General features: G+C 58.6%; 51 protein-coding genes and 1 pseudogene (2 of these 52 only partly in view). 32 read left to right on the forward strand and 20 right to left on the reverse strand.

Features of this window, described 5'->3' with window-relative positions:
* The 3 genes in view from KCX70_RS06910 to KCX70_RS06920 are tightly spaced (at most 33 nt apart) and all read right to left on the reverse strand, a layout consistent with a single transcriptional unit that may run on beyond the window.
* Positions 1 to 660, reverse strand: the 5' portion of a protein-coding gene (locus KCX70_RS06910) for an NAD(P)/FAD-dependent oxidoreductase (RefSeq protein WP_212619684.1). Its footprint begins 576 nt before the window's first position; 660 of the gene's 1,236 nt are visible here — the first part of the coding sequence; it begins with the start codon at positions 658 to 660; its stop codon lies off the left edge, out of view.
* 33 nt (positions 661 to 693) lie between these two features.
* On the reverse strand, positions 694 to 1,014 hold the full coding sequence (locus tag KCX70_RS06915) for a 2Fe-2S iron-sulfur cluster-binding protein (RefSeq protein ID WP_212619685.1): 321 nt from the start codon (positions 1,012 to 1,014) through the stop codon (positions 694 to 696).
* A 24-nt stretch (positions 1,015 to 1,038) separates the two neighbouring features.
* Positions 1,039 to 2,307, reverse strand: a complete 1,269-nt coding sequence (locus KCX70_RS06920) for an MFS transporter (protein WP_212619686.1) — start codon at positions 2,305 to 2,307, stop codon at positions 1,039 to 1,041.
* A gap of 159 nt (positions 2,308 to 2,466) precedes the next feature.
* Here KCX70_RS06920 and KCX70_RS06925 point away from each other — a divergent pair, with 159 nt between their 5' ends.
* The 7 genes from KCX70_RS06925 (at position 2,467) to KCX70_RS06955 (ending at position 9,662) form a co-directional block, all read left to right on the forward strand.
* A complete protein-coding gene (locus KCX70_RS06925; protein WP_249121709.1) occupies positions 2,467 to 4,143 on the forward strand; it encodes a methyl-accepting chemotaxis protein in 1,677 nt (558 codons plus the stop codon).
* A 62-nt stretch (positions 4,144 to 4,205) separates the two neighbouring features.
* A complete protein-coding gene (locus tag KCX70_RS06930; protein WP_021207972.1) occupies positions 4,206 to 4,424 on the forward strand; it encodes a ferredoxin in 219 nt (72 codons plus the stop codon).
* 62 nt (positions 4,425 to 4,486) lie between these two features.
* The gene (locus KCX70_RS06935) at positions 4,487 to 5,248 is read left to right on the forward strand and encodes an SDR family NAD(P)-dependent oxidoreductase (protein WP_212619688.1); all 762 of its coding nucleotides are present in this window, start codon (positions 4,487 to 4,489) and stop codon (positions 5,246 to 5,248) included.
* A gap of 61 nt (positions 5,249 to 5,309) precedes the next feature.
* Positions 5,310 to 6,251 (forward strand): VOC family protein, encoded by a 942-nt coding sequence (locus KCX70_RS06940; RefSeq protein ID WP_212619689.1) that lies wholly within the window; start codon positions 5,310 to 5,312, stop codon positions 6,249 to 6,251.
* A 1-nt stretch (position 6,252) separates the two neighbouring features.
* Complete coding sequence (locus tag KCX70_RS06945) at positions 6,253 to 7,149, forward strand: fumarylacetoacetate hydrolase family protein (RefSeq protein ID WP_212619690.1); 897 nt, start codon at positions 6,253 to 6,255, stop codon at positions 7,147 to 7,149.
* Positions 7,150 to 7,189: 40 nt separating this feature from the next.
* The gene (locus KCX70_RS06950; protein ID WP_212619691.1) at positions 7,190 to 8,776 is read left to right on the forward strand and encodes an MFS transporter; all 1,587 of its coding nucleotides are present in this window, start codon (positions 7,190 to 7,192) and stop codon (positions 8,774 to 8,776) included.
* A gap of 91 nt (positions 8,777 to 8,867) precedes the next feature.
* Positions 8,868 to 9,662 (forward strand): IclR family transcriptional regulator, encoded by a 795-nt coding sequence (locus tag KCX70_RS06955; protein ID WP_212619692.1) that lies wholly within the window; start codon positions 8,868 to 8,870, stop codon positions 9,660 to 9,662.
* 3 nt (positions 9,663 to 9,665) lie between these two features.
* On the opposite strand, the gene KCX70_RS06960 is transcribed toward KCX70_RS06955, so the two are convergent.
* Positions 9,666 to 10,856, reverse strand: coding sequence for a thiolase family protein (locus KCX70_RS06960; protein WP_212619693.1), 1,191 nt, complete (start codon positions 10,854 to 10,856; stop codon positions 9,666 to 9,668).
* Positions 10,857 to 11,255, reverse strand: coding sequence for a Zn-ribbon domain-containing OB-fold protein (locus tag KCX70_RS06965; RefSeq protein WP_131648019.1), 399 nt, complete (start codon positions 11,253 to 11,255; stop codon positions 10,857 to 10,859).
* 132 nt (positions 11,256 to 11,387) lie between these two features.
* Here KCX70_RS06965 and KCX70_RS06970 point away from each other — a divergent pair, with 132 nt between their 5' ends.
* From KCX70_RS06970 to KCX70_RS06985, 4 genes are all read left to right on the forward strand, one after another.
* On the forward strand, positions 11,388 to 12,089 hold the full coding sequence (locus tag KCX70_RS06970; RefSeq protein ID WP_212619694.1) for an SDR family NAD(P)-dependent oxidoreductase: 702 nt from the start codon (positions 11,388 to 11,390) through the stop codon (positions 12,087 to 12,089).
* Positions 12,086 to 13,084, forward strand: coding sequence for a fumarylacetoacetate hydrolase family protein (locus KCX70_RS06975; protein ID WP_212619695.1), 999 nt, complete (start codon positions 12,086 to 12,088; stop codon positions 13,082 to 13,084). Before KCX70_RS06970 ends, KCX70_RS06975 begins: the two co-directional genes overlap by 4 nt.
* A gap of 185 nt (positions 13,085 to 13,269) precedes the next feature.
* Entirely contained in the window at positions 13,270 to 14,676 is a 1,407-nt protein-coding gene (locus KCX70_RS06980) for a Rieske 2Fe-2S domain-containing protein (protein WP_212619696.1), read from the forward strand.
* Between the two features lie 46 nt (positions 14,677 to 14,722).
* A complete protein-coding gene (locus KCX70_RS06985) occupies positions 14,723 to 15,298 on the forward strand; it encodes an aromatic-ring-hydroxylating dioxygenase subunit beta (protein ID WP_003288981.1) in 576 nt (191 codons plus the stop codon).
* Positions 15,299 to 15,355: 57 nt separating this feature from the next.
* Here the strand turns inward: KCX70_RS06985 and KCX70_RS06990 are convergent, their stop codons facing one another.
* Positions 15,356 to 16,099: a DUF2889 domain-containing protein gene (locus KCX70_RS06990; protein ID WP_036997660.1), complete on the reverse strand. Its 744-nt coding sequence runs from the start codon at positions 16,097 to 16,099 to the stop codon at positions 15,356 to 15,358.
* 102 nt (positions 16,100 to 16,201) lie between these two features.
* Here KCX70_RS06990 and KCX70_RS06995 point away from each other — a divergent pair, with 102 nt between their 5' ends.
* Entirely contained in the window at positions 16,202 to 17,002 is an 801-nt protein-coding gene (locus KCX70_RS06995) for an SDR family NAD(P)-dependent oxidoreductase (protein WP_003288984.1), read from the forward strand.
* A 98-nt stretch (positions 17,003 to 17,100) separates the two neighbouring features.
* On the opposite strand, the gene KCX70_RS07000 is transcribed toward KCX70_RS06995, so the two are convergent.
* Positions 17,101 to 18,732 carry an ATP-dependent acyl-CoA ligase gene (locus KCX70_RS07000; protein ID WP_036997662.1) on the reverse strand — a complete coding sequence of 544 codons (1,632 nt, stop codon included), beginning with the start codon at positions 18,730 to 18,732 and terminating at the stop codon, positions 17,101 to 17,103.
* 182 nt (positions 18,733 to 18,914) lie between these two features.
* On the opposite strand from KCX70_RS07000, the gene KCX70_RS07005 reads away from it, so the two are divergent.
* The 15 genes and pseudogenes from KCX70_RS07005 to KCX70_RS07075 all read left to right on the forward strand — a co-directional run.
* The gene (locus tag KCX70_RS07005) at positions 18,915 to 19,643 is read left to right on the forward strand and encodes a TetR/AcrR family transcriptional regulator (RefSeq protein ID WP_212619697.1); all 729 of its coding nucleotides are present in this window, start codon (positions 18,915 to 18,917) and stop codon (positions 19,641 to 19,643) included.
* A gap of 342 nt (positions 19,644 to 19,985) precedes the next feature.
* Positions 19,986 to 21,062, forward strand: a complete 1,077-nt coding sequence (locus tag KCX70_RS07010; protein WP_003288988.1) for an amidohydrolase family protein — start codon at positions 19,986 to 19,988, stop codon at positions 21,060 to 21,062.
* The gene (locus KCX70_RS07015) at positions 21,062 to 21,916 is read left to right on the forward strand and encodes a fumarylacetoacetate hydrolase family protein (RefSeq protein ID WP_126190569.1); all 855 of its coding nucleotides are present in this window, start codon (positions 21,062 to 21,064) and stop codon (positions 21,914 to 21,916) included. The genes KCX70_RS07010 and KCX70_RS07015 overlap by 1 nt, the downstream gene beginning before the upstream one ends.
* Before the next feature lie 16 nt (positions 21,917 to 21,932).
* Complete coding sequence (locus KCX70_RS07020; RefSeq protein ID WP_036997666.1) at positions 21,933 to 22,838, forward strand: 3-hydroxyacyl-CoA dehydrogenase; 906 nt, start codon at positions 21,933 to 21,935, stop codon at positions 22,836 to 22,838.
* The gene (locus KCX70_RS07025; protein WP_212619698.1) at positions 22,835 to 24,010 is read left to right on the forward strand and encodes a thiolase family protein; all 1,176 of its coding nucleotides are present in this window, start codon (positions 22,835 to 22,837) and stop codon (positions 24,008 to 24,010) included. Before KCX70_RS07020 ends, KCX70_RS07025 begins: the two co-directional genes overlap by 4 nt.
* Before the next feature lie 24 nt (positions 24,011 to 24,034).
* The gene (locus KCX70_RS07030) at positions 24,035 to 24,538 is read left to right on the forward strand and encodes a carboxymuconolactone decarboxylase family protein (protein ID WP_212619699.1); all 504 of its coding nucleotides are present in this window, start codon (positions 24,035 to 24,037) and stop codon (positions 24,536 to 24,538) included.
* A 166-nt stretch (positions 24,539 to 24,704) separates the two neighbouring features.
* Complete coding sequence (locus KCX70_RS07035; RefSeq protein ID WP_126190566.1) at positions 24,705 to 25,979, forward strand: cytochrome P450; 1,275 nt, start codon at positions 24,705 to 24,707, stop codon at positions 25,977 to 25,979.
* Positions 25,980 to 26,214: 235 nt separating this feature from the next.
* Positions 26,215 to 27,522: an amidohydrolase family protein gene (locus tag KCX70_RS07040; protein WP_126190565.1), complete on the forward strand. Its 1,308-nt coding sequence runs from the start codon at positions 26,215 to 26,217 to the stop codon at positions 27,520 to 27,522.
* 137 nt (positions 27,523 to 27,659) lie between these two features.
* Complete coding sequence (locus KCX70_RS07045; protein WP_212619700.1) at positions 27,660 to 28,808, forward strand: acyl-CoA dehydrogenase family protein; 1,149 nt, start codon at positions 27,660 to 27,662, stop codon at positions 28,806 to 28,808.
* Between the two features lie 2 nt (positions 28,809 to 28,810).
* Positions 28,811 to 29,884 (forward strand): acyl-CoA dehydrogenase family protein, encoded by a 1,074-nt coding sequence (locus KCX70_RS07050; protein ID WP_126190564.1) that lies wholly within the window; start codon positions 28,811 to 28,813, stop codon positions 29,882 to 29,884.
* Entirely contained in the window at positions 29,881 to 30,681 is an 801-nt protein-coding gene (locus KCX70_RS07055; RefSeq protein WP_126190563.1) for a crotonase/enoyl-CoA hydratase family protein, read from the forward strand. Before KCX70_RS07050 ends, KCX70_RS07055 begins: the two co-directional genes overlap by 4 nt.
* Positions 30,682 to 30,726: 45 nt before the next feature.
* Entirely contained in the window at positions 30,727 to 31,851 is a 1,125-nt protein-coding gene (locus tag KCX70_RS07060; RefSeq protein WP_126190618.1) for an acyl-CoA dehydrogenase family protein, read from the forward strand.
* 44 nt (positions 31,852 to 31,895) lie between these two features.
* Positions 31,896 to 32,771 (forward strand): cache domain-containing protein, encoded by an 876-nt coding sequence (locus tag KCX70_RS07065; protein ID WP_212619701.1) that lies wholly within the window; start codon positions 31,896 to 31,898, stop codon positions 32,769 to 32,771.
* Positions 32,772 to 32,814: 43 nt separating this feature from the next.
* On the forward strand, positions 32,815 to 33,549 hold the full coding sequence (locus KCX70_RS07070; protein ID WP_212619702.1) for an alpha/beta fold hydrolase: 735 nt from the start codon (positions 32,815 to 32,817) through the stop codon (positions 33,547 to 33,549).
* A gap of 764 nt (positions 33,550 to 34,313) precedes the next feature.
* Positions 34,314 to 35,153: pseudogene (locus tag KCX70_RS07075) on the forward strand (helix-turn-helix transcriptional regulator); the annotation flags it as partial.
* A 128-nt stretch (positions 35,154 to 35,281) separates the two neighbouring features.
* Here the strand turns inward: KCX70_RS07075 and KCX70_RS07080 are convergent.
* Complete coding sequence (locus tag KCX70_RS07080) at positions 35,282 to 35,932, reverse strand: TetR/AcrR family transcriptional regulator (protein ID WP_036997704.1); 651 nt, start codon at positions 35,930 to 35,932, stop codon at positions 35,282 to 35,284.
* 242 nt (positions 35,933 to 36,174) lie between these two features.
* Here KCX70_RS07080 and KCX70_RS07085 point away from each other — a divergent pair, with 242 nt between their 5' ends.
* The 4 genes from KCX70_RS07085 (at position 36,175) to KCX70_RS07100 (ending at position 40,465) form a co-directional block, all read left to right on the forward strand.
* On the forward strand, positions 36,175 to 37,158 hold the full coding sequence (locus tag KCX70_RS07085) for a lipid A deacylase LpxR family protein (RefSeq protein WP_201487244.1): 984 nt from the start codon (positions 36,175 to 36,177) through the stop codon (positions 37,156 to 37,158).
* Between the two features lie 55 nt (positions 37,159 to 37,213).
* Positions 37,214 to 37,384 (forward strand): hypothetical protein, encoded by a 171-nt coding sequence (locus tag KCX70_RS07090; protein WP_003289009.1) that lies wholly within the window; start codon positions 37,214 to 37,216, stop codon positions 37,382 to 37,384.
* Between the two features lie 73 nt (positions 37,385 to 37,457).
* A complete protein-coding gene (locus KCX70_RS07095) occupies positions 37,458 to 39,476 on the forward strand; it encodes an esterase/lipase family protein (RefSeq protein ID WP_003289011.1) in 2,019 nt (672 codons plus the stop codon).
* A complete protein-coding gene (locus KCX70_RS07100; protein WP_003289013.1) occupies positions 39,473 to 40,465 on the forward strand; it encodes a DUF4105 domain-containing protein in 993 nt (330 codons plus the stop codon). Before KCX70_RS07095 ends, KCX70_RS07100 begins: the two co-directional genes overlap by 4 nt.
* Before the next feature lie 294 nt (positions 40,466 to 40,759).
* Here KCX70_RS07100 and arcC read toward each other — a convergent pair whose 3' ends face one another.
* From arcC to KCX70_RS07145, 9 genes are all read right to left on the reverse strand, one after another.
* Positions 40,760 to 41,674, reverse strand: a complete 915-nt coding sequence (arcC, locus tag KCX70_RS07105; protein WP_212619704.1) for a carbamate kinase — start codon at positions 41,672 to 41,674, stop codon at positions 40,760 to 40,762.
* A 1-nt stretch (position 41,675) separates the two neighbouring features.
* Positions 41,676 to 42,677 carry an ornithine carbamoyltransferase gene (locus KCX70_RS07110; protein ID WP_212619705.1) on the reverse strand — a complete coding sequence of 334 codons (1,002 nt, stop codon included), beginning with the start codon at positions 42,675 to 42,677 and terminating at the stop codon, positions 41,676 to 41,678.
* A gap of 18 nt (positions 42,678 to 42,695) precedes the next feature.
* Positions 42,696 to 43,925 (reverse strand): arginine deiminase, encoded by a 1,230-nt coding sequence (locus KCX70_RS07115; RefSeq protein ID WP_212619706.1) that lies wholly within the window; start codon positions 43,923 to 43,925, stop codon positions 42,696 to 42,698.
* Positions 43,926 to 43,948: 23 nt separating this feature from the next.
* On the reverse strand, positions 43,949 to 45,394 hold the full coding sequence (locus KCX70_RS07120; RefSeq protein ID WP_212619707.1) for a YfcC family protein: 1,446 nt from the start codon (positions 45,392 to 45,394) through the stop codon (positions 43,949 to 43,951).
* A gap of 564 nt (positions 45,395 to 45,958) precedes the next feature.
* Positions 45,959 to 47,089, reverse strand: a complete 1,131-nt coding sequence (locus tag KCX70_RS07125) for an ABC transporter permease (RefSeq protein ID WP_212619708.1) — start codon at positions 47,087 to 47,089, stop codon at positions 45,959 to 45,961.
* Position 47,090: 1 nt separating this feature from the next.
* Positions 47,091 to 49,862 (reverse strand): ribosome-associated ATPase/putative transporter RbbA, encoded by a 2,772-nt coding sequence (gene rbbA, locus KCX70_RS07130; protein ID WP_212619709.1) that lies wholly within the window; start codon positions 49,860 to 49,862, stop codon positions 47,091 to 47,093.
* Positions 49,863 to 49,865: 3 nt separating this feature from the next.
* Positions 49,866 to 50,945 (reverse strand): HlyD family secretion protein, encoded by a 1,080-nt coding sequence (locus KCX70_RS07135; protein ID WP_212619710.1) that lies wholly within the window; start codon positions 50,943 to 50,945, stop codon positions 49,866 to 49,868.
* Between the two features lie 14 nt (positions 50,946 to 50,959).
* Positions 50,960 to 52,585: an efflux transporter outer membrane subunit gene (locus KCX70_RS07140; protein WP_249121711.1), complete on the reverse strand. Its 1,626-nt coding sequence runs from the start codon at positions 52,583 to 52,585 to the stop codon at positions 50,960 to 50,962.
* A 255-nt stretch (positions 52,586 to 52,840) separates the two neighbouring features.
* Positions 52,841 to 53,038, reverse strand: coding sequence for a hypothetical protein (locus KCX70_RS07145; protein WP_146032430.1), 198 nt, complete (start codon positions 53,036 to 53,038; stop codon positions 52,841 to 52,843).
* Between the two features lie 39 nt (positions 53,039 to 53,077).
* On the opposite strand from KCX70_RS07145, the gene KCX70_RS07150 reads away from it, so the two are divergent.
* On the forward strand, positions 53,078 to 53,740 hold the full coding sequence (locus KCX70_RS07150) for a TetR/AcrR family transcriptional regulator (protein ID WP_212619711.1): 663 nt from the start codon (positions 53,078 to 53,080) through the stop codon (positions 53,738 to 53,740).
* 331 nt (positions 53,741 to 54,071) lie between these two features.
* Here KCX70_RS07150 and KCX70_RS07155 read toward each other — a convergent pair whose 3' ends face one another.
* The 3 genes in view from KCX70_RS07155 to KCX70_RS07165 are tightly spaced (at most 27 nt apart) and all read right to left on the reverse strand, a layout consistent with a single transcriptional unit that may run on beyond the window.
* Positions 54,072 to 54,479 carry a hypothetical protein gene (locus KCX70_RS07155; protein ID WP_042928819.1) on the reverse strand — a complete coding sequence of 136 codons (408 nt, stop codon included), beginning with the start codon at positions 54,477 to 54,479 and terminating at the stop codon, positions 54,072 to 54,074.
* Between the two features lie 11 nt (positions 54,480 to 54,490).
* Complete coding sequence (locus KCX70_RS07160; RefSeq protein WP_044316077.1) at positions 54,491 to 55,546, reverse strand: porin; 1,056 nt, start codon at positions 55,544 to 55,546, stop codon at positions 54,491 to 54,493.
* Positions 55,547 to 55,573: 27 nt separating this feature from the next.
* Positions 55,574 to 57,091, reverse strand: partial view of a methyl-accepting chemotaxis protein gene (locus KCX70_RS07165; RefSeq protein ID WP_042928820.1) — the 3' portion only. The gene runs 102 nt beyond the window's last position; only the last 1,518 of its 1,620 coding nucleotides appear in the window; its start codon lies beyond the right edge, outside the window; the stop codon is at positions 55,574 to 55,576.

Raw genomic sequence — 57,091 nt, forward strand, 5'->3', positions numbered from 1 at the left:
GCATACTCGTCCGTTATCACCGACGAGGCGTGCCAAGCCCTGACGAAAATCGAAATGGACGCCCCAATGTTCATGCGCATCCCTGAACACCTCCGACATTTCTCGCGACAGTGCGCGGGCCATGGGCCGATCACCCAGTTCCAGCACATGCACGGTAGCGCCAAGCGCTGCTGCGACTGCTGCGAATTCGAGGCCGATAAAGCCGGCGCCAACCACGACGACATTTCGCGCTTCCTTTACCAGCGGCGCCAGCACATCAGCATCGGCCTTGGTCTTGATGCCAAAAACGCCATCCAATTCGGCACCCGGAACGGGCAGCGGACGATTGTGCGCGCCGGTGGCAAGCACCAGATGGTCGTAGGTGGCAACGGCGCCGGAAGCGAGCAATACCCTACGGTTCAAACGGTCTATCGCCGTGGCCTGGTCATGCAACAGCTCGATACGTTGAGTCTCGAAGAATTCGGCAGGACGGAAGAGTAGACTCGTCTCGGTAATCTTGCCGAGCAGGTAGGCCTTGGACAGCGGCGGCCGCTGATAGGGCAGGCCAGGCTCATCGCCGATCAGGGTGATTTTTCCGTCATAGCCTTCCTGGCGCAGCGAAGCAGCTACCTGAAAGCCGGCGTGGCCAGCACCGATGATCACTACCGAGGCGAGTGACATAGGACCTCCTAGAATCGCGCCAGCGTGCGGCGCTTAGAATTGGGACTCGGGCAGGTGGATAACCAACCCGTCCATGGCTTCGCTGATCACCAACTGACAGGTCAACCGGCTGTTGTCGCGCCGCTCGAACGCATAGTCCAGCATGTCCAACTCCATGCCTTCAGCGGCGGGAAGTCTTTCCATCCACGCTTCTTCGACATACGCGTGGCAGGTCGCGCATGCACAGGCTCCACCGCAATCCGCCGGAAGTCCGGGAACCGAGGCAAAGGTTGCGGCCTGCATCACCGACTGGCCGATGGCACCGCTAACCTGATGTTGCGTGCCGTTGTGTTCGATAAAGATCAAGGTAGGCATGGTCTGCTCCGTTTTTATTGTGGGTCAGGGATGGGTCAGCATGGGCAACGAGGCAAAGCGCGGTGTTCGACCCAATGTAAGCAGCAACAGCGGGCCAACGATGCAGCAGGCCGCTGAATAGAACAGCATGGCGTTGTAGTTTCCAGTAGTGCTCAGCATGTAGGCGAATAGCAACGGGGCGAGCGCTGAGGCCACGGTATTCAAGCCTTGATGCACGCCGAACAGCCGGCCGTATTCGCGCAGCCCGAAATAGCGTGCGATCAGGAATGCAGCTATATCGAACTCCGCCCCGGCGCCAAAACCGACAAGCACGGCGGCCAGCAGCAATGAAGAAAACTCCCCCGTTCCGCTGAGATAGATCGCACATCCGATGGCTGGAAGCGCCAGGCTGATGGCCGATATTCCGGGCGGCCACATACGGTCGAGTAAATAGCCGATCAGCATGCGACCGAAAATAAGCGAAAAGCCAAAGCCGCTGAAGATCAAATTCGCATCGCTTGCCGACAACCCTCTGGACTGCAGCATCGGTACCGTGCTGGTGACCATTCCCACGATCGAGGAAATCACCAGCCCGAGCGCGAGGTTGCAGGTCCAGAACTTTCGCGAGGTCATACCTTTGCGGAAGGACATGCCGGGCAGTTTCTGTAGATCGGCCTCCCTTTTGTCTGACTGGGCCCCGGCAGCGCCTGGAACCTTAAACCACAGTAGGATAAGCGGAAGCAGTACCAGCAGATTGAGCAAAGCTAGAATTATGAACGCGGCGCGCCAGTCCCATTGGCCGATCCCCCAGGCCATCAATGGGGGAATGGTTGCGGCCGTGATGCCTGTGCCGGACAACCCGATCGCCAGAGCCAGCCCACGGTTGCGGTCGTACCACAGGCTGATCAATTGGGTCCAGGTGACTGCCAGCGCACCCATGCCAAGAATGGGTAGTGCGGCGAAAGCGAAATACAGCGACCAGATAGATCCAGTGAGCAACGTGGTTGCTAGGTAGCCGAGAGAGAGCAGCAGCAGGGAAGCGACGGTGACCCGCTTCATGCCGTAGCGAAGGTTGAACCAGCCGACTAGCTGCAGCGAAATGACCGCGCCACCGAACAGAAAGGTGATGCTTGCTTGAAGCTCACTCTTGCTCCAGCCAAAGGCATCGCCCAGCGGTACGACGAGGGTACCGAAGCCATAGAGAAGTGCCGCGTTGATACTGATTGCGACGCCCGCCACGGCGAGAATCAGTATTTTCCAGCTCTGGCGAAATTCGAGGGTATCGATCGCCACTTCGTTCTTCGAAGGGGGCATGGTTTGGCTTCCTTATAGATTTTGTTGAGCCAAGCGAAACGCGTCGCACTGTTGAATTCTTAATATGAAATCAAATACTGTATTGAGAATAAAGCGACTGTGGCAGCCTTGTCTAGCCATAGAGAGCCTCAAACTTATAACAACAAGATGGGAATCATCATGCCAACCCTGGGCCGCTTCACCATTGGAGCGAAGCTCCTGTTGCTTCCTCTTTTTTTCATCGTCTCGCTGGTCGTCCTCTCGGGCGTCGCCTACCAGGGGCTGGAAAAGCAGCAGGCCGTGATAGATGAAATAGACCAGTTGCGATTTCAACAATACAAACGGGTTCTTGAAACGTCTGCGGCTTCCCAGGCGGCGATGATCAACGCGTACGCCATGGTGGTCCGAATTCTCGAGTCCAATGGGCAGGCTTCAAGTGAGGAGCTGGAGTTCTATCTGGAAGAGATGGATTTGAGTTCCGCTGAGATGCTAGGCCTGCTTGACACGGCGGCGAAAGAAACACGGCTTGCCGAGGATGAGCAGGCTGCTTACCAGACCGTGCGGGAACAAGCGGAAATTTATGCGCGCGGTTTGGCGGACATGAAACAGGCAGCCCTAAGCTACCCACCGCAAGCGGTATCGCTTCTTGGCATTGTACGTTCGGATTTCAACAGTCTTTCCGGGCAGTTCAGCCGCTTGCTGACCCTGCAGGAAGAGCTCACCTCCGCTGCGTTTACCGGCGCCAGCGACCGGGTGAAAACCGTAGTGGAAGTGCTCGTCGGCGTGCTGTTAGCTGCAATAGCGGTGTCCTTGCTGGCGAGCGTCATGTTGCGGGGCCAGATTGTCCGATCCATCCGTGTAATCGAGCGCGCGTCGATCAAGCTGCGCGATGGCGATCTGACTCAGCGTGTACGAATCATCGGTCGTGACGAAATCGCCCATACAGGCCAAGCGTTCAACGAGCTGATCGAGAGCTTTCAGCAGGCGTTGCGGCGCGTGGCGGGCGTGGCGGCAGCAGTGGGGGCTTCGGCGGAGGAGCTGGTTGTGACATCGACGCAGGTCGCGCAGAGTTCGGCCAGTCAATCCTCCGCAGTGACGGAGGTATCCGCTACGGTCGAGCAAATGAGCGCTGGCATCGCCTCGATATCGTCACATGCCCAGAAACTGCGCAGTTCCGCCGATGCCAGCCTGAAGGGGGCCGAGGCGGGGCACTCGACACTGACGCGACTGCTTGGAGAAATAGAAAGCGTGCGCCAGGCCTTCGCCGCCATCCGCGTTTCGGTGGGTGATTTCGTAGAGAGCACATCGGCAATCACTGCGAGCATCACGCAGGTAAAGGAATTGTCGGCTCAGACCAATCTTCTTGCTTTGAACGCGGCGATAGAGGCGGCGCGTGCAGGCGAGAGCGGGCGCGGCTTCAGCGTGGTTGCCGATGAGGTAAGGAATCTGGCGCAACGTTCCGCGCTGGCAGCGAATTCGATCAATGACCTCACCTTAAGGTTGGATGATCAGTCGGGAGTGGTCGACCAAGCGCTGCAAGCTGGTACGGTCGCGCTGGACGACAGCAGCAAGCTCCTCGTGGAACTTGAGAGCACACTGCAACAGGCAGCTGTGCTAGTAGGGGATTCGACACGCGGCGTGGATGAGATTGCAAGGGCAGTCGAAACTCAAAGTGAAGGCGGGCGTGATATCGCCTCGAATGTTGAGCGCATAGCGCGGATGGCTGGCGAGGGTGATGCGATTACTCACAGCGTTGCGAACGCTGTTGCGGGACTTCGCGAGCTTTCACAGGAACTGAACCTTGCGGTGAGCCGTTTCAGCTTTGAGCCTGAGGCGATGGAATGTTCAAAAAAATAATGTACAAAAAATCAATAAGTGTTCATTATCAGCGATAGCTGGGCCTGATAAGGAGACAAGAAATGAGTTCAGAAAAAGTACAATTCAAAGTGGTTGCCGACCGTAGCCGCTGCTGCGGATATGGTCTGTGCGCGTCCGTCTGCCCGAGCATCTACAAGCTCGATGCTGATGGCCTTGTGTATCTCGATAGCGACCTCGTTCCCGTAGAGCTCGAAGAAGAAGCCCGCGAGGGTGCAGCGGCTTGCCCCGCCGAAGCGATTTGGCTCGAAGAAATCAAATGAATGACAAATCGGCCTAGGCGCTGGTAATTAGGACTAGGCGGATCGGGGTCGGGAGGACAGCAATGGTAGGTCGCTTACAGAACAAGGTTGCGCTGATCACCGGTACTGGCGGTGGGCAGGGCAGGGCAGCCGCGCTGCGTTTCGCTCAGGAAGGCGCCATTGTGGTCGGTTGTGACTTCAATGGGCCGGCGCACGAGGAAACCGCTGCGCTGATGCAGGAGCAGGGTTTGCGCTTATATGGCATGGCTCCGCTGGATCTTGGCGATCACGAACAGGCCAAGGCCTGGATCGACGCCGCCGTGGCCGAGCATGGTCGCATCGACATCCTTTATAACAACGCTTCGGCCGCGCGTTTTGGGGCGGTTAGCGAGATGTCGATCGAGGACTGGCACTACACCATCCGTAATGAGTTGGATCTGCTGTTCTACACCACCAAATACGCTTGGCATCATCTTGCCGAGCAGCGTGGCGTGATTATCAATATTTCATCCACTGCAGCGTGGGGCGGCTCCAAGGTCGCCGGCATCTCGGCTCATTCGGCTGCCAAGGGTGCGGTGGTGTCCTTTACCCGCCAGCTCGCGGTGGAAGGTGCGCCGGTTGGCATACGTGCTGTCAGCCTCAGCCCCGGATTCGTTGCGACGCCCGGTACCCGAGCATTTCTGGAGAATCCGGAAGCGCGTGCAGCGTTGCTAGATGGCGTGCTGATGGACCGTCCCGGTGAGCCCGAAGAGGTGGTCGCCATGGCGCTGTTTGTGGCTTCCAGCGAGGCCTCGTTCATTACCGGGTCGGATTTCGTCATAGACGGCGGGTTGCTCGCAATCTAGCAGCGCTCGTGCGGGCGCCGGTGGCGTCCGTGAACCTAGAACAACAAAGAGGTGAATTCTCGTGGATATCATCGGCATCGGTTACATGGGCTTCGAAACCACCAAACTCGATGAGTGGCGTGACTATGGCCCAAACGTCATGGGCTTCGGAATCGGCCGCAGCCCCGAGAGCGACCCCGATTCGCTTTATTTCAAGATCGACGATCGCCGCCATCGTTTTGCCTTCCACCCCGGTAAGGTCGACCGTCTCGCCTATATAGGCTGGGAAGCGATAGGGCGGATGGCCTTCGAGGATGCGTTGAAGAAATTCACCGCTGCCGGCGTTGAGTTCACCCGCGGCGACGCGGAGCTTTGCGAGAAGCGCGGCGTGCGCGAGCTGATCCGTTTTCGCGATCCGGTCGGCTATCAGCATGAACTTTTCTACGCACAAAAATGGACGCCACGCTCCTTCATGCCGGGGCGCTGCCATGGCGGCTTCGTTGCCAATGAGCGCGGTGCTGGGCACGTCGTGGTGATCACGCCGGAATACGGCCCCGAACTCGAGAATTTCCTGATCAATGTGATGGGCTTCAGCTGGTATGGCGCAGGCGCTGGCAAGGGTCGCACCGGCTTTTTCCGTTCCAAGCTGAACCATCACACCAGCCATGACATCGCATATGGTTTCGGGCCGGGGCGTATGGGTGTGCAGCATGTCGGCATCGTTGTCAGCAGCATCCGCGACGTTGGCGAGACCTACGACATCGTGCGTAAACGTGAGCTGCCAATGATGATGACGCTCGGCCAGCATACCCAGGACCCGCACGTGTCCTTCTACCATTTCACGCCGTCGGGCTTCGCCATCGAGACCATTGCCGAGATCGAGCCGTGGCAGGGCGATCCGTTCGAACTCAATCCAGAAGTATTGAGCGTGTGGGGGCATGAAATGGTTGGCCCCATCCTCGGGCCGAGCGTGAAAACGCCTGAAGAGGTACTCGATCCGGAATACTTGGCCAGCAAGCGCTGAGATGCGCATCGCACGCGTGGAAGTTGCCGGCGAGGCCTTTTGGGCCTTGCTGGATGCCAATAGCGTTCGCCTGCGGGCCATTCGGGCGCCTTTCAGCGAATGGGCACCGTCGCTTGGCGAGCAAGGGGAAGCGGCGCTGGACCTCGACGCTGATTGGATTCCTCTAGCAGCGTGCCGCCTGCTACCGCCACTTCAGCCTGGCGGGCGGATTTTCGGCGTTGGCCTCAACTATCTGAGCCATCTCGAGCGGCTAGGTAGCAAAGCACCGGCACATACCCTGGCGTATTCGATTCCGGAATCAGCTCTGGTTGGCGCGGGTGAAGACATTCAGTTTCCAGCCGTGACGGGTGAGCTCGACTATGAAGTCGAGCTGGTCGCCGTGGTCGCCCGTCCTCTACTGGACGAGCCGCAGGCGAGCGCGTGCTTGCTCGGCTATACGGTTGGCAACGACATCAGTGCGCGAGATGCGGGCCGGCAGATCGGTCGTCTCGACCTGCTTACGCAAAAGGCTATGGATCGCACTACTCCGATAGGTCCTTGGATAGTTACGCTCGATGAGCTCGGTGGTCCCGGTCAGCCGGCACTGAATCTGCAACTGAGCGTTAATGGTGAACAGCGCCAGCAGGACAACACCGGAAACATGATTTTCCCGGTGGACGAGCTTCTGAATTACCTCGATGCACGGATAACGCTTCGCCCAGGGGATATGGTTTTTACTGGCTCGACGCATGGCGTGGCGCTGGAAACGGGCAACTTCCTAAAACCCGGCGATGCGATCGATGCCCGAATCGAGGGCGTTGGGCAGCTGTGCAACCGCGTCGGTGAGCGGCGCGAGCTGCATGCTGCACGCAAAGTGGGCCGGCTTGGGCTGCCTGCGGGTGATGACATTATAGGCTAAGTGGCGCCCATCGTTCGCAGCCTTGTGTGAAGGAGCAGCAATGAAAGAGGGATCACCCTGGATTCCGTTCCGTCACCGAGTATTCCGAGGCCTCTGGTTTGCTGCTGCTGTCGTAAACCTGGCCATCTGGATGCAAACGGTCGGTGCGGCCTGGATCATGACGACGCTGTCGTCGTCACCGCTGATGGTCTCGCTGGTACAGACGGCGATGACGCTACCGGTCTTTTTGTTCGGCCTGCCAGGTGGAGTGATCGCCGATCTGGTGGATCGCCGCCGCTGGCTGATCGTAACGCAGGCGACGATGTTCGGCGCGGCCGCAGTCCTATGTCTGCTTGCCTACAGCGGCGAACTGGGTGCCTGGACGCTGCTTTTGCTGACCTTTGTTCTGGGTACTGGCAGCGCGTTGGGAATGTCCGCGTGGATGGTGACCATCGTCGATGTGTTGCCGCGAAGTGAGGTTCCGGCCGCAGTATCGCTGAATGGCATCGCGACCAATGCCGCTCGGGCATTGGGCCCGGCGATTGCCGGTGTGCTGATTGCATACTGGAACGCGGCATCGGTGTTTCTGGTGATTGCTCTGTGCATGACGGCCGTGATCCTGTTTATTCTCACCTTGAAATCGAGCCGGCAGGCGCATGACCTGCCACCGGAAACCTTCAGCGGTGGCATGCGCAGCGGTTTGCGCTATATCCGGCACTCGTCAGTCCTGTTCAATGCGTTGAAGCAGGTGTTCGTGTTTACCAGTTGCGCCAGCGCACTATGGGCGCTGATGCCTCTGGTAGCTAAGGAAGAGCTCGACATGGATGCTGGCGGCTATGGCTTGCTCATGGCATTCATGGGCGGAGGGGCAGTGGTAGCTGCTCTCAATCTCACGAAGCTGTATCGCCGATTTACGTTGCGCACGCTCATTGCTTCAGGTGCGATCGCTTTTGCAGCTGCAACACTTGCTGCTGCCCTAACGCATAACCGTTACGTCGTGTGCGCGATGCTGATCTTCGCTGGCATGGGCTGGATGGCCGTGAATGCGACCATCTCCACGGTCGTGCAAACCTACGCGGCGAACTGGGTGCGCGCCCGAGTCGCTTCGGTGTACCTGCTAATGCTCATGGGAGCCATGGCGCTGGGCGGGGCTCTGTGGGGGGCGTTGGCAGAATATATCGGACTCAATAACGCGCTCATCATTTCTGCCGTGACTATTCTGTTGGGGCTTCTCATCACCCGTAACGGCACAATCGAGTTGGGTAACGAAGCTGATTTCGCTGAAGCGCAGCAGACCGACAAGCTGTTGCTGGCACGCGATGTTTCTCATTCCGATGGTCCGGTGTCTGTGGAAATCAGCTACCGAGTCAATGATGCCGAACGCGACATTTTCGTCCGCACGGCCTATGACGTCGGCCAATCCAGACGGCGAAACGGGGCACAGAACTGGCGGCTTTACCGCGATCTGAGTGAAAAGAACCTTTACGTTGAGCGTTTTATCGTCGAGTCCTGGCTCGAATATTTGCGCCAGCGGGCTAGAGTCACCAAAGCTGACGAGTCTAAAGAAAATAGCTTGCAGCGATTCCGATGTGACACTTTGGCAACGCGCCGCTACATCTACCAAGCCCCTTCGGTAAACGATCAGTAATACCGCTTGGCATCCGTATGCTGAATTAGTTGCGGTGTTTTATTCTCAGTATAGAATGCAGATCTAAAGCGAGCATGAGTTAGGGATCTGCATGAATAGCAACGAAATTTTAGACCTTGGTGAACAGCAGAAGGCCAACGGTGCCGTCCTTGTCAAACCGGTGGCCAATGCGATTCGTATCTTGCGGCATCTGAGCCAGGTCGGGACGCCTGAGCGCTCCGTTGATATCGCACGCCAGCTTTCAATCAATCCAAGCACATGCTTCAACATCCTGCGCACATTGGTCGCTGAAGACGTGGTGGATTTCAATCTCATGTCAAAGCGCTATTCGGCGGGGATAGGGCTGGCGCGTCTCGTTGAGCAGTTGGTCACCCAGGGGCAGCGGGTGCAGCTGGCGAAGCCGTTGTTACAAAGCCTGGCTGCGAGGCAGAGCATCACTGTTACGTTGTGGCGGCGCCTGGGTGCGGACCGCATTGTGATCGTCAGTTCCGCGGCGAGCCCCACAGACGTTCGAATCGATATGGCCGAAGGGCAACGTCTGCCGATGCTGATGGGTGCCAGCGGCAGATTGTTCGCTACGCAGATCGATCTCGACAGCCCCGAAATACGCGCGACGTACGACAGCATCCGCTGGGCTCGACCGTTGCCTTTCGATATGTACCGGGAAGAAGTACGCGAGGCTCAGAAGCGAGGCTGGGCAACAGACGATGGCCATTTCTCCGTGGGCATTCTTGCCGTTGCCGCGCCTGTTTTTTCCCCCGGCGGCAGCATCGACTTTACGGTTTCGGCAGTGATGTTCCGCGGTCAGCGTGATGAGGAGGGCATCGCCGAATTGGGCGATGCCCTCGTCGAATTCTGCAGCGAACTGACCAGCGTTCTCTTCTAGTAACTATTCCCGAACCAGCAAAAGGCTGCCGCCCAATGGGCCACCTCCAGCCGCCACTGCGCAGACTCGGTTCTCCGTAGTCTGCCGCCCCTCGGCTCGCCCCCATAGCTGCAGGCAGGCCTCATGCACATAGCCCAGGCCGTGGGTGCGGCCGCCGGAAAGCTGGCCGCCATTAGTATTGATAGGTAGCTCGCCGTCCAGCGCGATACGCTGACCACCCTCGACGAAAGCGCCACTTTCGCCGGTCGGGCAGAGCCCCAGGGCCTCCAGCCAGATCATGGTGAGGATGGAAAAGCCGTCGTATAGCTGCGCGGAGTCGACATCCTGGGGGCGATAGTCGGTGCGGTCCCACATCATCCGACCTACGTCGAAAGCCGCCATCTGGGTGAGCGAGATCTGATCCCACGACCACGGCTGATTCAATGCCGCGCCAATGGATTCGATACGAATCGGCGTATTGCGTGTGTCGCGCGCGGTATCTCGCCGCGACAGTACGATTGCGGTGGACGCATCGCAATGTACGTCGCAATCGAACATACGCAGTGGAGTCGAGATCATCCGCGATGCCATGTAGTCGTCCATGGTCATCGGCGTTCGATAAAGTGCCTTGGGATTACGCATCGCATTTCGGCGACAGGTCAGGGCTATCTGAGCCAGCTGTTCGGGTCGTGTGCCGTACTCATGAAAATGGCGCTGCGCATAGAGCGCCATTAGGTTGATGCCGGACATTACGTTGAACGGCGTGAACCATTGCCACGCGAAGCTGCTGTCGCGGCCCTGAGTCTTGTTGGTGAGCGCGCCAGCCTGCTTGTTCGACATGCGGGCCGATGCTTCGGTGATGGTGCGAAATACCAGAACGTGTTTGCACAGGCCTGCTTCGATTGCCATGGCTGCGTTAATCACGCCGGCAAGCGGGCCGGGGCCTTCATAGCCTGCACCGAACCAGTTTACGTTCAGGCCCAGTGTGCTTTTGAGCGCGCTGGGGCCAACGGGAGAAAAGGGGTCGCCGTTGTTGTTGTCCCCCGGCCAGCACGCGACGCCGTCTATGTCGCTACGCTCCAGGCCTGCGTCGGTAATGGCTTCCAGGCAGGCGTCAAGCGTCAGGCGCATTGCTGACAGCGAAGATGGGCGACCGATTTCGGACTGTCCGATGCCGGTGATGGCTACTTGTTTATCGTATCGACGATCGAACATTCATTGATCCCTTTCGAACATGGGCAGCCAGACATCCTCGACGTTCAGGAAGCTGACTCGGACCGGCATGTCGATATGCACCTGTTGCGGATCCATGCCGATAACGTTACTGACGAAGCGCAGACCCGACTGCTCGACCAACTCAATGATCGCTACGACGTACGGCACGTCGAGTTCGGCAGTCCATGGCTGGTAGTTAAGCGTGTAGCTCACCACTGTGCCTTTACCGGAGACTGAGCGTGGGCCGACCTCGAAGCTGGCACAGCGAGGACATATGGGACCGGGAGGATGAAAGAACTGAGAACATGCTTCGCAATGGTGAATCAGCAGTTCGCCTCGCTTGCCGCCCTGCCAGAAGGCGAGGGTATCGGCGTTCAGCGCGGGTAGTTTTCTAGGCATCGACATTCCATCCAGGTGCGCATCTTTCAGTTACGTTATCATTTGTACATAAAATCGAAAAGTGTCATATTTAGTTTCGAGTTGGCACTGCTCCGAGCGGTGCGTCGTAGAAAAAAACAAGAGGCTTTCAGTATGTCCCAGTCTTTGCAGGACAAGACCGTTGTCGTCACAGGCGGCTTCGGCGTGCTTGGTAGAACCCTTGGCGATCTGCTTCTGGCCCGAGGTGCCCGCGTGGCACTACTTGACCGCGCCGAGCTGCCCGGCTCATTACCTGAAGCTGCACAACTGCATGCCATCGGCGGCGTTGACCTGACGTCCGTTGCCGCGGCAGCGGAGGCATTGAACAGGGTAGTCGAGCATTTCGGACGCATCGATGGGCTGGTCAATGTAGCCGGCGGTTTCGCCTGGGAAACGCTTGAATCCGGAAGCCTCGACACCTGGGATCGCATGTATCAGATGAACGTGCGCACTGCGGTAGTGGCCTCCCAGGCGGCGCTGCCTCATCTCACTGCGACTGGCTCGGGGCGGATCGTCAATGTCGGCGCGTTGGCCGCACTCAAAGCGGGCTTGGGCATGGGCGCTTACGCGGCGTCCAAGGCTGGCGTGGTTCGCCTTACCGAAGCGCTGGCAGAGGAGGTCAAGGATCGGGGCGTCACTGTCAATGCCGTGCTGCCAAGTATCATCGATACGCCGACCAACCGTGCCGACATGCCGGACTCCGATCCGGGTCGTTGGGTATCGCCAACAGCACTGGCATCGGTAATCGCGTTTCTTCTATCGGACGAAGCGGCCCCCGTAACCGGCGCCTGCCTGCCTGTGAGTGGTCGCGTATGAGGCTCGTAACCTATACCGACAACGCTGGCTTCGAGCGCGCCGGGGCATTGATCGAAAATGATGGGCTGATCGTCGATCTGCAGACTGCCTATCGCAGTATGCAAGGTCGTGAGAGCCCCGAATTTGCCAGCGTTCTGGCGTTGATCGAAGGCGGCGAGCAGGCGCTCGAACAAGGTCGGGCGCTGGTAGCCAAGGCGCCCTCCGGGGCTGTCATCGAACGCGCCACCGTCAAGCTGCGCGCACCGATCCAGCCTCCACCGCAGATGCGTGACTGCTCATGCTTCGAACTGCACCTGAAACAGAGTTTTGCCGCCGCCAGACGCGCGCGTGCCCTACGTACGCCGGACCCTGAAGCAACGCTGAAAGCGATGAACACGGGGGCCGATGACCGGGTGATCGAGACCTTCAATCGACAGCCGATCTATTACAAATGCAATCGCTTTGCGGTAGTCGGTATCGACGATGAGTTTCAGTGGCCGAGCTTTAGCAAGGCACTGGACTTCGAACTGGAATTTGGCTGCTACATCGGAAAGCGTGGCAAGGATATAAGCCGTGATACGGCCCGCTCGCATATCGTTGGTTACACCATTTTCAACGACATGAGCGCGCGCGACGCTCAGGCGAAAGAAATGTCCGGAATGCTCGGCCCTGCCAAGAGCAAGGACTTCGATACGGCCAACATCATGGGTCCGTGCCTGGTCACCGCTGACGAGCTGGGCGACCCCTATGACCTGGACATGGTGGCGCGGGTAAATGGCGAAGAATGGGGGCGCGGCAACACCCGAGACATGCGCTGGCAGTTCGAAGATGTCATCGCTCATGTTTCACGTTCGGAAACCCTGTACCCCGGTGAATTTCTCGGTTCCGGCACTGTGGGCAATGGTTGCGGGTTGGAGCAGTTGCGTTATCTCAAGCCAGGAGACTTGGTGGAGCTGGAAGTGCAGGGCATCGGTGTGCTGCGAACCCGTGTTGGCACCGCCACGAACTACGCCTGAGGTAGTGGCCTGTTTTTGGTCAGTTGGCCTGGCTCAAACCTCAAGCTAGTCATGCCGGTTTATTTCAGCAGCAAGATGTCACATATAGAACGTGGACATCTGGTATACATATTGACGAAAAGTGTCTTATATTCGACCTGTCTCAATCGCCCTCGGCGGCTATGCCCTATAAACAGGAGGCAATCATGCTAACAACAACGAGCCCCGTATTGTCCGACGGAACCAAGGTCTCGGATCTTATCTACCCAGCGACACGTGAAGTACAGATGCGGGTCCTTAGCGACCGGGAAATCTACGAGCTGGAAATGGAAAAGATCTTCGGCAAGATCTGGGTCCTGCTTGGCCACGAATCTGAAATCCCTAACTCCGGCGATTTCATCGTGCGCGACATGGGCTCGGATTCGGTGATCGCCGCCCGAACTAAAGAGGGCGAAGTTCACGTCTCGCTCAATGTTTGCCCACACCGCGGCATGCGCATCAGCACCGCCGATTGCGGTAATACGCAGATTCACAAGTGCATCTACCATGGTTGGGCGTTCCGGCCAAACGGTGACTTCATCGGCTCGCCGGTCGAGCGCGAGTGTATGCATGGCAAGATGATGGCCAAGGAAGAGCTGGGTCTGAAAAAGGCGCGGGTAACACTTTATGGCGGTTTGATCTTCGCAACCTGGAACGTAGACGGCCCGTCTTTCGATGACTTCCTCGGCGATGCCAAATGGTATTACGACATGCTCTTCTGCCGCAGCGACAAGGGCATGGAGGTGTTGGGCCCACCGCAGCGGTTCATCGTGAACGCGAACTGGAAGACCGCTGGCGAGCAGTCCGCCGCCGATGGTTTCCATACTCTCACCTTGCACCGCTGGCTGGGTGAAGTGGGCAACTATGCTAAAAAAGGCGAAGGCGAGGGGGAAGGTACTGACCTGAGTCCGGAAATGATCGGCGTTGAGATTAGCTCCCCGCACGGCCATGCACTGCGTTGCATTGATCTGGCGCGCAAGATCAAGCGCCTGACTGGCCTAGACCCGGCGACCTTGTCGGTCCAGGAAAAACTGAACGCGCTGCCACCTGCTGGCATGACTCGTGACATGGTCGAACAACTCGCGCGTAACCTTAGTGAAGATCAGCTCAAGGTGTTGACAAGCATGCCGCCGCAGGTGGGAGGCATGTTTCCGAATATCTTGTTTGGTTTCGTATATATCCCGCAGCCGGATGGCAGCGTGGTTGGTTCCATGACTCTGCATGCCTATGTTCCTCAAGGGCCGGACAAGCTTGAGTTTGTCAATTGGGTGTTCGCCGAGAAGGATGCGCCGCCAGAGCTTCGTGAAAAAATGCTTAAGCAGACTATCCAGCTTTTCGGCACATCCGGCATGGTTGAGCAGGACGACTCCGATACTTGGCCACACATGACTCACGCCGCGAAGGGCGCGATGGGGCGCAAGAGCACTCTGAAGTATCAAGCCTGCTTCGAAACCGGCGCCCCGGAAGGATGGCCTGGCCCTGGCATCGTCAATGAAGGCTTTACCAAAGACGATACCCAGTGGCACTGGTGGCAGTACTGGCATGAGCTGATGACCGCTTCAGACGAAAAATAAGCGCTCGCTGGCCGGGTCATGACAATAAAAAGTAATGGAGATTTCCATGGCAGAAGTTCAACAACGCGGCGAGGACCAGATCCAGCCGGGCTCTCCGATCGGTATCAAGCGTGTGCCGGTCGGGGCGGATATTTACAACCAAGTCGTGACATTCCTCTATGAGGAAGCAACGCTACTGGATCAAATTCGTTTGCAGGAGTGGGCAGCACGGCTTGATACCGATCTGATCTATACCGTACCGCTGCGGCATACCCGCACCCAGTCCGAGCTGTCCGCGAGCATCGTGCGTTCTGTTCAGCATTACCACGACGACTATCGGTCGATCATGGGGCGTGTGCTTCGCCTTTCCGGCAAGAGTGCCTGGGCGGAAGACCCGCCGTCGCGTACCCGACGGTTGGTGACGAACGTGTTCGTCGAGGAAACCGCCAACCCTGATGAGTATGTGGTGACCAGTTATCTGCTGTTGACGCGCAGCCGGTTCAAGGACCACCACGTCGACATCATCAGTGGTGAACGTCGCGACGTGCTGCGTATGCGCGAAGATGGCTTCAAGCTGGCGCGGCGCGAAGTCATTATCGACCAGGCCGTTCTGGGCACTCCAAACCTCGCTGTATTCCTCTGATGACGAGCCCGCACCTCTTTCGGGGTGCGGGCCGTCTCATGCGCAATGCGTCCTTCGCTATGATCCTCGGCTGTTCAGCCAATCCTGATCACTAGCACACAGTTGTTCTTGCGACGATTCGAAATCCCACGTCGAACCCTTCATCCGTATGGCTTGTTCGGCCCGTTCGGGTTGCTGGCTATAGCAGAGACCGCTCGGGACTGCATGTGTCTGGCTGTCCAGGTCACGTTCCCGTCCCAACGAAATGAGCGTACAGCGGCGCAGTATCAAAGCAGCCTCCGCTTCCTCTTCAGGCAGCGTTTGCAATGCCCAGCGCGCCATCCCCTCGCGTAGATTGACTCCGGCGTAAGTCTCGGGAGCCTCGATAAGCGGACCATTTACGGGCCAGTCCAGTTTCCATTCTTGATCTCGCGTCAAACTCGCGATTGTTCGATTGTCCACCCGGCCAGGAATCTCGATATCGTAACGACGCCTGCGACTCTGACGGGCAGCTGCGGCAATTGCCAGCCCTGCCAGATCGAGTAGATGCGTGCACTGGTGCGTTGCGTCCGTCTGGCGTGTCACCGAATGGGCGACCCGGCTGAGCTGCATGCCGACCAGGCGTTCAAGGGGCTCGGTTGCCTGCAGGCAGGCGGTATAGGGATATCGGAGCGCTTCGCCGCCAATCGCGATCAGCACGCCAGCCTGGTAACGCGCCCACACGCGAAAGTGGTGGAAGTCATCTTCGAGGGCTGCGCGAACTTCGCCTTCGTCGTGTTCTTCACTGGTCACTATGTCCACTCGGCGGCGAAACGTACCCATCTTGTTATCCTTTTTTGCTGAATAATGCCTGGTAGTGCGGAAAAGAGTATATTTGAACACTATAGTTAAAAATGTCTATCTAACAACAAGAAAGGAGTGGCTATGAAACTGCTAAGAGAGCGTGTAGCGCTTATCACTGGCGCGGGCGGAGGTATAGGTCGTGGTGTGGCGTTGAGCTTCGCCAAGGCGGGCGCTGCGGTGGTAGTTGCAGAGCTGGACGAACAAAGCGGCGCAGCCGTTGCGCAAGAGCTGAAAGCGTTGGGCGCCAGGGCGCTCTTTGTGAAGACCGATGTTTCCAGCAAGGAAGACATCGAGGCGGCCATTCAGGCTGCCGTGGATGAATTCGGTGGGCTCGATGTCCTGGTGAACAACGCCTTCGCGCCTACGCCCAACGTCCTGCTTGAAGATAAGACCGATGAGATGCTGGCTCAAACGCTTAACTCCACGGTATGGGCGGCCTGGTGGGCGATGAAGGCTGCGCTGCCTCATATGAAGGCACGCGGCGGTGGAAAGATAGTCAACTTCTACTCAATCGACACCGAGATCGGTGCGTGGCTGCATGGCGATTACAACACCGCTAAATCAGCCATTGTCGGCCTGACCCGCAGCGCTGCGTCGGAGTGGGGGCGGTTCAACATTTGCGTTAATGCCGTAGCGCCCACAGCCATGGGGGCTACTTTCCACAAGCTGGCGGCGGAAAACCCAGGGTTCGCCGAAATGTCGGCCTCGATGCGGCCATTGGGGCGCTGTGGCGATCCGGAGGAGGACATCGGCCCGGTGGTTGTCTTCCTGGCGTCGGAGATGTCGCGTTTCATTACTGGCGAGACCATTCACGTGGATGGCGGCCTGCATTTGCCGGGTTACAACTCACGCCCGAAAGACGTTCCCGTTCGGGAGTACTGAAACACGGTGGGCGCAGCTCTCGCTGCGCCCACACGCTAATTCCGATTCGTTGCTTTGCTAGGTAGGGAAGGGGCTGTGCGCAGCCCCTCGCAGCGGACTTAGCGCTTATCGACCTTAATATCCGTATCTTCCCAGTCCCAGGTTGACGCTGTCTTGCCTTCGTCCCGAAGAAGATACTTCAACACGCGCCCCTGCGGATTCTTAGGCAGCGTCTCGCGGAATTCGATGTACCGTGGGAGTGCGTAATAAGGCACCGCATCGGTAGCCCACCTGAATAGATCTTCCGGTTGCAGTGTCGCGCCATCATGCAGTACCGCGGTGACCTTGACGTCATCTTCACCCTTGTCCGACGGGACGGCATGTACGGCGACCTCGGAAATGTCAGGGTGCACGGCGAAGGCCGCCTCCATCTCAAAGCTCGAAATGTTCTCGCCGCGCCTGCGCAAATAATCCTTTTTCCGATCGACGAAATAGAAGAAGCCGTCGTCGTCGAATTTGCCGATGTCACCCGTGTGGAACCACATGTTGCGCATCAACTTCAGTGTGTCCTCCGGGCGCTGCCAATAACCCTGAAACATGATGTCCGGACGCAGCGGGCGCACCACGATTTCACCCGAGGTGTTCGCCGGCACTTCACGATCTTCGTCATCGACAATGCGTACATCGAAGTCCGGGATGCGCTTGCCGGATGAGCCAGGCGCCGCATATTCGCCGCCTGCGAGCGAGGTAATCACGCAAGCCTCGGTGAGCCCGTAGCCATTGCCGCCCACCAGCTTGGTGCCAAAGCGCTCACGCCAGATCTTCTTGGTTTCCTCGGTATAGGGATTGCCGCGAGCCGTATGGATCTGCCCATAGCATCGCTTCATTGCGTCGTTGTCGGGCGCCTTTGCCAGCAGTCCGCCCATGCCACCGAGGATCGATGCAATGGTGGCGCCGGAGCGTTCGACTTCCTGCCAGAAGTTGGAAACCGAGAAACGCGGCAGTATCGCTGCCCGCGCGCCCACCAGAATACTGGCGATGATCGACACGCACAGGGCGTTCATATGAAACAGCGGCAGCGGCGTGATGGTTACGTCGTTCTCGTTCGCAGGTCCGGCCCGCAATTGCAGACGGGCAAGGTTGCACATAAAGTTGTAGCTGATCATGCAGCCTTTCGATGGTCCCGTAGTTCCCGAGGTGTAGATGAGGCAGGAGAGATCGGATGGCTGAGGCTTCGTCTCGAGAGGCGTTTGGTCATGGCCGCGGAACTCATCCAGCGAAGCGACCGGAATGGCGCATTCAGGGAGCGATTCCAGCTGGCCACGGTAAAGAATGCGCTGCACCTCAGGCAATTTCGACGCAAGCGGCACTATACGATCGAGATAGGCCGCCTCGCAGATCACCACCTTGGTATTGGTGTCGGCTATCTGGTGGCGCAAAAACTCGCCCTTCAAGGCGGTATTGATCGGCACGCTAACGGCGCGAAGTTTGTTGATCGCGAGCCATGTCACGACGGCGTCGATGTTGTTGTCCAGCATCGTCAGTACCGTTTCGCCTGCCTGCACACCCAGCGAAGCCAGCGAACGAGCCATTTTGGTAGAGAGTAGATCAGTTTCTCTGTATGTGTATAACTCACCGCTGAAATCAAGCAGAACCTTGTCTGGATGCCGCGCCACAGCGCGCTCAAGGGCTGCGATGACAGTGTCTCTTTCGCCTACTGCCCAAGTGTCTGTATTTCCCGTGCCGCTCATGGCTCTTCTCCTTGTGGGGCGCCGCTAGGCGCTGGATCGCCCGATGTTATTTTGAAGGGAGAATTCGATTCTAAATACAAATTTACGGAATGTCTTTAGGCAAAAGTTGAACAAATCTAGATTATGTTGCCTATCTCATATGCTAGTGTTGAGTATCTTTCATGTCATGAGCCGATTCACCCATGCCAAAGCGCGCAGATCAGCTTGCCGCAGCAGCGTCACCTCCGCCGAAAAAGAAGGTCGCGCCTCGCGTCAAGCCCGTGAGCACCGTCAAGAAAGCCGTTCGTCAGGGGGCGGGCGTATCATCTTCCGGCGCCAAGGTGAAACCCAACCGTCGGTCGGAAGAGACCGTTTCCAATATCCTCGCGGCCACTGAGGAAGTAGTACTGCGGTCAGGAGCTGATCGCATCTCGATCCTTGACGTGTGCCAGGTCGCAAATGTTTCGCGTGGGACGTTCTATCGGTACTTTTCCTCGCAAGACGACCTGCTCGATACGTTTTCGAGACACAAGCGCGACAGTTTTCATACGTCGCTGACCCAGGCGTTGGGAGATATCAACGATCCGGAGGCGCGGCTCAACGCGCTGATCGTCTATTTGGACAACTACCTCGAGCAAAGCCGCGCGCAGCGCCTGCTGACGGTCGCTCCTGAATATGCGTTGGGGTTCTTCCGCCGAATCTTCCATGATTCCATTATTCGCTTCCAGGATGTGCTCGATATTGTTTTCGACCAGTGGGACGAACGTCTTGGCGTCAGGCTTGATCGCGAATTGATCAGTGAGTTGATCATTCGTTATGTGATGAGCGAAACGCTGGTGTCTGAATCGGCTAACCGTCGCATGCTTCCTGTTCGTGTGAGGAAGCTGATCGCAGCGCTGACGGTCGGATCGACTTCACGCTCGCGCCGCTAGTTCCTCCATTTCGCCTCACCTAAAACAGAGCTCTCCTTCCGAGAGCTCTGTTTTTTTTGCGCACCATTTTTGCAGCCAGCATGCGAATGGAGCCGCAATGCCAGCGAATTCACACGTTTCTTTAGGTGATGGCTTCTGTATGAGCCGCTCTAGAACAGTGCTTTCGACGTGTTCGTGAAAATAAATTGAACAGTTTTTTGATTTATGAACAGATTAATTTTATGCTCTGCTAATGGGGCTCTTGAGGACTGCCGTTCAGGGGCAGTAGACCCCGATTATACGGCGCAGCTGCACTGCGCTATACATAATTTCAAAAAGTGACAATTTCTGAGGTAACCGGACATGCTTATCGATCTTCACGCCCACGCGCCACACCCTGACTACTATGACCAGCATCCCCATTGGGGGCCGGCTTTTGAGTCGCAGCCCGATGGCGACATCAAATTGCGTGTCGGTGAGTGGATTCTTTCTCTAGGCGCACCAGAGCGTAAGAAAGCTTTGCGCGAGGCCCATGCCCGGGGCGAGACCTTGAACGTCGAGGAATACATGGCCAAATGGCGCGACCCGAGCAACCGTCTCGCGGCTATGGACGCGGCGGGGCAGGATGCTCAGGTTCTGTCCGTTCCAAGTCATTGCTACATGTATTGGACCGAAGCCGAATTTGCGGTCCCGTTCGCTCGCAAGGTCAACGATGTGATGGCTGAGTATTGCTCGGCAGCGCCCAATCGGCTGATGTTCTGGGCGCACGCACCGCTGAACGTTCCCCTTGAAGCAGCCAAAGAAATCCGCCGCGCCTGCAACGAATTGGGAGCGAAAGGCCTGAGCGCCGGTGGCTCGAACTTCGGTGGGCTGGAATATGACTCGCCAGAGCTGGACCCGGTTTGGGAAGCGTTGTGTGAAGTTGACCTACCAATTTTCGTTCACGGCTACAACCAGTCCGTGACCTGGGGCAAGGACGCCAATACCGATCGGTATGAAACGACCGCGATCGTCGGTATGAATTACGACGAAACCAAATGCCTGTGGTATCTCATTAACGGCGGAGTGCTCGATCGCTTCCCGAATCTGAAGATCTACATCACCCACGGTGGTGGCTTCGTTCCTTATCAGCTCGGTCGGCTTGCCCAGACCAACCCGAACCTCGACGTTTTCCACAACAAAAAGCCCTTCCTCGACTATCTGCCGAACTTCTATTTCGATGTGGAGCTTCACGAGCTTCCCATGCGTCAGGCCATGGTCGATGTGATCGGCGCGGATCGGGTGCTTTATGGATCGAACTTCGGTGGCAGCGACGCAGTCCGCCACGACCTGACCGAGGGGCTGCGCCTATCGGACGAAGACCTGCAGAAAATCCGCTGGAAGAACGCGTGCGAATTGCTGCGCCTTGATCCCGCTAAAGTCGGGAAGGTTGGTGTCTGATGAAGCTGGCGCGTTGTTCCCACAATGAGGGAGGACCCTTCTGGGCGATAGTCGATATCCAACAGGACGAAGTCACTCCCATTGTCGGCCCGTTCTCCGAGTGGGCTCCTGCCATCGCCCAAGGCAAGGGAGTCAGTGCGTTGCGTTTGCTGGGGCGGCCAGCGCCGCTTTCCCAGGTTCGCTTGTTACCGCCGATCGAGCCCGTTAATCGAGTGGTTGTCGCTGGGGCGAATTACACCAAGCACCTCGCCGAGGATTTTGGCCTCAGCGCGCCGGCACAGCCCGTGGCCTTCCTCAAGGCCTACGGTGCACTCATTGGAGCCAACGATCCGATTCGCTTTCCGCCGCTGACCGAAAAGCTCGATCACGAGGTCGAGCTGGTGGCAGTCATTGGCAGCAGCGAAATCGACCTGGCTGACCCCTTGGGTTGCGTCCTGGGGTATACCGTTGGCAATGATGTAAGTGCCCGCGACCTGCAGCTTAGCGGGCCGCCGGGGATCGGAATGGATCTGTTCGCCGCCAAAAGCCAGGACAAGACCACCGGACTTGGTCCATGGATCGTTACCAAGGATGAGTTTCCGGCGGGGTCTCCTGCTCTCAGGTTGACTTTGAAAGTAAATGGCGAAACCCGTCAGGACAGCTCTACCAGCGAAATGACCTGGAATGTTGGTGAATTGATCAACTTCGTCCAGCAGCGCTCCAGCTTTGCTTGCGGTGACGTGTTGTTCACGGGGTCGCCGGCCGGAGTCGGGATGGGAACTGGCGTGTATTTAAACCCTGGCGATGTGGTCGAGGCGACCGTGGAAGGCATAGGTACGCTACGTAATGTAGTTGGCGAAAAGCCCAGCGTCTAAATCGAGAGCGAATTAAATGACTAATAAAGAAGACAAAATTGTAGTGGTTGGTGCCGGCTTGATGGGTACCGGCATTGCGCATGCATTCGCCAGTTCAGGATTCGCCACCCTGTTGGTCGACACGAACGCCGAGTCGCTCACTCGTGCCAAAGGCAACATCGAAAATATCCTCAGCACCGGCGTCAAGCTGGGAAAGGTTACCGATGAGGTCGCCCGGTCTTCGCTGGCGAATCTGATTACCTGCGGTGATCTGAGCGAGGCGGCGCTTGGCGCCAACTGGCTGGTCGAAACCGTTTCTGAACAATTGGCGGTGAAGAAGGCCGTTCTCGGCCAGGCTGCTCCTCTGCTGGCTTCGAACGCGATCATCGCCACTAACACTTCGGCCCTTAGCGTCACCGAGATTGCCGCATCGGTGCCCGAGTTCGCCGATCGTGTCGTTGGCATGCACTTCTTCAATCCGGTGCACAAGATGAAGCTGGTTGAATTGGTGCGCGGCCTGGCCACCACTGACGAGGTAGTCGCGCGTACCAAGGCCCTCTGCGATGCGATCGGCAAGACCTCGATCACCGTCAACGAGTCGCCAGGCCTCACGACCAGCCGCATGTCCGCGCTACTTGGTAACGAAGCCATGTACATGCTGCAGGAAGGCACGGCGACGGCCGAAGACATCGACACTGCGCTGCGCATGGGTTTCAACCACCCGATGGGGCCGCTGGAACTCGGCGATCTGACGGGTTGGGATACTCGTCTGTCGGTGCTGCGTTACCTGCACCAGACGCTGGGAGAGAAATTCCGGCCCTGTCCGCTGATCATCAAGATGGTTGCCGCTGGGCGTCTGGGTCGTAAGACAGGACATGGCGTCTATCGCTACGAGGACGGTAACCGAGTGCCGGGCTCCGGCCTCAAGGCGAGCGCACTATGAAAGACATCGTAATTGTTGATGCGGTGCGGACGCCGGTCGGCCGTTTTCGTGGAAGTCTTGCTGGCGTACGAGCCGACCATTTGGGTTCGCTGGTCATCGGCAAGCTGCTTGAGCGGGTCGATCTGTCGCCCTCACAGGTCGACGACGTGATTTTCGGCTGTGTTACTCAGATTGGCGAACAGTCGGCAAACATTGCCCGCACCGCCCTTCTCGGCGCGGGCTGGCCAGTAACGATTCCAGGGCTGACACTCGACCGCAAGTGTGGCTCAGGCGAAGCGGCTGTGCATGCGGCCGCAGGCGCTATCGCGTCTGGAATGGCAGACATCATTGTCGCTGGCGGGGCGGAGAACATGAGCCGCGTGCCCATGGGTAGCAACCGTGAAATCCACGGCGAAGCCTTTGGTTGGATGGCGGCGGAGCGTTACGAGCTGACCAGCCAGGGCGAGGCCTCCGAGCGGATGGCTGACAAGTGGTCACTCAGTCGCGAAGCGCTGGACGATTACGCTTTCGAAAGTCATCAGCGTGCCGCGAAAGCGGCTGATGCGGGTTATTTCGACAGCCAGATCGTTTCGGTACCGGTTGAGTTGTTGCGTGAGCATTCTCTGACCGAGCCAGCCGCTGACCTAGCGGCGGACGAGACCATCCGTCGCGATACCTCAAGGGAAAAGCTCTCGACGCTGAGAACCAGTTTCCGTCCGGAGAATGGGCGGATCACTGCAGGTAATTCCTCGCAGATCTCCGATGGTGCTGCTGCGCTGCTGTTGATGTCCTCTGACACCGCCAAGCAGCTGGGCCTCAAGGCTCGAGCGCGCATCCGCGCCTTCGTCACCGTGGGCGCAGACCCAACGCTGATGTTGACCGGCCCTATCGAGGCGACCAAAAAGGTGCTGGACAAGGCTGATTTGTCCATCGGTGACATCGACCTTTTCGAGGTCAACGAAGCCTTCGCGTCGGTACCGCTTGCCTGGATGCAGGAAACCGGCGTGCCGCATGACAAGCTAAACGTCAACGGCGGAGCCATTGCGCTGGGTCATCCGTTGGGCGCCAGTGGCGCGCGGCTGATGACTACGTTGCTCAACGAACTTGAGCGGCGGGGCGCCCGCTACGGTCTCCAGGCGATCTGTTGCGCTGGCGGCTTGGGTACTGCAACGATCATCGAACGGCTCGACTGAGCAGCGGACAGCGAGGTAACGGCTATGGCTCGGGTGTCGTTCGTTCCGCTGGATGATCTGCCGGAAGCGTTGCGTGACGCCGTTGCGCGCGGCCAGCAGAGTCGGATGCTGAGCTCGTCCAGGCCTGTTCAGGTCTGGGCGCATCGGCCCAATGCAGCATTGGCCTGGCTTGGCTTGCTGGAAAGCCTGCATCAGGACAGCCTGCTAGATGAGCGTTTGCGTGAACTGGTGCGGCTGAAGATTGCCAGCATTACAACCTGCCAGGCGTGCCAATTGGCTCGTAAGTCCGACCAGGTGACGGAAGACGACGTCGCCTGTCTTTCTTCAGATAATGATCGTTTCAAGCCGTCCGAAAGGGCCGCCTTGACCTTTGCCGAACTGTTCGCCAGCGACTACATGGCCATCAGCGACGAGCACTATGTACGTCTTGCAGAGTTTTTCTCCGAGGCTCAAGTGGTCGAACTGAACATGTACTGCGCGCTGATGCTGGCGGGCGGTCGAATGACCTATGTGCAGCAGGCATATTGAGCCTGCCTGTCTGACTCGTTGAAGCGGGTGCGGAGTAGGTCGTTCGGTAAATTTGATCGAAATGTAAAAAGCCGTTCAATAAAGTCCTAGTAAAGCCTAGTATCCCGGCAACGCATGCGACTTTTAGACGCAGTGGTTTTTGCCTGAACAATAAAAGGAGAGAACAATGTCTACACAGGCGCGGGACAATCTGGGCAAGGCGTTTGCGGACGTCGCCAGCAACTATCGCGGTAGCGATGTGGACCTTCACGCGGTATATCGCGAAATGCGCATGAACTCGCCGGTTCTCGAAGAGAATTTCATGGCGCGTCTGGGGGTGCCGACGATTGCCGGGCTGGACGCCAGCCGCCCAACGTTCACCTTGTTCAAATACGATGATGTGATGGCGGTGATGCGCGATGCCAGCAACTTCACCAGCGGCTTTATCGCCGAAGGCCTTGGTGCCTTTTTCGACGGACTGATCCTCACGGCGATGGATGGCGACGCACACAAGAACATTCGCAACCTGTTGCAGCCGGTGTTCATGCCCGAAACCGTCAACCGCTGGAAAGAAACTAAGATTGATCGCGTTATTCGCGAGGAATACATCAAGCCCCTGGTGCCAAACAAGGGCGGCGACTTGATGGACTTTGCCCTGTATTTCCCGATCCGCGTTATCTATTCCCTGATCGGCTTTCCTGAAGATCGTCCGGACGAGATCGAACAATATGCTGCCTGGGCGCTGGCAATTCTTGCCGGCCCGCAAGTGGATCCGGAAAAAGCCGCCGCCGCTCGCGGTGCTGCGATGGAAGCTGCGAAAGCACTCTATGACGTCGTCAAGGTGGTTGTGGCCGAGCGCCGCGCCTCCGGTGCCGAAGGGGATGACCTGATCAGCCGGTTGATCCGTGCCGAGTATGAAGGCCGTTCGCTCGATGATCATGAGATCGCGACGTTCGTGCGCTCGCTGCTGCCGGCCGCCAGCGAAACCACTACGCGCACGTTCGGTACGTTGATGACGTTGCTGCTCGAGAACCCTGACGTACTGGAGCGGGTGCGCAACGATCGCAGCCTGGTGTCCAAGGCCATCGATGAAGCCGTGCGGCTGGAGCCCGTCGCCACCTTCAAGGTGCGTCAGGCCGCAAAGGATATGGAAATTCGCGGTGTGCAGATCCCCAAAGGGGCTATGGTGCAGTGCATCGTCACCTCGGCGAACCGTGACGAGGACGCCTTTGAGCGCGGCGACATGTTCGACATCGACAGACGACCGAAACCGTCGTTCGGCTTTGGTTTTGGGCCGCATATGTGCATCGGGCAATTCGTCGCGAAAACGGAACTCAACTGCGCACTGAACGCGATTCTCGACCTCATGCCGAATATCCGCCTGGATCCTTCCAAGCCCGCACCGGAAATTATCGGCGCCCAGTTGCGCGGACCTCACTACCTTCACGTCCTCTGGGATTGAGGCGCGGGCTTTCTACCCTCACGCCACGTTCCTCCAGCCCTTTCCTGCCCCGCAGGGAAGGGCGCCTGCCTTGTTGTTTTCCCCTCGTTGAGTCCCGTGGTGCCAGGTGGCGGTAAAGAAATATGTTCGCCTTCGAGATTGGATTTGAACACAATCGAAATATATGTTTAATTTAACCACAACGTGTTCTATGCTTTGAGCACAACAACAAACCCATTTGCGAAGGGGAAGAACAATGAAGGTTGAAGATCTCATTCTCGTCAGCGTTGATGACCATGCCATCGAGCCACCAAACGCCTTTGCTCGCCACATGCCTGAGCGCTTCAAAGGGCGCGAGCCTCATGTCGTCAAGCGCGGCGACCGTGATGTATGGGTTTTCGAAGAGCAGGCCACCGGCTACATGGGCTTGAACTCGGTAGTTGGTCGGCCGAAAGAAGAGTACGGCATGGAGCCGTTGGGCTATGACCAGATGCGCCGTGGCACCTGGAGCGTGGCGGATCGTGTCGACGACATGAATGCCAACGGCGTGCTCGGTTCGCTGTGCTTCCCGACCTTTCCTGGCTTCGCCGGCCAGCGGTTCCAGAATCATCCGGACCGCGCCGTGTCCCTGGCCGCGATCCAGGCCTACAACGACTGGCATCTGCACGACTGGTGCAATGCTGCGCCGGGTCGTTTCATCCCGTTGATGCTGGTGCCGTGGTGGGACATGCAGGCTGCCGCCGCCGAGGTTAGGCGCCTGGCGAAGCAGGGCGTGCATGCGCTGTCACTGTCGGACAATCCGGCGATCCACGGCTACCCGTCCATCCACAGCGATTACTGGGATCCGCTCTGGCAGGCCTGCTCGGACAACAACGTCGTGATCTGCTGCCACATCGGTACTGGCGTAAAGGCTAACCATGCCTCCGACCTGTCGCCAATCGATGCCTGGATCACGTCCATGCCTATCTCCATCGCCAACTCCGCGGCCGACTGGATCTGGGCACCGATGTGGAAGAAATTCCCCAACCTGCGCATGGCCCTGTCCGAAGGCAGCATCGGCTGGATTCCATATCTGCTCGAGCGCGCCGATTTCACCCACCGTCACCACAATGCGTGGACCAACTCGAACTTCGGCGGGCAGATGCCCAGCGACATCTTCCACAAGCATTTCATCACCTGCTTCATCGAGGATAACTTCGGTCTGCAGAACCTGAAATTCATGAACGAAGACATGGTCACCTGGGAAAGCGACTACCCGCACTCGGATTGCACCTGGCCGAACTCGCCGGAGTCGGCGTGGGAAGGGCTGCAGCACTTGTCCAAGGAAACCATCGACAAGGTCACTCACCTCAATGCGATGCGCGAGTTTTCCTTCGATCCGTTCTCCATTCATGGGCGCGAGAACTGCACCGTAGCCGAGCTTCGCAAGAAGGCGGCGCACGTCAAGATCGAGCCCGCGTTGGGTCTCGGCGGCGCGGACCACGGTCGCAATGACGGCAAGCCGGTCACTTCGGGGGACATCAACGCGATGTTCGAGAAGGCTGATGCCGGAACCGCTCTCTAACAGGCCGTAAAAAGTAGCGGCAAGGCGCGGCAATTCTCCGTTGGGGCAGGTTCATTTGCGATAGGTACTAACGCCTCGCAAGTGCGCCTGCCTTGGGGCGACTTCTAGAGTCTTGCGTCCAGTTGATGAGCGTGCACATGTCTATCACTCAGTTCAGTTACAGCAGAATTCCCGCCGAGGCCGAGTCCCTTCGGGCGGAGGTGCGGGAGTTTCTCAAAAACAATCTTGCCGACTACCCGGCGACAGCCAGAGCGCAGTCCTGGATGGGTTTCGATGCTGCCTTCAGCCGCAAGCTAGGCGCCCAGGGCTGGGTTGGCATGGCGTTGCCCGAGCAGTACGGCGGCGCCGCGGCAGGTCCGTTTGCCCGTTACGTGATCATCGAAGAGTTGCTGGCAGCCGGCGCGCCGGTTTCGGCGCACTGGATTGCCGACCGGCAGAGCGGACCGCTGATCAACCGTTTCGGCACCGAAGCGCAGAGAGAGCGCTATTTGCCGCCGATCTGCCGTGGTGAGAGTTACTTCTGCATCGGCATGAGCGAACCGAACTCCGGCTCTGACCTCGCTTCGATCAAGACCTCAGCTGTGCGTAATGACGCCGGCTGGCTGCTCAACGGGCAGAAGGTCTGGACGACCAACGCGCAGCACTCGCACTTCATCATCGCCCTGGTGCGCACTGGTGAAAAACAGGCGGCGCGTCATGAGGGCATGTCGCAGTTCATCGTTGATCTTAAGTTGCCGGGTATTACCATTCGGCCCATCCGCGATCTCGCTGGCGGCGAGCATTTCAATGAGGTGTTCTTCGACAATGTGCAGCTCGATGCAGACGCGCTTATTGGTACCGAAGGCAAGGGCTGGGATCAGGTAACGGCCGAGCTGGCTTTCGAGCGCAGCGGCCCGGAGCGTTTTCTCAGCTGTATAGAGCTGCTCAAGACGCTGATCGCTGGGATGGGCACCGCGCCGGACGCTTTGCAAAGCCGTGAAATCGGGCGACTGACCGCGAAGCTGTTGACGCTGCGCAACATGTCGCTGGCAGTGACCGCGCAATTGGCTGCCGGTGAACATCCAGCCTGGGCCGCTTCCTGCGTGAAAGACCTGGGTAACCAGTTCGAACAGGAAATACCCGAGATCGCCCAATTGCTACTCGAGGCCGAGCCTCGTCAGAACGGCGGTAGTGAGCATGCGCAGGTTCTTGCCTACCTGACTCAAATGGCACCGTCTTTCTCACTGCGCGGAGGCACCCGCGAAATCCTGCGCGGGATCATCGCGCGCGGATTGGGGTTGCGATAATCATGCGAGAACTATTCGAATCGACGATCGAGCGCCTGCTCGCCGATCTGGCGACACCGGAATACGTACAAGGCTGCGAAGGTGGTGAGTGGCCTGCGCAGCTCTGGGCTGCGGTGGAAGAGTCCGGGTTTGCGCTGGCTGCTGTTCCAGAATCCCTTGGCGGAGCGCAAGCAGGGTGGGGCGATGTCTATGTATTGGCGCGCGCTGCTGGACGGTACGCCGCGCCTGTGCCGCTGGGCGAAGCGCTACTGGCCAACTGGTTGCTGGGTAAGGCCGGGCTTGAGCCGCGGACCGCGGCCATCAGTTTTTCAGCCAATGCGCAGCTGAGCCTGACTGACGGGGTGGTACACGGCACCGTGCGAGACGTGCCGTGGGGCCGTCATGTCGAGTCGCTGGTCGCTATAGCCGACGCGGGTAGCGAGACGCCCAGCGTCGTATTGCTGTCGGTAGCAAGTGCAGCCGGTCAGACGCTGAGCCTGAACGTCGCGGGCGAGCCTCGAGATACTCTGCATTTCAGCAACGCCCAGGTGCTGGCTTGCGCTGCGTTGCCTGGCGAGCTGTCTGCCGATGTGCTGCTGTTGGGTGGCGCAATGCTGCGCTCGGCGCAGATCGCAGGCGCCTTGCATGCACTGCTGGACATGACATCCGGCTACGCCACCGAGCGCTCGCAGTTCGGGCGGCCAATCGGCGCATTTCAGGCCATCCAGCAGCAGCTTGCGGTATTTGCCGAACAGACGGCCGCCGCGAACGTCGCTGCCGAGGCTGGCTTTGCTGAGTCGGATGCCGCATTTGCGGGGCTGACCATTGCGGCTGCGAAGGTCAGTTGCGCCGAGGCGGCCAGCGCTGGCGCAGGCATCGCCCATTCGGTGCACGGTGCCATCGGCTTTACTCAGGAATATTCGCTGCATCTGTTTTCCCGCCGGCTTTGGGCCTGGCGCAGCGAGTTCGGCTCGGCCAGCGTCTGGAGCCAGCGCATCGGCCAGATGGTCTGCTCAGCAGGTAGCGGAGGCTATTGGCCGCTGATCACGGGCCATGCCAGCCAGTCGCTATCAACCCTTGCGGAGAAACCGTTATGAGTGCATTTCTGCAAATCGAGCGTGATGACGGCATCGTCACCGTTCGCATGAACCATCCCGAAACCCGCAATGCGTTAACTTCCCCCGAGCAAATTCAGGAGTTCGTCGATCTCTGTGCTCAGTTGCGCAGCGACCGCACGGCGCGGGTAATGGTGTTGACCGGCAATGGCAGTGCTTTTTGTGCAGGTGGCAATGTGAAGGACATGCGCGACCGCGCGGGTATCTTCGCCGGTTCACCGTATGAGCTGCGCAACACCTATCGTGACGGTATTCAAAGGATCCCGCTGGCGTTGTATGAGCTGGATATACCCATAATCGCCGCGGTCAACGGCCCGGCGATCGGCGCCGGTCTCGACTTGGCCTGTATGTGCGACATCCGTCTGGCTGCGAGCTCGGCGCTCTTTGCTGAAAGCTTCGTGCGCCTTGGCATCGTTCCGGGAGATGGCGGCGCCTGGTTGCTGCCGCGAATCATCGGAATCCCCAAGGCCAGCCTGATGGCGTTCACCGGCGACACCATCAATGCTGCGAAAGCATTGGAATGGGGCCTGGTGGAGCAAGTCTGCACCCACGAAACGCTGCAAGCCGAAGCGCAGGCGCTGGCGCAGCGGATCGCCGCCAATCCAGGGCACGCGCTACGGCTGTGCAAGCGCCTGCTGCGCGAAGGCCAACATATGCGACTCGACTCATTGCTGGAGCTGTCCGCGGCGTACCAGTCCTTGGCGCATCACACCGAAGATCATCAGGAAGCGGTGGCTGCCTTCGTCGAGAAGCGTAACCCTGACTACCTGGATCGCTGATCAGCGCTGTTTGCCGAAGCAACGAAGAATTTGGGAGTAGTAATGATGCGTGGCGTTTTCCGCGAAGATCACAATATGTTCCGCGAAATGGTCCGGCGTTTCGTCGATCGCGACATTGTGCCGAACCTGCATGAGTGGGAAAAGAACGGCATCGTGCCCAAGGAGCTCTGGCTCAAGGCCGGCGAATTGGGGCTGCTCTGTTCGACCGTACCTGAAGAGTACGGCGGCTCCGGTGGCGACTTTGGCCACTCCGCCGTCATGATCGAGGAGCTTGCGCGGGCCAACGCGACCGCAGTCGGATTTACCACTCATTCGGAAATCGTCGCGCCCTATATCGTCGCTTATGGCAGTGAAGAGCAGAAACAGAAGTGGCTTCCGCGCATGGTCAGCGGTGAGCTGATCGGTGTCATCGCCATGAGCGAACCGGGCATCGGCAGCGACCTGCGTTCGATGCGCACACTGGCGCGACGTGATGGCGATGACTACATCGTTTCCGGACAGAAAACCTTCATTACCAACGGCAGCAATGCCGGGTTGATCGTTACGGCGACCAAGCTCGATCCGGCCGCTAAAGAGCTGACGCTGATTTGTATCGAAGAAGAGCGAGAGGGGTTTTCCAAAGGGCGGCGGCTGGAAAAAATCGGCCTCAAAGGCCAGGACACCGCCGAGCTGTTCTTCGATGAAGTGCGGGTCCCGGCCGCTAATCGCTTGGGAGAGGAGGGCATGGGCTTCAAGTACCTGACTCATCAGCTCGCATGGGAGCGGCTGATCATCGCGATCCGCGCGGCGCAGTCAATTGATACGCTGCTGCAGGAAACCATTGATTACACACGCGAGCGCAAAGTGTTCGGCAAGCCGGTGCTGGACTTCCAGAACACGCGCTTCAAGCTGGCGGAGGCCAAGGCGCAGGCGACCATGCTGCGGGTGTTCGTTGATGATTGCCTGGAAAAGGTCATGCGTGGGGAGCTTGCACCTGACGTCGCAGCCATGGCGAAACTGCTGGGCTCCGAAATGCAGGGCAAATTGCTCGATGAGTTCCTTCAGCTTCATGGCGGCTACGGATTCATGAGCGAATACAAGATTAGCCGTGCCTGGGTCGATGCCCGAGTGGCGCGTATTTATGGCGGCACATCTGAAATCATGAAAGAAATTATTGGCCGCGCTTTGTGACATCCCCGAATGCCAACCAGCGGGACCCTAGGAGAATGACACCCATGGGCTTCTATCGAGTCTTTCTTGCTTTGTGCCTGAGTGCGGTTTCGATGCTGAGCCTTGCCCAGCCCGTCAGCCAGGCGGACGACTATAGCGCCGAGGCCGAGCGCGCCAAGGCGCTGTTGGGCAAGGCCGTGGCGGCGTACCAGGCGGAAGGCGACAAGGCGTTGGCCAAGTTCAGCCGACAAGGCGATTACATCGATGGTGAGCTCTACATCTACGTTGTCGATACATCCGGGGTGATGCTCGCCAGTGGTGGCCCTTCCGCGAAGCTGATCGGCAAGCAGGTCACCAATGTTCTGGATGAGGACCTGAAGGCTGCGTTCGAAGCCGCATTGAAGGAGCCCGAAGACGGCACGCTGCGCAGCGCGGATTACCGTTGGTGGAACTGGCAGCATGGCAAGGTCGAACGCAAGCAGGTGTTCTACCAGCGAGTTGGCGACCGCGTCATTTCGGTCGGCTACTACATGCCTCGCTCCAGCAGTGAAGCGGCAGAAGAGCTGCTGGAAAAAGTTGCCAGCGAAGTAAAGGCCGATCCGAAGTCGACTTTTGGCCGAATCAACAAGCATGACCAAGCGCTGAGCCAGGATGACCTCTATGCGTTCGTCGTTGATTTGAACACCAAGAAGTTTATTGCCCATGGCTTCATACGACGCTTGGTAGGCACCGACTTCCAGGCGTTACGTTCCGCCGACGGCCAGCCGATAGGCAAACAGATGCTGCAGGCGATGGCGCAGGGCGATACCGGGGAAGTCTCCTATATATGGCGCAACCCTGTAACCGGCCAAACCGAGTACAAGAAGACCTTTTTGAAAAAGGTTGATCACTATGCCGTTGCAGTAGGTTCGTATGAAAAGTCGATGAAGCTTGATCGATAGGCAGGCGGCCGACGCGGGCCTGGATGGCAGAGGGGGCGGATCGATGACCGATCTGGTATTGCTTCACGGCGGGCAGCACGGGTCTTGGTGCTGGAAGTTTTTTGTCGACGCGATCAAGCAGCGCGAGCCGCTGTTCGATCGGGTGATCTGTCTTGATATGCCTGGTTGCGGCACGAAACGTGGCCGGGATGTATCGACGCTGACCCTTGGCGACATCGTCAAAGAACTCAACGACGAGTTGAGAGCTGCAAACGTTCGCGACGCCGTGCTGCTCGGCCACTCAATTGCGGGTGTTCTGTTGCCATTGATGGTCATCGAAGATCAGTCGCTCTACTCACGGCTTGTCTACCTCGCAACGGCGGTACCGGCCGAGGGTCAATCGATCATGCAACTGCTCGGATCGTCCTTGCATGGCCAGAACTCGGAAGAGGTTGGTTGGCCTATGAATCCTCTCACTACCCCGCCAGCTGACATGCAGAAAGCAATGTTCGGTGCCGATATGACCGACGCGCAGCTTGCATGGTTGCTGGAAGAGGCTACCGACGACGTTACGCCTCCTGCAGTAGCCACCGAGCCAGCGGTCCGAGAAGGCTATGCAAATACGGTGCCTTCGGTTTACATCCTAACGTCCAGGGATGGCATTTTGCCGCCTGAATGGCAGCGTAGGTTCGCTGAAAGATTAGGCTGTGAGCACCTCATCGAAATCGATACGCCACATGAACCTTTTGTAACTGATCCTGAATTGCTGGGCGCTACACTGGCTGATTGGATGGATTAGTCGATAATCCTGATTTTATGGGCTAAGCATCGGTATTGCTGGCCTTAGCCTTGATCAGCTAAAGCGACGGCATTATTTAAACGTTTTCGTTGATAACGCCTAAAAAAGCTCCGAGTGGTAGTGGCGCTAGGGCCAGCTAAAGCCTATCTTGAGTCTTGGACATTCACCCTCACACAGAATAAAAGGGGCATGAGCCATGAAAATGTTGCGTATTGCGATGTTTAGCACTTTCTGCTTTTTTGTCACTTCATCCCAGGTAGGCCGGCAAGTGCATACTTCCGTTGAGATAACGGCGGGTGTTGGATGTTCGAACGAGCACCCATGCTTTTATGCACTACCACCAGTAGTCTCCCTTTCAGGCCTGTTTTTCTAGTAGCTCGCATTTGCTGCACTATGGCGTAATCATCCATCCTAGGCCTATCCGTCTCACAGGCGGTCGGTGGTCGGTGGTCGGTGCGGTCGCCATCGGGTCACCGTGAAACATGCCCATTAGTCGTTGCTGCATTAGACAATCGGCCGGTAGCTGGTCATTGTCGTGGGGCTTGGGCGGGGGGGGTTAGTCACAGATGCGGATGAGTGTCGTGAAAGTGCGGTATTGGTTGGGCGACTTCAATGACTCCAGCTATTCGCGAAGCAATAAATGACACATCCGTTTATCTCCTATCGATCAAGCCGCCTCACCCATGATTGGGCGCTCTGAAATGGGTTTTGCGCGACGTTGGCTAGTCTAAGTGCGGCGTTAGCGGGTTACTGAGGGTCACCAGGTGAGCGCGCCACGCAGCCTCAAACGAAACCGGGCCGAGCTTGCGGACTTCCTGCGCAGCCGCCGTGAACGCATTACGCCCGAGGAAGTGGGGCTTCCGTCGGGCGGCAGGCGACGTACGCCGGGACTTCGACGTGAGGAGGTCGCGGCTCTGGCTGGGGTGGGTTTGTCCTGGTACACCTGGCTCGAGCAGGGGCGGGAGATCGGCGTTTCGGCAGCATTTCTCGAGAATCTCTCTAGGACGCTCAAACTGGATGCGACAGAGCGTCGCCATCTGTTTCTATTGGCCCACCAGCGATTGCCACCGGAGCCTGGTAAAACTTGGTGCGTGGTGCCGCCGCTGATTCACAGATTGATAGCCGATCTGCCGATGCGCCCAGCGTATGTTTTGAACCTGCGCTGGGACGTACTCGCCTGGAATGCGGCGGCCGACAGGGTGTTCAGCTTCTCTAGTTTTCCAGTCGAGCGCCGCAACCTGCTCTGGCTGCTGTTCACCGCACCTACGATTCGGACCCTGTTTGATCCTTGGGACGATCAGGCACTGCAGATCCTTTCAAGTTTCCGCCGCGACTTCGTCAGGGCGCCGCTCGATCCGGACATCGGCACGCTGGTCAAGGATCTGGAAAAGGTCGATACGGAATTCAGGACCTGGTGGCGTCAGCACGACATCCACGGTCCTTGCCAGGGTGTACGGCACTTGCGAATCCCGGACATTGGGCTGGTAGTGTTCGACCATACGTCTCTTACAATCGATGTCGACCGCGATCTACGTCTGGTTTATTACGCGGCGAGGGAAGGGCCAGCCGCAAGCCGGCTATTTGAACAATGGCTGACCGACGAGGTCGGCGTCACCAGCATGGGGAATGAGCCGCTCACCAATGACCGTGGCCCGCGAGCGCCCGAGGTGCCAGGAGACCCGTCCGCGCTATCTGCGGCGTCTTCCTCTGCTGGTGAGATGGTGCTCTCGCTTCAGTCCCCAAGCGCATTGAGATAGCCAATCAGGGCGCGCGGAATCTCCTGTAGCCAGATCCGCTCCAGGCTTTCGTCCGTCTCTGGAGCCGAATGGAACATCCCGGATGGTATGGATAACAGAACCGCACTATAGGCGCGCAAATCTTCGGCACTTGCGTCGGGCAACCTCATGTGGAGAACCTTTTCGTAGATGGAACGCACTGCGGCGCGAAGCGCTGGCGAATGAAGCTGCCGATCGCCTAGGGTCGGGCTGAGCAGCAACTGGATATCCCGGTGACGAGCAATGTATTCAAGAAAGGGAACGATGAGCCGTTCCACCATCTGCGCTGTAGAAAGGCGCTTCCAGACGTGATCGTCGATCTGCTCCAGTCGCTTGGTGATGGTACACAGCGCGTCGGTGTGACGCTGATTGAGGGCGGCGAGGACGCTCTGTTTGTCTGGAAAGAAGTGATAAAGCGAGCCAATGGAGGTGCCCGCCTCCTTGGCAAGACGATGCATGGTAAGGCCCGCTTCGCCGTCACGCTGCAACACTCTCGCGCAGGCATCCAGAATGGCGGTGACACGCTCGTGCCCGCGATCCTGTAGTGGTTTGCGTGGCGTCCGGCCAGCTTTCGATGGACGCGTGAGGGGCGGTATTTCTGTGGTCATGCTCTGAATGCTAGCGGAAGACGCTGAGGTGTGCAGCATTACTAGACATAATATTCTAGTTTGTTAGCATGCCAAACTTTACGACTAGATCGATTCGCATGACCCAGTCTCCGTATTTGAAGCCCAACCTGAATTGGGAGCCTCCTGAACCGTCCGTCCAGGCCCGGTTCGCTGTCGACTCCGGTGTACCGCAATCCGGTCAGGCTCGCTTACGCAGTCGTCACTGTGCTGGTGGATCATTAATGAAATATCGCACCCAGTTCCGCTCAGGACTGCTGACCCTGCTGTTGGTCGCTTGCGCTGCGGCGGAAGCCGATACGCTGTCGATCAAAGCGGAAAACGACATCATCTCCTCGGGAAGCGATGGTCATTACAGCAACGGGCTTGAAGTGATCTGGGGCTTCGAGCCTGAACAGAATCACTGGACTCGTAGTATTGCTGATCTCATCCCAGGGTGGTCGGAGAGCGCGGTGGACAACGTCGCCTACCGTTTCGGCCACCAGATATATACCCCCGAGGAAATCGAAAACCATGGACTGATAGGGGACGATCGCCCATATGCCGGGCTGATGTTCGCGGGGGTTTCGCTGTTTTCTGGCGTTCAGCATGAGGGCTGGCGTTCGGCCGAAGAACTGCACTTGGACGTCGGTATCGTCGGCCCGGCAGCAGGCGGCAAGCGGCTGCAGCGCGCCGTGCACAAGGTCACCGGAAGCGACGAGCCCAATGGCTGGGAGCATCAGCTGGATAACGAAGCCTTTGTCAATCTCGCCTACCAGCACCGCTGGTGGCTGCAGGAGCGTATAGGCGGGCTGGAACTGGAGTACGGCCCTAGCCTCGGCTTCTCGCTCGGAAATTTGTACACCTATGCATCTGCGAGCGTGGGGGCGAGGCTCGGACAGAACCTGCAGCGCAGCTTCAGCATTCCTTCGGTTACGCCAGGGCAAAGCGGTAGCCAGTACTTCCGCCCGGGTAGCGGGTTTGGGTGGTACGGCTTTGCCAATCTCGAGGGCCGCTATATGGCGCAGAACATGCTACTTGACGGCAACACCTTTGAGGACAGTCATTCGGTGGATCGCCGCGACCAGGTCGGCGATGCCAAGCTTGGCATCGCACTGACGTGGAGCCGCTGGCAACTGGCATTCGCCAGCGTCTGGCGCACTCGCGAGTTCAATGGGCAGCAGGAACACGACCATTTCGGTTCGATCACGCTCTCGACTTGGTTGTAATTCATATGCGAGGTGTACCCACCCAAGTAAACCGCCCCATTAGGAAGAATTGGTAATGGACGAATTGAACGTGATGCTTTTCATTTTGCTGGTGGCGTTTCTGACGATGACGGTCGGGTTTGCCGCGCGCGAAAGGGATTGGGGGGCTGCATTGATCGGGTTGGGCATCGTCGGTGTGATGTCGGTGCTGGGATACAAGATGTACATCACCTTTGGCGGAGCGTGAGAGCACCGTGTCTTTGGCGAATAAACCAATTCGGTGTTCCGGCGCGAGTCTCTCAGACTGCATTGAGGTATCCGTGCTCCGGTTGGACGCTTCCTCGGCCAAATTTTCGAAGACGCTTAGCTTGAATGTTCAACTAGTTCTGCTTTGCGGGCGGCGTTATGCCGGGACGTTGTGGCAGGGGGCATTTCTCCTGCTTCTGCTCCTGATGCTGGGCGGCTGCGCCGGGGTCAAGGTATCCGCCCTTGAAACCAGGGACTACATGTCCCTGCGCCGCGGGGATGTGCTGAGCACGGGGCGACTCAGCACTTCGGTGGGTGCCGCGCTGCAGGTGGTTGGTATCGACCGGGACGAATGTACGGCAGCCGCTGAAGTCTGCCTTCGAACGCTGGGCAAGTCGAAGGCTTTAGGTGACGAGCAGCGCCTGTCGGTATTGGCCGAGCTCTGGCTGCAGGAGGCGTTGCGGTTGGATCGATTGGACCATAGTGATGCACAGACCGACGCCATGCTGGATGCGTATCTGGAAAGTGCCCGGCACGCCTACGCTTATCTATTCATGACCGAGCGCACATTGGGGCAGAGGGCCTTGGATGACCGCCAGACCCAGGTTCGCGATTATTACAATTTCTCTGTGCAACAGGCGTTGACCGGACTGTTTGAGCGTTATCGGGGCAATCCGCCGGAGACTGGCGAAGGCAAGGGCGTCTTCGTGATGCAGAACGGTCGTTGGCAGATTCAGGGTACGGTTGGCGATGTTCGCCTAGCCGGCGGCCGAGACCTGCCGAAGGCGTTGATACCGGCTGCTTCTCTTTCATTCAAGGGCTTACGAAACCAGTATCGACGCGACGGTCTGGGGGCCGAATTGGTCGCGATGACAGACCGCCGGGTCGTGACGAAGGACAGCGCGGAACTGGCCTGGAGCGAGACGCCGTTTCCCGCCGTCACCGCGGTGGTGAGTTTTCCGGGGACAACCCTGGACGAGGTTCTGAGCACGCAAAAGGTACATATCGTCGGTTACGACCCTTTTCGCCAGAATAGCATCTCGCTAGCCGGGCGCGAGATCCCACTGGCGGGCAGCTTCACATCTGGCTACGGGCTCTGGCTGGCCCGTTCGGGATTTGCTACCCAGTCGTTGCTGACCTTGGTGGGCAGGGGCGAGGTACTGGAAAAGCCGCATGTCTATCTGATGCAGCCCTATGATCCGAATCGCCGAATCATTGTCATGCTCCATGGCCTGGCCAGCAGTCCGGAAGCCTGGATCAATGTCGCCAACGAGGTGTTGGGTGACGAAACCTTGCGGCAGCACTACCAAATCTGGCAGGTGTATTACCCGACCAACGCGCCGTTGGCATTCAACAACAAAGCGATCCGTACGGCCATTGAACAGACCCTTGAGCACTTCGATCCGAGCGGAACGGCCCAGGCCTCTCGGGATATGGTGGTGATTGGGCACAGCATGGGTGGGGTGCTGTCGCGGCTGATGCTGTCGTCTTCCGGGGATCGACTGTGGGACGCCCTGCTGGAGAGGTATCCGCTCCATGGGCGCAGGCTCGAGCGGGTGCAGAAGGAGGTCGGCCCCTATGTGAGGTTTGAGCCCTTGCCCGACGTCAGCCGTGCGATTTTCGTCGCGGCGCCTCACCGCGGCACGCCTTTCGCCGAGAACCGCATTTCGCGCTGGGCTGCGGGCCTGGTCAAGCTGCCGGTCTCGGTGCTCGGGCGGATCACAGACGTCGCGCAGTTACTGGTCGTCCCGGATTCGGCCGATGCCGAGGTGCTGACCCGGCCAGTCAACAGCATCGATAACCTCAGCAGCAACGATCCTTTCGTCAGGCTGAGTGCTGAGCTGCCCATCTCGCCTATGGTCCGCTACCACTCGATCATCGGCAACTACACCCCCGCGCTGTCACTGCTGGATTCCAGCGATGGTGTGGTGCCGTATTCCAGCTCTCATCTGGCTGGGGCGGAGTCGGAAATCGTAATTCCTTTCGGCCATAGTGTGCAGGAGACTCCCGAAGCCATCATGGAAATTCGCCGCATCCTGCACGTTCATCTACAGCAGGCAGACGGCGACCGGTTCGCAAGACCGGCGCCATGACCTGGCGTTTTTATCCGCGGATACTGGCTTCGCTAGCAATGCTGCTGGCTACAGCCTGGGGCGCCATGGCGTTGTGGTACCAGTTGCCGATGACCGCAGCGGGCAAGAGCGCGTCGATTGCTCTGTGGTGCCTCCTTGCCTCGACGCTGCTCATCGCGCTCTGGCGGCTGCGGCCCTGGATAGCGATCTGCGGCTATCTGTCCCTGTTTGCGCTATTGCAGGTCTGGTGGAGCTCCTTGGAACCCTCGAACCATCGGGTCTGGACCGACGATCTGATAAAAATGACCTACGGGCGTGCGGACGGCAGTCAGGTAACCTTGCACAACGTGCGCAATTTCGACTGGCGTAGCGACGAGGACTATGATGCTCGCTGGGAAACACGCCGCTATGATCTGGACCGGCTGGCCTCGATCGATCTGGCGACTTCCTACTGGGGCATGCCGGCGATCGCACACGTACTGGTGTCATTCGGTTTCGATGACGGCCGGTTCCTTGTGTTCACCGTGGAGATCCGTAAGGAGCGCGGCGAACGCTATTCCGAGATCGGTGGGTTCTTCAAGCAGTTCGAGCTCAGTATCGTGGCTACGGACGAGAGGGATGCGCTGCGGGTGCGCACAAACGTCCGCGGCGAGGATGTCTATCTCTACCGGGTGAATATGCCTCCGGACGCAATGCGCGAGCTGTTCCTGTCCTATCTCGAACAGGCCAACCAATTGAACAAAACAGCGCGGTTCTACAATACCGTTACTGCCAACTGCACCACTATCGTCTTCGATATGATGCGGCAAATAGTCAGCGGATTGCCGTTTGATTACAGACTGCTGCTCACAGGCTATCTACCCGGATATCTCCAGGATGTCGGCGGTTTGGAGCAGAGTTTCAGCCTACAGGAGTTGCGCCAGCGGGGACGAATAACCGAACGGGCTCGGCGGGCAGGTGACGATACGGACTTTTCCCGGTTGATCCGCGAGGGTGTGCCTGGGTGGTGAGGTGCGGCCAGCATTCGTTGCGCACCAGAGCCTAACCTCTGTGCTAGACCTGCCGGTGCCCCTAAGCCAAGAAAATGCCGGCTTCGTCGAGGGACCTTACATTGGCTAAGCGCCACCGCTCGAGTTGAAGGTATTCGTCGATGACGATTCTGTTGACGCTTGACGACGACCCGGATCGCAATTGATTCCCTGAGCGCGCTGCTGAGGGAATCCCTGCTTCTTCAGCGCGTCAGGGAATGGCCGGAGAATGAAGGCAAATCGCCCTCGCTCAGTTTCTACTCGAATATCTTATTTTCAGTTTAAACGTCCCCGGATTCTAGTGCCGGCGCTGCCCTGTAAAATACCTACCGCATCTTCCAATCTGCCGATGCCGCTGAATCCTCCGAATTCGGCAAAGTCGGCTGCAGCGGCCAGTTTGGGCCCCATGGAACCGGCAGGCAGATCGAGTGCACACCCCTCCTCCACGCTCAGGTTGCTGATCGCCGCTGCGCTGTCTTTGCCGAAATCCCGATAGATCGCATCGACATCGGTCAGCAGCAGCAGGGCATCGGCTTGGAGTTGTCGCGCCAGCAGGGCGCTGGCCGCGTCCTTATCAATGACCGCTTCAATACCTATCGTACTACCGTCTTCGCGGCGGAGTATGGGGATGCCCCCGCCGCCTGCGCAGATCACCACCACGCCCTGCTCCAATAGCAACTTGATCACCCGCATGTCGGTAATTTCCAGCGGCCTGGGTGACGGCACCACTCTGCGCCATTTATCGCCATCCTGGGCGATGTGCCAGCCGGCAGTTTTGGCCCGGCATTCGGCTTCGGCCCGTTCATACACGGGTCCAATGAATTTGGTCGGGTTATCGAACGCTGGGTCATGCTGATCCACCACCACCTGGGTCAGCAATGTGGCTACTGGTCGGTCGTGATTCAGCGCATTCTCCAGCTCCTGTTCGATGACGTAGCCAATCATGCCTTCAGTTTCAGCCCCCAACATATCTAGGGGATAGGCCTCGTCGGGTTTGTAGGCAGCGCCCTGCAAAGCCAGAAGCCCCACTTGGGGGCCGTTGCCATGGGTAATGACCAGTTGATGGCCAGCCTGCACGACGGCAGCCAGGCCTTGGGCGGCGACTCGCACATTGGCACGCTGGGTACGCGCGGTCAGAGGTTCACCGCGCTTCAAGAGGGCGTTGCCGCCCAAGGCTGCGACTACCAGCATGTCAGGCTCCCAGGGTGGCGACCAGCACCGCCTTGATGGTGTGCATACGGTTTTCCGCCTGATCGAAGACGATCGAGGCGGGGCTTTCGAAGACCTCGTCGGTGACTTCCATGGCGTCGATACCGAACTTCTGCTGAACCTCTTTGCCGAGGGTGGTTTCGGTGTTATGGAAGGCCGGTAGGCAATGCATGAAGTGCACCCGCGGGTTGCCGGTTTTCTCCATCAGCGCGGAATTGACCTGATAGGGCAGCAGCAACTTGATCCGCTCCGCCCATTTTTCATCGGGCTCGCCCATGGACACCCAGACATCGGTATAGACGAAATCGACACCAGCTACCGCGCTGTCGATATCCTCAGTGATCGTGATCCGGGCACCGGTGGTGCTGGCAATCCGCTGGGCTTCCTGTTGGATATCATCGTGCGGCCAGCAGGCCTTTGGGGCGCACAGGCGTACGTCCATACCCATTTTGGCGCCGCCGATCAGCAGGCTGTCACCCATGTTGTTGGCGGCATCACCAATGAAGACATAGGACATGTCACGCAGTGGCTTTTCCACGTGCTCCTGCATGGTCAGAAAGTCAGCCAGGATCTGCGTAGGGTGAAATTCATCCGTCAAGCCGTTGTAGACCGGCACGCCCGCATGCTCGGCCAACTCCTCGACCACTGCCTGGCCAAAGCCTCGGTATTCGATGGCATCATAGACGCGCCCCAGCACCCGGGCGGTGTCCTTAACTGATTCCTTGTGACCAATATGGGTGCCGGTCGGCCCGAGATAAGTGACTTTGGCACCTTGATCAAAGGCCGCCACCTCGAAGCCTACCCGGGTGCGGGTGGAGTCCTTTTCGAAGATTAGAGCGATTTCCTTGCCACACAACTGCGGCACTTCGGTGCCGGCATACTTGGCCGCTTTCAAGTCGGCTGCCAATTTCAGCAGAAAACCGATTTCGCGCGGGCTGAAATCCCGCAGCGTGAGAAAGTGTCGGCTTTTCAGATTGAAGGCCATTGCCATGCTCCTTGGGGATCAGATTGCGTCGCGTATGGTCGGGCAGCTCATGCAGCGTCCACCGCCCCGACCCCGGCCCAGCTCTGCGCCGGGGACTTTTAGTACTTCGATTCCGGCCATTTCCAGAGCGGCGTTGGTATCGTCATTACGGTCATAGCCAATGACCACACCCGGACTCAGGGCCAGCACGTTGTTGCCATCATTCCACTGCTCGCGCTCTCGCTCGGCAGGCGTGTCCCCCCCAGTCGGGATCACGGTGAGAGATTCATAGCCGAGCACCTCCGCGACGACGTCGAACATCGGCCGTGGATCCTGGTTGAACGTCAGGTGCTTGCTGCCCGTGCCGGGGCGCAGGTCATAACAGACCATTTGATCCGCGACTTCCTTGAAGGCGGTAACGACATTGCCGCCGCAGAAGGTAAACACCGTATCCAGGTGCATGGCTGCGCGGCTTTTGGGAATCTGGCAGGCCACTACGCGATTGACCGTGCCGCGCTCGAACAGGGCATTGGCCAACTGTCCGATCGCCTGGGGGGATGAACGCTCGCCCATGCCGACCAGCACGGTGCCATTGCCGACCGGCATGATGTCCCCGCCTTCCAGAGTGGCCAACGCGTGATCCTTGAGCGGGTCGCCCCATAGCAACTCGACCTTGCCGGAAAATGTTGGATGAAACCGATAGACGGCCGCCATCAGCAGGGTTTCTGGCTTGCGGGCGGCCCAGTACATGGGGTTCAGGGTGACGCCACCGTAGATCCAGGCGCTGTTGTCGCGGGTAAACAGGAAGTTCGGAAGGGGCGGCAGGACAAAGCCATAAGGCCCCAAGTGGTTGCCGAACAGACCGCTCGGATCGAATGGCAGATCATTCACCTGCAAGCCACCGATCAGGAAGTCGGCTAGGGTGTGCCCTAGCAGTTCGTCCATCCAGGCCCGCAAATCAGACACCATGCCGACGCCGATATGATTCCAGCTGATCCGGTGGTCAAGGATCCATCTTCGCGCTTCGGCGATGTCGAGGGTTTCGGCCAGCAGTTGATTGACGTCCAGCACCTCCACCCCTCGGGCACGCATCAGGTTCGCGAATACATCGTGATCCTTTTGCGCCTGCTTGACCCAGAACACATCATCAAACAACAGGGCGTCACAATTGCTGGGCGTTAACCTGCGATGGGCAAGGCCGGGTCGACAAACGATGACTTGCCGCAGAATACCTGTCTCGGAGTGAACACCAAGAGCATGTTCAGACATGTGCAACCTCATTTATCAGGGAATTACAGGAAGACACCGATGCTGATCACCAAGGTGATGAACACGGTCAGTATCGCCAGCAAGGGCCAGATGAATACGAGCCAGCGGTCATAGGAGACCCGACCTATGGCCAGGCCGCCGATCACCACCGCGAAGGTCGGGTTGATGAGATTCACCAGGCCGTTGGCTGATTGATAAGCCGTCACCACCAGGTCGCGGCTGACATTGGCAAAGTCCGCCAGGGGGGCAAGAATGGGCATCGACAGTACGGCAAGGCCGGATGACGAAGGCACGAGGAAGCTCATGCCTGTCTCGATCCAGAACATCAAGTTGATGAAGCCCAGTTCCGACATGTCGGCCAGGCGCATTTCAGCGCTGTGCAGAATCGTGTCGGCAATCATGCCCTGCTCCATGATGACAACGATGCCTCGCGCCAGACCAACGACCAGAGCCACCCCAAGCAGATCACGGGCACCGTCTACGAAGCTGCCGGTCAGCTTTTTCTCGCCTAGGCGGGCGACAAGGCCGGCGACGATCGCAGCACCTAGGAACAGTGCGCCCATCTTGTCCATCCACCAGCCCTGGGAGGAAACGCCCCAGATCATGACCACAAAGGTCAGTGCAAAGATCGACAGGACCAGTTTCTGGGTCAGGCTCAGCTTGACGTCGTCTAAATCGTCATGCCCCTGTAGAAAAATTTTGCGGTGGGCATCGCGCTGTTTGGCTACCACGGAGCGCGAAGGGTCGGCCTTGACTCGTTTGGCATAGCGCATCACGTAGGCGGCACAGATCACCAGCCCACCTACCAGCAGCACTAGACGCAGCAGCATGCCGTCCGTAAAGGGAATGCTCGCCGCATTGGAGGCGATGACGGTGGCGAATGGATTGATGGTCGAGCCCAGCACGCCGACTCCGGCGCCGATCAGAATCACCGCTACCCCGGTCACCGCATCGTAGCCGGCGGCAATGACGATCGGAATCAGAATGCCGTAAAACGCAAGGGTTTCCTCGGCCATGCCGTAAGTCGTGCCGCCAAGCGCGAACAGCGTCATCAGGATCGGAATCATCCAGATCTCTCGGCCTTCCAGATGTTGCATGACGCTGCGTATACCGGTGTCGATCGCACCGGTGGCATTTATTACCCCGAGAAAGCCGCCCAGAAACAGCACGAACAGCGCCACGTCGATGGCGTTGGCGACATAGCTTTCTGGATCATAAAAACCCGCAATGGGAGCCAGCATGACGTCCATAAAGCCCTGGGGGATGGGCTCGACCACTTGGTAAGTCCCTGGCACAGCCACTTCACGACCGACCTCTTCATTCATCACCCGCTCATACTTTCCGGCGGGAATAACCCAGCTCAGCGCAGCAACTAGGACGATCAGTAGCAGCAGGATGGTATAGGCCGTTGGAAAGCGGCTTGTCAGATCCTCTTCCGGGTTTTGCGAGGTAGTGTTTTCTTCAGCCATGGTGGCTCTCCTTCTCTGTGGCCTCACTGAAGACTGCGATAGCGAAGCTAGTGGTGCCGGTAGATCGGCAGTGATCCTTTCGATCAACGGTAGCGGGGAGATAAAAAACCGTCCAGTCGTTTGTTTTAGTGGCCGGCGTAAATGGCTCGGAGTTGATATAGATCTATCGATTGAGCAACAAATGCGGGAGTAGCATTCCTTCAAGCATCCCAGCTTTGCTGTGAGCATGGGGCGCGTAGCCAATGGCAATTGATAGCAGAGGTGAGGACAACGGCACCATCGCCGTCGGCGGGCCTAGCTCTCCGCCAGAGGTACTAAAGAGAGAGGGGTATACCGTTGTAGTTGAGGTGACCGCATCGGTTTGAATTCAGCGGCAATGGCTGGGAGGGTTAACCTGGAATGTAGACGTTTTTCGGAAACTGGATCTGGAGCGCACACGACAGCGTTATTGAACGCCCGCAGAAACTGGCGAGCCAAGTTCTGATCGGGGGCGATCAGATCCTATCAGTCAACACTTGCTTCGCACGATACGAGCATTTGTTTCCGAGTACACGCGGCAGCCAGTCACGCCATCTGTCCGATGGTTTTGCGAAAGCGTGCCAACGACAGGAAAAACAGCACCGTGCCGATCAGGGCCAGCGCCAGGAACGGCTGCCATACCGTCTCCAGTCCCGCACCCCGGTAGAGAATGGCCTGGCTCAATTCCACGAAATGGGTGGTGGGCGCGATCAGCATGATGTTCTGCACGATCTCGGGCATGCTTTCGCGCGGCGTGGTGCCCCCCGAGAGCATCTGCAGCGGCATGATGGTGAGCATCATCAACATGCCGAACTGCGGCATATTGCGCGCCAGCGTGGCGATGAAAATGCCCATCGACGTGGTGGCGAACAGGCTGAGTGCCGCTCCGGCGAAGAACAACGCAATGGAGCCATCGATGGGAACACCCAGGACGCCGCGCACCATGAGGTTGAGGGACAGGAAGGAGGCGATCAGCACGATCAGGGCCATCGACCAGACCTTGGAGAGCATGATCTGCGCGGGGGTGACCGGCATCACCAGTAGGTGCTCGATGGTGCCGTGCTCGCGCTCCCGGATCAGCGCCGCGCCGGTCAGGATGATGGACAACAGTGTGATGTGGTTGATGATCTGAACCACCGAACCGAACCAGGCCTTGTCGAGTGCGGGGTTGAACCGCGCACGCAAAGCCAGATCCACGGGTGGCGCGTCGGTTCCACGATAACGCTTGACGAACTCGTTGACTTCACCCGTGAAGATCTGTTGAACGTAACCGCTGCCGGTGAAGGCCTGACTCATGCGCGTAGCGTCGACATTGAGCTGCACGGCGGGCGATCGGCCCGCCAGCACGTCGCGCTGGAAGTTGGGCGGAATGACCAGCGCGAAGGTGTACTGCCCCGCATCCATGCCCGGGTCCACGTCCCCATAGTCGATCATGGCCGGCTGAGTGAACTGCGGTGGGTAGAACGCCGAGGCAATTCGCTGGGACAGCGCCGAATTATCCTCGTCGACGATGGCGATGGGCGCGTTGTGCAGCGTCTCCGGCATGGATGTGGCTGAGGTGTAGACCGACGCCGTGAACACATAGAGGATGAGCACGAGCATCATCGGATCGCGCCACAGACTCCACAGCTCCTTGACACCGAGGTCGTAGATATTGGCCAGGTTTCTTCTGCTCATCTCAGCGCTCCTGCTTCTTGAGTAACAAAACGGCTGCGCCCAGAATGACCGGGACCGACAAAAGCATCGACCACAGCGGCCCCGTCAGATCGGCCAGGCCGAGCGCTTTGCTGAAAACGCCGCGGCTGATGGAGATCATGTGCGTGGCGGGATAGATCTGCCCGATGAACTTGCTGGAGCCCTCGAGCGAGGACACCGGATCGATCAGACCGGCAAACTGGGTGGCCGGTATGAGCGTGCCGATCATGGCAAAGAACATGGCTGCGATCTGGCTGCGAGTGACGGCCGAGGCCAGCAGCCCCATGCCGGTCGCGGAGAAGGAGAAGATCAGCGCGGCCAGCGCGAGAGTGAAGAAGCTGCCGGTGACTGGCACGCCAAAGATGGTGACCGCGAGCAGCGTCATCAGTAGGAAGTTCACCATCGCCAGGCCGACATAGGGCAGTTGCTTGCCAAGCAGAAACTCGAGACGCGTGACCGGCGTCACGTACAGATTGGTGATCGAGCCCGTCTCCTTCTCGCGCACCACCGCCAGCGCAGTCAGCATCGCCGGCAACATGAGCAGCAGCAGAGGGATTACCGCCGGCACCATAGCCGGCAGGCTCTTGACATCGGGGTTGTAGCGAAAGCGTATCTCGACGCTCGCATTACTGGCTGCACTGGCGCCGCCGCGTTCGCTAGCCTGAGCTAGCAGCCAGTGCTGGTGCATGCCCTGGACGTAGCCTTGGACGGTCTCCGCGCGTTGCGGCATAGCGCCGTCGATCCAGGCGCCGATCTGTACTTTCTGGCCCCGCAACACATCGCGGCTGAAGCCAGGGGGGATTTCGATGGCCAGCGACAGCTCCCCGCTGCGCATACGCCGGTCGAGGTCCGCGTAGTCGAGGATCGGTGCGTGCTCAGTGAAGTAGCGCGAGCCGGCGAGGTTCAGCGTGTAGCTTTGACTTAGGGTGGTCTGGTCGCGATCGAGTACCGCATAGCTCAGGTCCTCTACGTCCATGGTGATGCCGAAGCCAATCACAAACATCAGCAGCAGTGAACCGCCCAACGCCAGTGTGGCACGTACAGGGTCCCGCTGCAGTTCGAGCGTCTCACGCCACAGATAGCTAAACATGCGCTGCAGACTGAAACCGCCGGCGCCGTTTCCGCCGTGCTCAGCAGGCGCCGCAGAGGGCTGATCCTCGTGATTAGCGGCCTCGGGCTGGCTGGGCGGGGTGACTGGGCCGCCGCCCTCGGCTTCGAGGAGGTAGCCGATGAAGGCCTCTTCAAGGGATTTGGCGCCGCGCTTCTCGACCAGTCTTGCGGGCACGTCGCTGTCCAGCACCTTACCCGCATGCATCATCGACATGCGGTCGCAGCGTTCGGCCTCGTTCATGAAGTGGGTGGAAATGAAGACCGTTACCCGGTCGCGCCGCGACAGCTCGATAAGCAGCCGCCAGAACGCATCGCGCGCCACCGGATCGACGCCAGAGGTCGGTTCATCCAAGATCAGCAGCTCGGGCTTATGCACCATGGCAACGGCCAGCGATAAACGCTGCCGTATGCCCAAAGGCAGGCTGGCCGGCAGGCTGTCGAGGACGTCCACCAGCCCGAAGCGTTCCACCATCTCATCCACGCGGCCGGGAATGTCCTTCGGGGGCACGCTGAAGAGCTTGGCGTGCAATTCCAGGTTTTGCCGTACCGTAATTTCGCTATAGAGCGAGAACGCTTGCGACATGTAGCCGACGCGGCGACGGGTGTCCAGATCATGCGGATCGACTTCGTGACCGAACAGCCAGGCCCGACCCGCGCTCGCCGGCAGCAGGCCGGTGAGCATCTTCATGGTGGTGGACTTGCCACAACCGTTGGAGCCGAGGAAGCCGAAGATTTCGCCGCGCCGGATGCGAAAGGAGACGCTGTCGACGGCGATGAAGTCGCCAAAGCGCATGGTCAGCTCCTCGGCTTCGATGGCGATATCGTCCGCGCCGCCATCCGGCAAAGGGGGAATGACTACTGCTTGGTGTCCGCGCTTTTTCTCTTCCGGGAGCAGGCGGATGAATGCCTCTTCCAGGTTCAGACTGCTTGTTCTTTCCAGCAACTCCTGCGGTGTGCCGGTGGCGAGGACCTTGCCGTCGTCGATGGCCGCCAGCCAGTCGAAGCGCTGGGCCTCATCCATGTAGGCGGTGGCCACAATCACGCTCATGCCGGGACGATCAGCGCGGATACGGTCAATTAGATCCCAGAATTGCGCGCGCGCCAGCGGGTCCACGCCGGTCGTCGGCTCATCGAGAATCAGGAGGTCCGGGTCATGAATCAGCGCGCAGCACAGGCCGAGTTTTTGCTTCATGCCCCCAGAGAGTTTGCCTGCCGGGCGCGACAGGAATTTGAACAGGCCGGTGGCCTGGGTCAGCTCATTGATGCGTTGGCGAAGCTCTGCGGCACCATGACCGAACAGGCGCGCAAAGAATTGCAGATTTTCCTCGACCGAGAGCGTCGGATACAGGTTCTTGCCCAGTCCCTGCGGCATGTAGGCGATGCGAGGGCACACTTGCTTGCGATGGGCCTTGCTGGCCATGTCGCCATCCAGTACCTCGACCGTGCCCTTCTGGATGATACGTACGCCAGCAAGCAATGAGAGCAGACTGGATTTACCGACGCCGTCGGGGCCGATCAGGCCAACCATCCTCCCGGCGGGAATGTCCAGATCGATGCCATCCAGGGCGATGACATCGCCGTAACGCAAGCGCACCTGACGGACGCTTGCAACGGTCGTGAGCTGCGCGCTCCCACTGTGGCTCATACCTTACTCCGGCACGCGAAGGGACAGGTCTTGAGGCCATTCGGCGTTTGCGTCGAGCTTGATCCAGGCCACGCCGGGCAGCCCGGTCTTGACCTGATTCAGGTGTTCACGCAGCAACTCCGGCGAAATTTGCGCGCGCACACGAAACATCAGTTTTTGCCGTTCGCTGGCGGTTTCGACCGTTTTGGGGGTGAACTGTGCCGCGCTGGCGACGAAGGAAACGGTGGCTGGTATCACGTACTCCGGCGCGGCATCCAGAACGATGCGCACCTCTGAGCCGAGCCCGACGCGACCGGCCACGGTCTCGGGCAGGAAAAAGGTGAGGTATACGTCCGAGAGGTCGATCAGGTTCAGGACGCGTCCGCCCGACCCAAGCACCTCGCCAGGTTGCGCCACGCGCACCTGAACCCGCCCGTCACGCGGCGCGCGCAGTTCACTGTCGCGGATGTCGGCTTCGATGCGAATGATGCTGGCCGTGGCGGCGGTCACGCTGGAGCGGGCGCCGACCAGTTGTGCTTTGGCTGCCTCGACTGCGGCGCGGGCAGCGGCAGTCTGCGCTCTGCTGGCCGCGAGCGTTGCCTGTGCGCTCCGTACGCGCGCCCGGTCATCGTCCAGCTCCTGTATCGAGGCGGCGCCCTCTCGGGACAGTGTCTCCGAACGTGCCAGACGCCGCTGTGCGGCGTCGAGCTCCGACTCGCGCTGACCGACGAGTGCCTGCGCCGCAGCAACGTCGGCTTCGCGCAATGCGACCTGTGCCTGCGCTGCGGTCACCGCGTGCTCGGCCTGTTGACGCATGGCGAAGGCTTCGTCGCGCTGTGCCTCAAGCGTTTCCAGTTGCATCCTGGCCAATGGCTGGCCAGCTGTGACGAAATCGCCTTCACGTACCAGGATGTCTTCGATACGTCCGGGAAGCTTGGTAGCGATGTCGATTTCGGTGGCTTCGATTCGGCCGTTACCGCTGACAAAGCCTTCGCCGGGTCCGCTGTCGGCAAACTTCGTCCAGCCCCACCAGGCCAGCGCGACGACAACCGCTGCAGCGGCAACGACCAGGAGTTTTTTCTTGAGAGAGGGTGAGAAGGTCATGGGTTCGGCGTGCCTTAGCGGGTTGATGGGATGGAGGCGGGAGTCGAGGTTGCACCGTCTACCTCGTTGGATGCGGCGAGGGTGCCGCCGCCGAGCGCGGCATACAGCGCTACCTGGCTGGACAGCAGCGCGCGGCGCGCCTGTACCAGTTGTTGCTGGGCACCCAGCAGATCGCGTTGGGCGTCCAGCACCTCTAGGAAAGCAGCCGAGCCGTTGTCATAGCGCAACTGGGCTAGTCGTGCGCGTTCGCTTTGCGTTTCCAGGTTGGCTCCCTGGATTGTCAACTGTTCAGCCAACCAGTACTTGGCGCTTAGGGCATCAGCCACCTCGCGAAAGGCCGTTTGAATGGTCTTCTCGTATCCGGCCACGGCGATATCGCGACGCACTTCGCTCAGTTCCAGGTTGGCGCGCCGCCGGCCGCCATCGAAGATGGGCATCGACAACGTGGGCATGAAGGTCCAGGCACGACTACCTGAATCGAACAGGCCATTGAGATCGCTGCTGGCCGTGCCGAAGCTGCCAGTCAGCGCGATGCGCGGTAAGAACGCTGCACGGGCCGCGCCGATGTTGGCATCGCCAGCACGCAATTGGTGTTCGGCGGAAATGATGTCCGGGCGACTGACCAGCAGCTCCGAGGGCAAACCAGCCCGAAGTTCGGCCAGCACCGTCGTTTCATCGAAGAGAGCCTTAGCAGGCAGCGAGCCAGGATCGGCGCCCACCAGCAGCGCCAACGCGTGCAGTTGCGTGGCGCGAGCTTGCTCAAGCTGGGTTAGTAGCGCCTGAGCCTGGTTCAGGAGGGTCTGGACTTGGGTGAGATCCAGCGTCGAGGTCGAGCCGACTTCGACACGACGCCGGAAAATGCGATAGGACTCCTCGCGGGTTGTCACGGTTTTCCGCGCGATAGCCACGCGCTCGTCCATCTCGCGCAAGCCAAGATAACCGTCCGCCACTTGGGCGATCAACGCTAGGTGGACAGCCCGGCGCGCTGCATCGGTAGCCAGCCAGGTTTGCAGGGCGGCGTCTTCCAGATTACGAACTCGGCCCCACAGATCCAACTCCCAAGTGCTTAAACCCACCTCGGCCCGATACTCGCCACCCACATGCGATCTGCCCGACATGTTCAGATCGCCAGGGACGCGGGCGCGTCCACCCTGGGCGCCCACGCCCACGGCAGGAAATCGATCCGAGCGCTGAATGCGGAATGCGGCGCTGGCTTCCTCGACACGCAGCGCGGCCAGGCGCAGATCGCGGTTGTTCTCCAGTGCAGTCTCGATAAGGCGTTGCAGCAAGGGATCCGTGAAGTACGCCTGCCAGGCCAGTTCTCCCGCATGGGCGCCGTCTGTGCTCGATTCAAGATGACTAGGCCAAACCTTGGGTGCTGGCAGCGGTGGCGTATTAGGAGCAGGAGCGAGCGACATGCAGCCGGTTAGTGCGACGGCGCTCAGTGCCAGCGTGGCAGTGCGCAATCTGAACTCAGGAAACAAGAGAGAAGCTGGAGGCATGGTCATGTTCCGTACGGGTATCGGGCCTAATGGGGTCTGGTTGTAGAGCGGCAGGCGTCCATGTGTAGAGGCGTGCTGATGGCGGCGCTCGCTTTGGCATCGATGAGCGCGCATGCAGTAATTCGGCACTTCGATCATGAAGGTCTGCCGCAATCGAGCGGGGCCTTGATGGCTGTGCGCACCTTGTATTACGCCTGTCGACACCAACGTTCAGAACACGGTGAAAAAGGAGGTTTGTTGGTGTTGGATTCGCCGAAGGGCCAGTGCAGCCTATTGCATGGCATGTAGGTTCACCCTTGCACGGAGTGTGGCTCACGCCCGCCACCAGCTTTTCTTTCTCGCAAGTTTGATAAAACCCACGGCATCTCCGTTAATTGTGTATGCATCCGGGTCTTAGCGGCTGGTCGACGAGGCGCTCTTTTGGTCGTATTTCTCATCATTATAGGTTTTTTTAAAAAAAACGACCAGGCGGTTGTTTTTAACAGTGCGATACAATTCCTCCTCCGCAACCCCTGGGGCGGCTCGTTGATACCGGTTGACGGAAATTGTCTGGGCGGGATCAAGGTTGTTTTCGGTGGAGTCGGTGGCCATCCCGTGAGAACATTTTTCAAATTTGGAAAGGGGCTTTGAATGCCAGCCAGGAAAGAAGACGTCGTCACAGAGAAGCGCCGCTACTTGTCCTCGGCAGCTAGGAAAGAGGAAATATTGGACGCGGCTCTGGTTGAATTCTCGGATCGGACATACAACGCCGTGTCGATGGAGCGTCTAGCGGAATGCGCGGGAATGTCAAAGGCAGGAATTTACGCGCACTTTAAAAGCAAGGAAGAGATCTTTCATGCCTTGCTCGAACGTATGACCAAGCAGCTTTGCGATTTCCAAGGCTGGCTCCCGGACGAAGATTTGACTTTGCCGGAGCTAGTAGACGTGTACCTTGATCGCCTGTACGCGACGTTTGACTCCCCCGCTACCATATCGGTCTACCGACTGCTCCTAGCCGAAAGTGCCAGAGCACCTGCACTGGTCCGGCATTGGCGAGAGGAAGTTGCGCGCGGATTACGGGAGCGGGCGCAGCTCATCATCCAGCGCAACATAGAACGCGGGGTCATTCGCCCAGGTGTCTTGACCGAGCACTTTTTCCCGCTGGCGCTCGCTCCCGCATTGCTATGGCTGAACTCTTCAATGTTATCCAGAGGCGACCCGTCAATATCGCTTGTACAGTTGCGGGAGGCGCATAGGCAACTGCTGCTTGAGCTTCTGCAGCCAGAGGTGAGTAGGGGCAGCGGGCTGAATTAGATGTCGGTTTGCCATAGTATTGCCATTACCATCGTCGGGACCGCACTGGCATGCCATACAACCGAAGCGACTGGAGGCTGCATAGCGCAACGGCGATCAAAGCGAACAAGCGGCTGCCTCGCTAAATTGAATGAAACATGCTGACGGCGTCCAGACATTGCTAATCGCGGCATCCCCAAAGTTAGAGCAGCCTCGACCTCGTTCTGAATACACAAACCGCCCGATGCGCTGCACCGGGCGTCTTAAAGATTGGGGCTGGGGGAAACGCTGCAGCCATTAAGTGCTACATCGCGCCAGAGTCTCAGGGCCGCAAATCAAAACACAAAATGTGTCAGGGCAGGGTGAACAGCACCTTCACTGAATCATTGACCGCGGCGCTGTCGACATAGCCGATAGCGTCGGCTTCGGCGGCGACTTTGGCCACAACCGCCGAGTCGCCGGCTTCGGCCGGCAGGGGCTGGCCCTTACCGGTGAATACCAGGCCCGACCAGTAGGACTTCAGCTGGGCTTCGTTCTTGCTGGTGACGGCGGAGTAGAATTTTTCCTTGGTGGGATTCCAGTCTTTCTGGTCGATGCCGCTTAAGGTTTTGTCCCTGCCGAGAAAGATATTTGCCACTTCTGCCTGTGAGGGCGCTTTGGTTGCGCCCGGATTGACGATCACGGCCACCTCGGCGTGCGCCATGGCAGAAGCCAGGCTTAGCAGAGCGGCGGCGAGAGTCTTTTGAGTGAAACGATTCATGTTGGCTCCTCTTAGAATACGAAGTCAGCGCCGATGCTGAAGATGTCGCCGTCGAACGTTGGCTCGGCAGTGTTATACGCCGGCACAAAGTTGCCGTTGTAGTTCCGGGTGGATTCAACGCGTTTGTATTCGCTCTTCAGCGTAACGTTGGCGTTCAGGCTGTAGTTCAGGCCAAACGCCCATGACGAGTCGCGGCCAGCGTCGCTTTCGTCATGCTGGGCATAGGTAACGTGAGGCAAAAGGTCACCGAAGCGGTGACCGGCCATGATGTAGAACGCGTCGTGCTCGCCCAGCGGGCTGCGGCGGTTGATGATTTCTGCGTTAGTGACCCAGCTGCCGTTGTCGTACTGATGGCCAAAGGACATGAATTTGCCCTTGAACTCGTCGCTTTGATCCCCGCTCAGAGTGGACTCGGTATAACTGTATCGGAACGTCCCGATGTCGTTGGTCGCCAGGCTCACGCTGCCGGTCAGCAGCTTTTTGTAATCCACGTCTAGACGGGCATCGAGACCATGAATGAAGATATTGCGGTTTACTGCTTGGCCGTAACTGGCTTGAAAATTCAGCGTACCGAAGGAAAGCGGAAGGCTGTATAGGGCATCTGCGCCTTCGTAATTGGTAATCGGCATCTGGCTGTAAACTTCGTCCGGCAGGCGCAGCCATGGGTAGGTGTAACCGACGTCCAGCGTCTCGGAAAACATGAACGCGCCCGGGCGCAAGCGGCCAGCACGGACTGTGAATTGATTGCTGACCGCGTAAGCCAGGTACGCCCATTCCAGCTGTAGACGCCAGTCGTCCTGCTCAGGTTTGGCGACGGTCTGAATAGTAGCGCTCAGTTGGTCGGTGAGGCCGTAGGAGAATTGTCCGCCGAGCTTGGACAGCTGGTCGCCGCGCCAGGAGTCCGTGGTCTGGCCGGAAATGCCATAGCCCTTCGCATCGTCTACCCCACCGACGCGGCTGATGGCGGCAGTGCCAAAGCCGTTGAATCGGTATTCACCTTGGTCCAAGGCGAACGCTGAAGTACTGGCCAGGCAGATGGCTACGCCCAAGAGATTGAGTTTGTTCATTGTTCGTACTGCTCCAGGATTATAAATTTAAACGCGGAATTGGGCGGTTGCCTGGCGTAGGTGATCTCCCGTACCTACCAGTTGCTCGCCGAGACGAGCCGTGGCTTCGGCCCCGTTTGCGGTTGCTTGTGCATCCTGCTGCAACACTTCTGTTTCTTTTTGAATCGATTCGGATAGACCGATTTGCTGTTGTGTATGGTGGGCAATGTCGGCGTTGAGCTCATCGATCTGGCTGACCGTCTGCGCGATGGCTTCGAGTAGCCGAGTCGCCTCGATCGAATGCTCGATACTTTCGCGGGATTTATCACCGTTGACTGTCATAACGTCGAGCACGGTATTGGCGCTGTTCTGTAATCGTTGGATGATCTGTTGGATCTCCGCGGTCGAGGCGGCGGTCTTTTGCGCCAGGTTGCGTACTTCGTCAGCTACCACCGCAAAGCCACGTCCCTGCTCGCCGGCTCGGGCGGCCTCGATTGCAGCGTTCAGTGCGAGCAGATTGGTTTGTTCGGCGATACTGCGGATCACCGTCAACACCGAGCCGACTTCCTGGGTTTCTTCTTCGAGCTGCTGCATTGCACGGACGGAACCCATCACGCTATCGCCCAAATCGCTGATACTGCTTGAAAGGTTGCCGATGTTCTTGCGGGCCGTGATGGCCTGGCGCGAAGCGGAGCCGGCCTCATCGGAGGCTTGGCGCGAACGCTGCGCAACCTCATGGATGCTGCTTGTCATGGTATGGATGTCACGGCTGATCGAATCCGTGTGATGTTGCTGGGACTTGGCGTTTTCCTCGGAGCCTTGGGTCAGGCGGTACAGCTCTTTGGAGCAGTCCCCGATGGGGCTGGCGGCTTCGATGATTTGTCGAATAGTGGTTTGCAGTTTGTCGAGGAAACCGTTGAACAGGCGGATCATCGCGCCGATTTCGTCGTTGGACTCGACGTTGACGCGACGGGTCAGGTCGCCGTCGCCCTTAGCAATGCCTTGCAGTGAGTCGATCACGCCACGGACATTGGCCATGATGCTGCGCGTGACGGCCCAGGCACATAAGGTGACCAGTATCAGCAGCGCCAGGCTGAGGATGATTCCCAGGCGAGTGGTGGTTGCGTTGACCTCACGGGTTTCGGCAAGCGTTAGCTCGAAGTCCTCATAAGCGGCACTGCGGAATTCCGCGGCAAGTTTTTGAGCCTGAGCCAGGTCATTGGCCATGCGGTCAAGGCTCGGACGCAAGTCACCGAAGGAGGCGCTGCCGCTGACGAGCTTACCGGACGCCGAGATCGCATTTTCAGCGTAACGATCCACGGCGAGACGCCAGTCGTTGAGTTGCTCACGGCGATTGGGTACCTGTACGAGCTTCTCCAGCTCCTGCTGGTGCGTGTTGATAGCCTGCAGAACCTCGCCAGCTTCCGTGAGCAAGTTCTGTTCGCCAGCCGCAACAGAGCTATTGAGCAATCCGGGGATGCGGGAGAACTGGAAAATAGCTGCATCGGCCCGTTCCAATATGGGATAGCGGTGGGTTTCCAAAGCGTGTAGCCGCGAATCAGTCGC

The organism is Stutzerimonas stutzeri (assembly GCF_018138085.1).
Classification (GTDB): domain Bacteria; phylum Pseudomonadota; class Gammaproteobacteria; order Pseudomonadales; family Pseudomonadaceae; genus Stutzerimonas; species Stutzerimonas stutzeri_AI.

What these genes read in the sequence shown, in the direction of transcription:
- KCX70_RS07085 (WP_201487244.1), top strand. Translation starts at nt 36,175, where the DNA reads ATGAAATATCGCACCCAGTTCCGCTCAGGACTGCTGACCCTGCTGTTG.
- KCX70_RS06935 (WP_212619688.1), top strand. Translation starts at nt 4,487, where the DNA reads ATGGTAGGTCGCTTACAGAACAAGGTTGCGCTGATCACCGGTACTGGC.
- KCX70_RS06995 (WP_003288984.1), top strand. Translation starts at nt 16,202, where the DNA reads ATGAAACTGCTAAGAGAGCGTGTAGCGCTTATCACTGGCGCGGGCGGA.
- KCX70_RS06920 (WP_212619686.1), bottom strand. Translation starts at nt 2,307, where the DNA reads ATGCCCCCTTCGAAGAACGAAGTGGCGATCGATACCCTCGAATTTCGC.
- KCX70_RS07090 (WP_003289009.1), top strand. Translation starts at nt 37,214, where the DNA reads ATGGACGAATTGAACGTGATGCTTTTCATTTTGCTGGTGGCGTTTCTG.
- KCX70_RS06930 (WP_021207972.1), top strand. Translation starts at nt 4,206, where the DNA reads ATGAGTTCAGAAAAAGTACAATTCAAAGTGGTTGCCGACCGTAGCCGC.
- arcC (WP_212619704.1), bottom strand. Translation starts at nt 41,674, where the DNA reads ATGCTGGTAGTCGCAGCCTTGGGCGGCAACGCCCTCTTGAAGCGCGGT.
- KCX70_RS07070 (WP_212619702.1), top strand. Translation starts at nt 32,815, where the DNA reads ATGACCGATCTGGTATTGCTTCACGGCGGGCAGCACGGGTCTTGGTGC.
- KCX70_RS07150 (WP_212619711.1), top strand. Translation starts at nt 53,078, where the DNA reads ATGCCAGCCAGGAAAGAAGACGTCGTCACAGAGAAGCGCCGCTACTTG.
- KCX70_RS06945 (WP_212619690.1), top strand. Translation starts at nt 6,253, where the DNA reads ATGCGCATCGCACGCGTGGAAGTTGCCGGCGAGGCCTTTTGGGCCTTG.
- KCX70_RS07055 (WP_126190563.1), top strand. Translation starts at nt 29,881, where the DNA reads ATGAGTGCATTTCTGCAAATCGAGCGTGATGACGGCATCGTCACCGTT.
- KCX70_RS06970 (WP_212619694.1), top strand. Translation starts at nt 11,388, where the DNA reads ATGTCCCAGTCTTTGCAGGACAAGACCGTTGTCGTCACAGGCGGCTTC.
- KCX70_RS07030 (WP_212619699.1), top strand. Translation starts at nt 24,035, where the DNA reads ATGGCTCGGGTGTCGTTCGTTCCGCTGGATGATCTGCCGGAAGCGTTG.
- KCX70_RS06960 (WP_212619693.1), bottom strand. Translation starts at nt 10,856, where the DNA reads ATGTTCGATCGTCGATACGATAAACAAGTAGCCATCACCGGCATCGGA.
- KCX70_RS07000 (WP_036997662.1), bottom strand. Translation starts at nt 18,732, where the DNA reads ATGAGCGGCACGGGAAATACAGACACTTGGGCAGTAGGCGAAAGAGAC.
- KCX70_RS07080 (WP_036997704.1), bottom strand. Translation starts at nt 35,932, where the DNA reads ATGACCACAGAAATACCGCCCCTCACGCGTCCATCGAAAGCTGGCCGG.
- KCX70_RS06925 (WP_249121709.1), top strand. Translation starts at nt 2,467, where the DNA reads ATGCCAACCCTGGGCCGCTTCACCATTGGAGCGAAGCTCCTGTTGCTT.
- KCX70_RS07065 (WP_212619701.1), top strand. Translation starts at nt 31,896, where the DNA reads ATGGGCTTCTATCGAGTCTTTCTTGCTTTGTGCCTGAGTGCGGTTTCG.
- KCX70_RS07110 (WP_212619705.1), bottom strand. Translation starts at nt 42,677, where the DNA reads ATGGCCTTCAATCTGAAAAGCCGACACTTTCTCACGCTGCGGGATTTC.
- KCX70_RS07040 (WP_126190565.1), top strand. Translation starts at nt 26,215, where the DNA reads ATGAAGGTTGAAGATCTCATTCTCGTCAGCGTTGATGACCATGCCATC.
- KCX70_RS07005 (WP_212619697.1), top strand. Translation starts at nt 18,915, where the DNA reads ATGCCAAAGCGCGCAGATCAGCTTGCCGCAGCAGCGTCACCTCCGCCG.
- KCX70_RS06980 (WP_212619696.1), top strand. Translation starts at nt 13,270, where the DNA reads ATGCTAACAACAACGAGCCCCGTATTGTCCGACGGAACCAAGGTCTCG.
- KCX70_RS07160 (WP_044316077.1), bottom strand. Translation starts at nt 55,546, where the DNA reads ATGAACAAACTCAATCTCTTGGGCGTAGCCATCTGCCTGGCCAGTACT.
- KCX70_RS07120 (WP_212619707.1), bottom strand. Translation starts at nt 45,394, where the DNA reads ATGGCTGAAGAAAACACTACCTCGCAAAACCCGGAAGAGGATCTGACA.
- KCX70_RS07115 (WP_212619706.1), bottom strand. Translation starts at nt 43,925, where the DNA reads ATGTCTGAACATGCTCTTGGTGTTCACTCCGAGACAGGTATTCTGCGG.
- KCX70_RS06975 (WP_212619695.1), top strand. Translation starts at nt 12,086, where the DNA reads ATGAGGCTCGTAACCTATACCGACAACGCTGGCTTCGAGCGCGCCGGG.
- KCX70_RS06965 (WP_131648019.1), bottom strand. Translation starts at nt 11,255, where the DNA reads ATGCCTAGAAAACTACCCGCGCTGAACGCCGATACCCTCGCCTTCTGG.
- KCX70_RS07125 (WP_212619708.1), bottom strand. Translation starts at nt 47,089, where the DNA reads ATGAGCAGAAGAAACCTGGCCAATATCTACGACCTCGGTGTCAAGGAG.
- KCX70_RS07100 (WP_003289013.1), top strand. Translation starts at nt 39,473, where the DNA reads ATGACCTGGCGTTTTTATCCGCGGATACTGGCTTCGCTAGCAATGCTG.
- KCX70_RS07035 (WP_126190566.1), top strand. Translation starts at nt 24,705, where the DNA reads ATGTCTACACAGGCGCGGGACAATCTGGGCAAGGCGTTTGCGGACGTC.
- KCX70_RS06915 (WP_212619685.1), bottom strand. Translation starts at nt 1,014, where the DNA reads ATGCCTACCTTGATCTTTATCGAACACAACGGCACGCAACATCAGGTT.
- KCX70_RS06950 (WP_212619691.1), top strand. Translation starts at nt 7,190, where the DNA reads ATGAAAGAGGGATCACCCTGGATTCCGTTCCGTCACCGAGTATTCCGA.
- KCX70_RS06990 (WP_036997660.1), bottom strand. Translation starts at nt 16,099, where the DNA reads ATGGGTACGTTTCGCCGCCGAGTGGACATAGTGACCAGTGAAGAACAC.
- KCX70_RS06985 (WP_003288981.1), top strand. Translation starts at nt 14,723, where the DNA reads ATGGCAGAAGTTCAACAACGCGGCGAGGACCAGATCCAGCCGGGCTCT.
- KCX70_RS07020 (WP_036997666.1), top strand. Translation starts at nt 21,933, where the DNA reads ATGACTAATAAAGAAGACAAAATTGTAGTGGTTGGTGCCGGCTTGATG.
- KCX70_RS07045 (WP_212619700.1), top strand. Translation starts at nt 27,660, where the DNA reads ATGTCTATCACTCAGTTCAGTTACAGCAGAATTCCCGCCGAGGCCGAG.
- KCX70_RS07025 (WP_212619698.1), top strand. Translation starts at nt 22,835, where the DNA reads ATGAAAGACATCGTAATTGTTGATGCGGTGCGGACGCCGGTCGGCCGT.
- KCX70_RS07155 (WP_042928819.1), bottom strand. Translation starts at nt 54,479, where the DNA reads ATGAATCGTTTCACTCAAAAGACTCTCGCCGCCGCTCTGCTAAGCCTG.
- KCX70_RS07060 (WP_126190618.1), top strand. Translation starts at nt 30,727, where the DNA reads ATGCGTGGCGTTTTCCGCGAAGATCACAATATGTTCCGCGAAATGGTC.
- KCX70_RS07015 (WP_126190569.1), top strand. Translation starts at nt 21,062, where the DNA reads ATGAAGCTGGCGCGTTGTTCCCACAATGAGGGAGGACCCTTCTGGGCG.
- KCX70_RS07050 (WP_126190564.1), top strand. Translation starts at nt 28,811, where the DNA reads ATGCGAGAACTATTCGAATCGACGATCGAGCGCCTGCTCGCCGATCTG.
- KCX70_RS07010 (WP_003288988.1), top strand. Translation starts at nt 19,986, where the DNA reads ATGCTTATCGATCTTCACGCCCACGCGCCACACCCTGACTACTATGAC.
- KCX70_RS07135 (WP_212619710.1), bottom strand. Translation starts at nt 50,945, where the DNA reads ATGACCTTCTCACCCTCTCTCAAGAAAAAACTCCTGGTCGTTGCCGCT.
- KCX70_RS07140 (WP_249121711.1), bottom strand. Translation starts at nt 52,585, where the DNA reads ATGATCGAAGTGCCGAATTACTGCATGCGCGCTCATCGATGCCAAAGC.
- rbbA (WP_212619709.1), bottom strand. Translation starts at nt 49,862, where the DNA reads ATGAGCCACAGTGGGAGCGCGCAGCTCACGACCGTTGCAAGCGTCCGT.
- KCX70_RS06955 (WP_212619692.1), top strand. Translation starts at nt 8,868, where the DNA reads ATGAATAGCAACGAAATTTTAGACCTTGGTGAACAGCAGAAGGCCAAC.
- KCX70_RS07145 (WP_146032430.1), bottom strand. Translation starts at nt 53,038, where the DNA reads ATGGCCACCGACTCCACCGAAAACAACCTTGATCCCGCCCAGACAATT.